The following is a 55,952-nucleotide window of genomic DNA, read 5'->3' on the forward strand; positions in this document are numbered from 1 at the left end:
AGAAATAACCGCCGATCAGCCAGTCGATCTTCGAATCCTTGTTCGAGAGCAGCTGGATTTCCTGCGAGAAGCTTTCCGCGAACTGGTTGATCGTGGCCTGGACGATCGGCGTCGGCGTCGCATCCTGGTCGAGCTGGAATTCGCCCGTGACATGGCGATAGCCCGAGATGCTGACCAGGCGCGCGAAGTCCAGATCCTGATCGATCCGCAGCGAGAAGCCATAGACCTCGTTGTCGGCCGTGTTGCGGAAGTCGGTGTTGGTCCTGCGCTTGCCCGGATAGCTGGTGACGCCGTCCGCGCCGATCACGCCCTGGGCGAGCTGATAGTCGGCGCCGGTCGACTTCAGCCGGCTGTAATCGCCGGTCAGCCGGATCTCGGTGTTCGCCCCCGGGGTCCAGAGGATCTTCGAGCGGAGGCCGACCTGGTTGCGGAGGAAGATGTCCGCATTGCGGTTGATGTCCTTGCCATAGCCGTCGCCGTTGCGATCGAAGCTGAAGGCGAGATCGGCCGCCAGATTGCTGGCGAGCCCGCCCGACACATAGGCCTGGGCCTCGAGCGTGTTGTAGGTGCCATAGCCCACGCTGGCATCGACCAGAGGTTGCTGGACTGGATCACGGGTGATGATCTGGATCACGCCGCCGGTGGCGTTGCGGCCGAACAAGGTGCCCTGCGGCCCTTTCAGCACCTCGATCCGCTCGACATTGTTGAACTTGAAGATGTTGCCGGTGACCGACGGGATATAGACGCCGTCGATATAGGTCGCGACCGACGCCTCGTCGTTCGGGTTGGATTGGTTCGAGCCGACGCCGCGCAGGAACGGCGTCACCGACACGCCATTCTCGGTCAGCGTCAGGTTCGGCACCGCCGTATCGAGGTTGAGCGTGTTCATCACCTGGCGCGAGGCAAGATCGCCCGCGGTGACCGCGGTGACGGCGATCGGCACCTGCTGGAGCGACTGCGAGGTGCGCTGCGCAGTGACGATGATGTCCGGCAGCGTGGTATCGTCGGCCTGGGGCTGCGCGCCTGCGGCCGTCGGTTCGACTGACTGGGCATAGGCCGGGGCCGCGACACCAACGGCCAGCGCGACACCTGAAAGCAACATGACACGAGTGTTCATTTCGTCCTCCCCAACCGGCGCCGCTCTTTTTGGCGGTCCTCCTGCCCGCCGGTTCGCCATTGAACCATACGGTGTTAGCTTGTTATCGTCGTTTGCGATGGATTGCAACGACCAGTTTTGGGTCACTCAAAAGATCGTTTCGGCATCGCGCTCCTTACACAACCTATGTTTTTCGCAGGTGCGAGATGATCAGGTCGCGACAGCCACTGGTTGGCGGGCACCTTGCCGCGATTATGAAACAGCGTTAGGGTAAAGCGACAAAAGCGGCCGACTCAAGGGCCGCGGGGTTGGAGATGCGATGACTGCGGACGAACAGATGCTCGATCGTGTGCGGCATGGCCGCTTCCTGATCGACGGCGAATGGATCGAGCCCGGGGATCGCACCCTGTTCGAGATCGTCACCCCTTCCGACGAAACGGTCTTCGCCGCGGTGCCCTTCGCCACCGCCGAGGATATCGGGCGTGCCGTCGACGCCGCGCGCCGCGCCTTCGATCACGGCCCCTGGCCGCGCCTGTCGCATCGCGAGCGCGGCGACTTCCTGGCGCGCCTTGCCGATGCGATCGAGGCGAAGTCGGATCTGTTCGCACGGATCTGGACGTCGGAGGTCGGCGGGCTGATCGGCTATGGCGGCCATATGGTCGCAGGTTCGTGCGCGATGATCCGCGACTTTGCGCGGATGGCGGACGACTTTCCCTTTGTTGAGCGGCACACGCCGACCGCGGGCGGCAATATTGGCCTGCTGATCCATGAACCGGTCGGTGTGGTCGGCGCGATCATCCCGTGGAATGCGCCGATCCTGATGCTCGCCTCGAAGCTGGCCCCTGCCCTGCTCGCCGGCTGCACGGTCGTGGTGAAGATGTCGCCCGAGGCGCCGCTGGAAGGCGTGCTGCTCGGCGAGATCGTCCAGGAGCTTGGTCTGCCGCCGGGCGTGCTCAACATCCTGATGGCTGACCGCGACGTCTCCGAATTGCTCGTCCGCAACGAAGGCGTCGACAAGATCAGCTTCACAGGATCGAGCGCGGTCGGCCAGCGAGTCGCCTCGATCTGCGGCGGCCGCATGGCGCGCGCGACGCTGGAACTGGGCGGCAAGTCGGCCGCCGTGGTGCTCGACGATTCGCCGCTCGATATCGTCGTCAACGCGGTCGCGCCGCAGGTCGGCATGCTCGGCATGCAATTCTGCTCGGCGCTCAGCCGGGTCATCGTCCCGCAGCACCGCCACGACGCCCTGCTCGACGGCATCGCGGACGCGCTGAAACAGGTTCAGGTCGGCGATCCGTTCGATCTCGCCACCCAGATGGGGCCGATGTCGATGAAGCGGCAGCGCGACCGGATCGAGGGCTATATCGAAAGCGGCAAGGCGGACGGCTTCACGCTCGCCACCGGCGGCGGCCGGCCGCACGGCTTCAATCGCGGCTATTATCTCGAACCCACTCTGTTCGGCGGCGTGCGCAACGACGCGAAGATCGCCCGGGAGGAGATTTTCGGACCCGTCATCTCGGTCATCCCCGCGCGCGATGAGGAAGAGGCGATCGCGATGGCCAATGACAGCGATTTCGGCCTCAACAGCTCGGTCTTCACCGCCGATCGCGACCGGGCGATGCAGGTTGCGCGGCGGATGCGTGCCGGCACCGTCGGCCACAACGCGTTTCGCAGCGATTTCGGCATCGCCTTTGGCGGCTGGAAACGCTCGGGCATCGGCCGGGAGGGCGGCCGGCTCGGCCTGCTGCCCTATCTCGAAGCCAAGACGGTGATCCTGGACGAAGAGCCGTCGTCGGTCCTCGCCTGACATTGGGGGGTAATATGAAGCGGACATTTATCGGGCTCGCGAGCGGGCTGGCGTTGCTGCTGGCCGGCTGTCACGGCGGCGGGGCGGATGGAACCGGCGCGGCCTCGTCGGACGAATGGCCCTATTACGGGCACGATCAGCGGGAGCAGCGCTTCAGCCCGGTCGACCTGATCAACCGCTCGACGGTCGGCAAGCTCGGCCTGACCTGGTCGGCCGAGGTGAATAGCGACCGTGGCCAGGAGGCGACGCCGCTGATGGTGGACGGCGTGGTCTATGTCAGCACCGCCTGGTCATTGGTCTATGCGTTCGACGCGGCGACCGGCAAGCAGCTATGGTCCTACGATCCGCAGACCCCGCACGACGCCCTGATCAGCGCCTGTTGCGACGCGATCAACCGCGGCGTCGCGGTGCAGGGCGGCAAGGTCTATGTCGGCACGCTCGACGGCCGGCTGGTCGCGATCGACGCGAAGAGCGGCAAGCTCGCCTGGCAGGTCAATACGCTCGAGGGCGCGCCGTCGACGATGCGCTACACCATCACCGGCGCACCCCGCGTGGCGAAGGACAAGATCGTGATCGGCAATGGCGGCGCCGAGATGGGCGTGCGCGGTTTCGTCACCGCTTATGATGCAGCGAGCGGCAAGCTCGTCTGGCGGTTCTACCTGACACCCAATCCGCAAGGGAAACCCGATGGCGCTGCCTCGGACGAGGTGCTGATGGCCAAGGCCTATCAGAGCTGGGGCGATGGCGAATGGCGCAGCAGCGGCGGCGGCGGCACCGCCTGGGACGCGATGACCTATGATCCGGAAGCCGATCTTTTCTATATCGGCGCCGGCAATGGCGGCCCGTTCGATTACCAGGTCCGGTCGGGCGGCAAGGGCGACAATCTGTTCCTGTCCTCGATCGTCGCGGTCGACCCCGATACCGGCAAATATAAATGGCATTACCAGACCACGCCGTCGGACAGCTGGGATTATACCGCGACCCAGCAGATCGTGACCGCGACCCTGAAGATCGACGGCGAGCCGCGCGACGTGCTGATGCAGGCGCCCAAGAACGGCTATTTCTATGTGCTCGATCGCAAGACGGGCAAACTGCTGTCGGCGAAGCCCTTCGCACCGGTGACCTGGTCGACCGGCATCGACATGAAGACGGGCCGGCCCAATTTCGTGCCCAATGTCCATTACCAGAACAGCCCCGCGGTCCTGCAGCCCGGGCCGTTCGGTGCGCATAGTTGGCAGGCGATGTCGTTCAGCCCACGCACCGGGCTGGTCTATATCCCGGTGCAGTTCACCACCGGCGTCTATCAGAAGCTCGACAAGTTTCAGCACCGTCCGGTCGGGCAGAATGCCGGCATCACAATACCCGATTTTCCCGAGGATCAGCTCCCCCAGATCCTCGCCGCGACCACCGGGCAGTTGCTCGCCTGGGATCCGGTTGCGCAAAAGGCGCGCTGGTCGGTGCCGAAACGCTGGTTCGTGAACGGCGGCACGCTGGCGACGGCCGGCGATCTGGTCTTCCAGGGCGACATGGATGGCGTGCTCAGCGCCTATGATGCCTATGACGGCAAGCCGCTCTGGTCGTTCAAGGCGGGGCAGAGCATCATCGCGCCGCCGATCAGCTACCGCATCAACGGCGAGCAATATATCGCCGTGATGGCCGGCTTTGGCGGCGCGGGCGCGCTGGTCGGGAAGATCGTGCCGAACCAGCCGCGCAGTAATGGCCGCCTGATGGTGTTCAAGCTGGGCGGCACCGCGACTTTGCCCAAGCCCGCCGCCGTGGAACCGGCGCCGATCGATGTCGCCGGCCTGAGTTCGACCGGCAATGCCGATCTCGGTATGGTCGAGTATGCCCGTACCTGCGGCGTCTGCCACGGCGCCAATGCGTCGGTATCCTATACCGCCGATCTGCGGCGCTCGGGCGCTCTGCACGATCCGGCGCTGTGGAAATCGGTGGTGATCGACGGGGTGCTCAAGGACCAGGGCATGGTCGCCTTCGACAAGATCCTGACGCCGCAGGACGCGGAGAATATCCGCGCCTATGTGATCCGCCAGGCGAAGAAGGGGGCCGCAGCTCCGGGGGCTGCCGGGAAGAAATAACCGCTCGCGTCGCGATACCCAAATCTCCGCGAGGCCCCGCGCCAGCCCAGTTCAGGATCATATTCTTCCATTTAAGTATATGATATATAATAGTATTCTATAAACCCTTCGCCCAGGCGGGGCGGGAGATATGGGACAATGTGGTGTCCCATATCTCCCGCCGCTCGTCCCCACACTGCAACCGCTCGTCCCCACAGCCCCGTCAGAGATGTCGATTCAACCGTGACATAGAATCCGGCATATCATCCCTCGCCGGACCTGTTCGGGCGCGCTCTTTCCTATTGTCGGAAAACAGGCGTCAGGGGATCGCTTCGAGGTAGCGGCCTTCGGGCGGGCCGGAGAGGACCGCCATCACCGGTGCGAACGCTTCCTTGCCGAGCGCGCGCCCGGCAGCCTTGTGATCGTCCAGCGACCGCCATTCCTCGATGAAGACATGGGTCAGGGAATCGTCGGGATCGGCGTAAAGCCGCACCCCTTCGCAGCCGGGCACGGGCCTGACCTTTTCCGCAAGGTCCTGAAGCGCCGAACGGAGATCGCTGCCACGGCCCTCCGCCGCGGTCATCCTGTAGTGGCGAAGGATTGTCATGCTTGGGCTCCGCAAGGGATTGGACAGGCCGCGTTCAGTAGGCGATCGAGAAGCGTTTCCGGCTGTGCCGCGGCTCTTCCAGTTCATCGACCAGCGCCTTGGCGAGATCCTCGTACGAGATCCGGCTCTCGCCCTGTGCATCGCGCATCAGGTCGTCGCCACCCAACCGGTAGAGGCCGGTCCGCTCTCCGGGGCCGAACTGCGCGGCGGGGGAGAGAAAGGTCCAGTCGGCGTCGCTCGCCCGGAGCGTTTCGAGAAAGCGCCTGCCGGCGGAAATTTCGGGCAGGAATTCGGCCGGCACCCCCGGCGCGTCCGCCAGTTGCAGGCCTGGAGCAACGAACAGGCTGCCCGCGCCGCCGACGACCAGCAACCGCGGCACGCCCGCATCGGCAACCGCATCGAGGATCGTCGCCGCGTCCATCGACAAGAACCGGCCTGCGACCATCACCGCATCGCAGCCGCGGATCGCCGCGGCCAGCGCCGCGCGATCGTTCGCATCGGCCACCACCATCGCCATGCCGGTCTCGGCCGGCTGCCGGGCGATGCCCGTCACCTGATGCCCGCGCCCAGTCAGCTCCGCGACGAGGCGCTGGCCGACCTTGCCGCTCGCCCCGACCAGCGCGACCTTCATCGGCGCGCCCCGGCCAGCTTGAAGATATTGTTGCGCTGGACCGCCGACGATCCGCCGATGATCGGCATCAGCAGCGCGTCCCGGACATAACGCTCGGCATCGAAATCCTTCACATAGCCATAGGCGCCGAGGATCGTCTGGCATTCGAGCGCCACCATCTTGGCAACCTCGGTGGCGAACAGCTTGGCCATCGACGTCTCGGCCGAACAGGGCCGCCGCTCGTTCGCCAGCCAGGCCGCCTGGTACAGCACGAGCCGCGCGGCATGGACCTGGGTCTGCATCTCGGCGAGCTTGTGCTGGATCGACTGGAACTCGCCGATCGTCCGCCCGAACTGGCGGCGTTCAAGCGCATAGGCCCAGGCATCGTCGAGCGCGGCGCGGGCGATGCCGACCCCGATCGCCGCCACCTCGAGCTTCTCGACGTCGAGCCCCGGCCCGACCAGCATCTTCCAGCCGGCATTCCAGCCCGCCTCGCCGCCCACCAGATTCGCGATCGGCACCTCGACATTGTCGAAGCTGACGTCGGTCGTCGCCGCGCCCTTCATGCCCATCGACTCGATCTTGGTGATCGTAACGCCCGGCGCGTCTGGCGGCACCAGCACGAAGCTGAGGTTGCGATGGCGCTCCTCGGCCGGGCCGGTGCGGACCAAAGTGTAGATATAGTCAGCGATCCCCGCGCCCGAACAGAAACGCTTGCTGCCGTCTATCCGCAGCACGTCCCCATCGCGCTCGGCCCGGGTCTTCACGCTGGCGAGGTCGGCGCCGGCATCGGGCTCGGTCAGGCCATAGGCGAAGAGCAGATCGCCCGAGACGATCTTCGGCAGCAAGTCGCGCTTCTGCGCCTCGGTGCCGCATTCCTCGATGTTCATGCCCGCATAGCAGGCGGCCATGATGTACGGCACCGACACGGCGAGGCTCCGCCGCGACAATTCCTCGATCACCACCATGGTCGCCACGATGTCGCGGCCGAGGCCGCCATATTCCTCGGGGATGGTCAGGCCGAGCACGCCGAGATCGGCGAGCTTCTTGTGCACCTCGCGCGGAAAATGGTTGCGCGCGTCCCAATCCTGCGCCGCGCTGCGCGGCATCTCGCGCTCGACAAACCGCTCCAGCGAGTCGCGGAGCGAGGTGACGATCTCACCTTCGTCGAAGTTCATGTCCCTGCCTTTGCATGGCCGAACACCGGCGCCCGCTTCTCGGCAAAGGCCCGCACTGCTTCCTGGTGATCGGGCGTGTCGTTGGAGCGCGCCTCATAGGCGAGCGACGCATCCATGATCGACGTGGCGAGATCGCGCAGCCCGATATTGACCGACATCTTGGTCCAGCGGATCGCCTGGGTCGCCCCCGCGACGAGCTTGTCGGCAAAGGCGTCGACCCGCGCGTCGAGTTCGTCGGCGGGCACCGCATGGTTGATCAGCCCCATCTGCGCGGCCTGGTGCGCCGTCATCATGTCGCCGGTCAGCAGATATTCCTTGGCGCGGGCATAGCCGATCAGCTGCGGCCAGATCACCGCGCCGCCATCGCCGGCGACAAAGCCGATGCTGACATGCGGATCGCCGATCTTGGCATGATCGGCCGCGAAGATGACGTCGCAGAACAAGGCGATCGTCGCGCCCAGCCCGGTGGCGTGGCCGTTCATCTTGGCGATCACCGGCTTCTCGCAATCGATCAGCCCGAACACGATCTGCTTGGCCTCGCGCGCGGTCTGGTCGAAGCCGTTCTCGCGGTCGATCATCTCCTGCATCCAGCCGATATCGCCGCCCGCCGAAAAGGCGCGGCCGGCGCCGGTCAGCACCACCACGTCGCTGTCCGGATCGCTTGAGATCTCGACGAACACGCGCGCCAGCTCGGCATGGAGCACGGCATCGGTCGCGTTGAGCTTGTCGGGCCGGTTGAGCGTCACCTCGAGCACGCGGCCGCGCCGCTTGAACAGGATCGCCTGATAATCGTCGAACAAGGCCATGATAGTCTCCCGGTCAGGCGGCGATGCGGGCGGCGGCAAGCACGGTATCGTTGACGAGATCGCGCTCGGCGAGCCAGTCGGAGATGATCCCGACCACCTGGGTCAGGTGCGACTTGCCGTCCGCGCCAGTGAAATAATGATTGGCCCCGTCGATTATGACCTTCTGCTTGTCGGCCGAGCCGAGCGCGTCGAACATCAGGTCGGTATGTTCGGGCGGGCAGGCATCGTCGGCACCCGCGGTGATCACCATGCCGGGCACCGAGATGCGCGGGCCCGCATCGACCGAATCCACCTGCGCGTCGTCATAGCTCCATTGCGACAGCCAGCCCCTGAGCGAATTGAACCGGGCAAGCGCCGCCGCGCTGTTATTCACCACGCGCGGATCGCCGAGATAGGTCCAGTTGGGCTTGCGCTGATTGGGGTCGACACTCGGGTCGATCCAGCGCGGATCGGCCATCGTCCGGTGGACGACGAAGCAATACTCGCCATGCGCATCACCCTTCGCCTTCAGGCTGGCGAGCTTGTCCTTCGCCCAGGCGCTGATCCGCCGGTTGCGGTCGATCTGCGCCTGGCGATAGGTCGCGAGGAAATTGGCCTGATACGGCGGCTGGGCCGGGTTAGCGGGATCGTAGAGATCGAGCGCCGGATCGCGCCTGTCGGGATCGGCTTCGTCGAGTACCGACGGGTCGATCTGGCCGGTCAGCAATTTGTGGCGGCTGCGATGCGAGGCCACCAGCATGATCGCGTCGCCCGCGATCAGCGGCGCGCCGGCCAAAGGCGTCTCCTCGCCCGAGGCACTGAGCTGGATCACCGGCTTCTCGGCCTCGGCCTGATAGCCCGCCATCAGCGAGCCGCCGCCGCTCCAGCCGAGCAGCACGGTCTTGCTATAGCCGAGCCGTTCCCTGGCATCCTTGATGCACGCACCGAGGTCGAGCAGCACATTCTCCATCTCGAGCGGCGCGTCGCCGGTCCAGTAGCGCGAGGCGCAGGCGATGATGTGGTGGCCGGCGCGGGCGAGCTGGGCGAACACCGGCAGCCAGGCCGGCGCGCCGATCGGATGCATCACGATCAGCACCGTGTCCGATGGATTGGCCCCTCGGATATGCTGCGCCTGAAGCACGATCGCATCGTCGATCGCGCCGTAGACGTCCTTGCGTACCTTGTTCTCGCGGTGGACGATCAGGAACGGCGTGCGGCTGTAACGTACGGGCTCTGCCATCTTCGGATCCTTGCTGGTCACACGCTCCGGCTGCCGCCGAACTGGGCGCGGAGTGCGGGTTTGGAGATCTTGCCGGTGACGTTGCGCGGAAAGGAATCCACCAGCGCCACGTGCCTGGGATGCTTGTAGCGGGCGAGCCTGCCCTCGCAGGTCGCGCGGAGGGATTCTATCGTCACCTCATGCCCCGCGGTCGCGACCACCACCGCGAGCCCGACTTCGCCCCATTGATCGTCGGCGACGCCGATCACCGCGCATTCGGCGACCGCCGGGTTGGTCAACAGCACGCCCTCGACCTCGGCAGAGAAAACATTCTCGCCGCCGGACTTGTACATGTCCTTCACCCGGTCGACGACGTAGAAGAAGCCTTCCTCGTCCTCCCACACGACATCGCCGGTCTTCAGCCAGCCCTCGGGCCGCTCGATCCGCGCATCGGCACCGAGATAACCGATCGTGACGCCGGGTCCGCGCACCCACACCTCGCCGGGCTGACCGCGCTCGACGTCCTCGCCGTGCTCGTCGACCACGCGCATATCGATATGCATCGACTTCTGGCCGCACGATCCGGCCATGATCTTGTCGAGCCGGTCGGGGTTCATCGACGTGACGGGCCCGGTCTCCGTCCCGCCATATTGCGGCACGAAGCGCGCGCCCTTGGGCTCGAAGGCCGCGCGCAGCCGCTCAGAGACACGGCCGCCACCGCAGATGAAACGGCGAAATGTCGAGAAATCGGCCGAGGCGAAGGGCGGGCTTTCCGCCATCATCTGGTACATCACCGGGGGCAGGCAGAGATGAGTCACGGCGTTGGCCGGATCGCCGCAGAATGCGGTCGTCGCAGTCGCATCGAAGCGCGCCGACACGGTAACATGCCCGCCGAAGAACAGGATCGGGTTGCTCGCGGTGTTGAGCCCGCCGAAATGGAACAGCGGCATGGGCTGGAACAGATGCGCGGGCTCGGCCGTGGCGCAGAACTGCACTTGCTGCAGCGCATAGCAGACCATCGCGCCGAGCGTGACGATCGCCGCCTTGGGCGTGCCGGTGGTGCCTGAGGTATAGAGGATCTGGAGCGGCGCGTCGGGATCCACATCGGCGCTTGCCGGCAGGTAATGGCCGTCGTCGAGCAGCGCATCGAGCCCGCCGCTCTTGCCCCAGTCGAGGGTGACCGGGATGCCGGTCTCCGCCGCCACCGCCCGCGCGGTTTCGCCCCAGACGGCATCGGTCAGCATCAGCCGCGGCTGCATCTCACGGCACGCCCGGCTCAGCTCGACGATGGTATGGCGGAAATTGAGCGGCACCCAGACCAGGCCAGCGCGCGCGCAGGCGAATTGCAGTTCGAAATGGCGCAGGTCGCCATCGGAGATATTGACGATCCGATCGCCGCGCTGGAGACCCAGCTCGTGCCGAAGCGCATGGGCAATCTGCCCCACCCGTACATCGAGTTCCGCCCAGCTGCGCGTCTCGCCGGTATCGAAATTGGTGAGTGCCCGCGCCTCGGGCTGCGTCCGGGCATAATTCGCCACCCAGTCCGCCGCGGCATATTGCATCGACACCCTCCGCCTCGCTGATTTACGCCGCCATGGAGCGACCTTGTGAGTAGTTGCCTAACACTGATAGTTTTACGATGCAATTCGTCAAGCGTCGAACTGACGAAAATGATCGCTCCATCGGCCAAGCCCGGCTAGAGCCATACCAGACACGACACGCATTTTCGGAGTAAAGCTGCCCATGGGCCGGCCAAAACAGGCGCTCATTTCCCGCCGCAAGACACTCGAGGTGGCGTTGCGGATCATCGACGAGGAAGGTCTGGATGCCTTGAGCATCCGCCGTCTTGGCGACGAACTCAATGTGCGCGGCATTTCGCTCTACCATCATTTCAAGAGCAAGGAGCATATCCTGGTCGGCGCCTCCGAACTCGCCCTGGCCAATGTCCGTACGCCAAACACGACAAACGCCGATTGGCGCGAATGGCTGATCAGTAACGCGATCGAATATTGGAAGGCGCTGCGCGCGCACCCGAACCTGATCCCGATCCTGATGCGCCGTCATCCGCTGCGCATCGGCCTGACCGAGCACAATGCCACGGCAGGGCTGCTCGCGGTTCAGGGCGTCCCGCCGGGCGTGATCATGCCGTTGATGGAGGGCCTTGAGTCGCTGGCGCTGGGCTCTGCCGCGTATGAATCGGCCGCCGATGCCGATACCGGCACCGACGATTGGCAGGAGCAGAATCCGTTCCTGTTCCATGTCCGCCGGAACCGCGACATTTCGCGCGCGCGGGTGTTCGAGGTGATGGCGAAGGCGGCGGTGGATGCCGTCCTCACCGAATATTACGCCGCCGCCGGGGTGGACGCGCCACCCCAGCCCGAGGCGAATGCGACCAAGGTCTGATGGTCAGTCCGCAGTATAGCTGCCGCGCGTACCGTCGATAAAGGCGGACCGGCCGGCCGAGGCTTCACCCATGATGTTGAGTTCATAGGTGTAGCTCATCTCCGCCCGGTACAGCGTGTTCAGTTCATGCGCCTTGGTGCTGTTGTTGAGCGAGGTCTTCAGCCGGCGCATCGCCTCCGCGCTTTTGCCGGCCACCCTGGCCGCGACCGCCATCGCCTCCACCGCGACCGAGTCATGGGCTTCCACGAGCCGGTAGATGCTGCCGAGTGCGTGCAGTTCCTGCGCCAGCACCGGCTCGGCGGTCATCATCGCCGCGCGGACGCGCTTTTCGGGCATCAGCTTCAGCGCCTGGACCGCACCCGCCGTCGCGCCATTGTCGATCTCGGCCAGCACGAACCGCGTGTCGCGTGAGGCGACGAGAATATCGGCCGAACCAGCGATGAGCACCCCCACCCCGACGCAATAATGATGCACGCCGCAAATCACCGGTACCGCGCATTGCAGCACCGCCAGGCTCGTCCGCAGCGAGCCCGAGGACTGGCCGAGAATGCCTTCGAACCCAGGCAGTCCTTCAACCTCCTTGACGTCGCCGCCACCGCAAAAGCCGCGCCCGGCGCTACGCAGCACGACCGCCCGGACCGCCGCCTGATCGCGCACGGCTTCGAGGCGCGCGGCAAGATCGTGCAACAGGCCGATGCTGAAGGCGTTGACGGGCGGCCGGTCTATGACGAGTTCGAGGATCCCGTCGGCGTGCAGTGTCTCGGTGAACATCTTCTTTCCTTCGGACGGCGATGGCAAAGTGCGTCTCTTCTTGGGTTCTCAGGCGTCGACCGGTTCCGGCGCCCGCACGATCGCGCGCGACCCCAGCCCCCGCGCGGCAAGATGCCCCTCGCGGATCGCGGTCTGCAAGTTCCGCCCGGCAAGCATGTCGCCGATGCAGAGCGCGGCAACTCCCCGCGCCTCCAGTTCTTCGGCTAGGGCGGGTTGACCCGGGCGGATCGGCACCCACACCACGGTATCCGCCGCCAGGGTTTCGACGCGCCCGCCGAATTGCGGCCTGACTTCGACGCTGCCAGGCCGCGCGGCGATCAGTTGCGTGCCGACCCGCAGCGCAAAGTCGCCCAGCGCGTGCAGGCGTTCGAGCGCTGACTGGGTCCGGAGCGTGATGTCGATGCCGGGTGCGAACATCTTGTGCCGGGTGACGAAGGTGACGGCCACGCCCTGCGCCAGCAGATGTTCCGCGCTGGCGATCGCTTCGTAGTGACCGAGTTCGTCGACCACCACGGCACTGCGGCCGCGATCCATGCCGCGTTCCGAGAACAGCTCGATCGACGAAATGATCCGCGCGCCGGGCTCCGGTTCAACCGCGTCCGCCGGGAATTGCACCTGGCGCAGCACCGGATCGAGATCGGCGCCGATCGCGAGGACCACGGTGTCGGCCCCCTCGGCGACGATGTCGTCGGCATCGAGCCAGCTCGACAGGCGGACCTCGACGCCGAGCCGATAGACCTCCTGCTCCAGCCAGCCTGCGATGTCGCCGATCGTGCCCATGCGCGGGGCGTTGCGATAGACATTGGTCAACCCGCCAAGGCTCGGCATCGCCTCGGCAAGAATGACGTGATGCCCGGCGGTCGCCGCGATCCGCGCTGCCTCCATCCCGGCCGGCCCACCGCCGACGATCAGCACGCGCTGTGGCAGAGCGGCCGGCGCGATCAATCGTTCCGCCAACATGGTCTCGTCGCCGGCCGCCGTGTTCACCACGCAACCAAGCCGGCCGAAGGTGGCGACGCGGCCGATACAGCCCTGGTTGCAGGCGATGCAGGGCCGCACCCGCTCGGGATGGCCGGCCGCCGATTTGGCGACGATATCGGGGTCAGCGATATGCGCCCGCACCATCGAGATCAGGTCGGCCTCGCCGGCGCGCAGCACCTGTTCGACCTCTTCCAGCGTGCGGAACCGGCCGTTGAGCAGGCGCGGCAGGCGGCTATCGGCCACCGGCGGCGCGGTGAAGGGAATCTGGAAGCCGGTCGGCGCGTCCATCCCACCGACCTGGCGGTGCAGCGCGTAATAATCGCCATAGGACATGTTCACATAGTCGATCAGTTCCTCGCGCTCGATCCGCGCGGCGACGATCGCCACATCGCTCATCGCCAGGATGCGCGGATCGGCGCTGTCGCTGAGTCGCACACCCACGGCGAAGCCAGGCGACACGGCATCGCGCACCGCCCCCAGCACCCGCATCAGGAAATGCATCCGCCCGTCCAGGTCGCCGCCATAGTCGTCCTCGCGCCGGTTGAGCACTGGCGAGAGGAACTGCGCGATCAGATAACCATGACCCGCATGGATCTCGATCCCGTCGAGCCCGCCCAGCTCGCACCGCCGGGCTGCGGCGGCATAGCCGGCGACGATCTCGTCGATCTGGCGCCGGGTCAGCGGCCGCGGCGCGATCCCGGCGATGTGGCTTGGAATATCGGAGGGCGCCAGCGGCGGCCCGCCATCGGGCGCAGGATAGATATGCCCGCCATGCCAGAGCTGCTGGAACAATCGCATACCCGTGGGCGCGATCGCCCTGGTCAGCGCGCGATAGCCGTCGATGATCGAATCATCGAGATTGGCCAGCGACAGCAAGGACGAGGGATGGATTCCGGCCGCCTCGAGGATCGACAGGCCGACTCCGCCCTGCGCCCGCGCCGCGTGATAGGCGATCAGTTCGTCGGTGATTCGCCCGCCACGTGCCATCATCGTCGCATGCGCGGTGCGCGCGATGCGATTCTTGACCTCGATGCCACCCATGTTGATCGGGCTCAGCGCGCGTTCGTACATCCTCGCCCCTCCTGGCATTTACTTTTATATCAAACATCGTTAGTTATTCAATCACGCAAAACGGCTATTGAGGGGATCGAATGGCAGAAAGTTCGGCCACGACGCGGCAGGTGCTGGGCGGCCTGCGCGTGCTGGAGATCGGCCATTTCGTGGCCGCGCCGTTCGCGACCCGCCTGCTCGCCGATCTCGGCGCCGACGTCATCAAGATCGAACCGCCGGCCGGGGATCCCGCCCGCCAATGGGGCGAACAGATCGATGGCAAATCGCTCTGGTGGTCGATGCACGCGCGCAACAAGCGCAGCATGACGATCGACCTGAAGCATCCCCGCGCGCGCGATCTCGTCCTGTCGCTGATCCCGCATTGCGACGCGGTGATCGAGAATTTCCGCCCTGGCCAGCTCGCCAGGCTCGGCCTGTCGCCCGAGACGCTGCGCGGCGCCCGGCCCGACCTGATCATCGCCCATATCTCCGGCTATGGGCAGACCGGTCCCTATCGCGACCGCGCCGCCTTCGGCGTGATCGGCGAGGCGATCGGTGGGCTGCGCCATCTGACCGACCATGCACCTGGCACCAGCGACCTGCCGCCGGTCCGGGTCGGGGTCAGCGTGGGTGATTCGGTCTCGGGTCTCTACGCTGTGATCGGCGTGCTGGCGGCATTGTGGCAGCGCGACCGCGCGGCCGGCGACGGCAAGGGCCGGACGATCGACGTCGCGCTGACCGAAAGCATCCTCAGCCTGATGGAGGGGATGCTCCCCGAATATGGCGCGCTGGGCAAAGTGAAACAGCCCGCCGGCGGCGGCATCGCCACCGCGGCGCCGACCAACGCCTATCCCACCGCCGACGGCGTCTGGATGCTGATCGCCGCCAACAGCGAGCCGCTGTTCGCCAAGCTGATGGGACTGGTCGGCCGCACCGACCTGATCGGCGCGCCGGGCTATGCCGGCAACCAGGAGCGTGTCGCCAATGTCGCCCGGCTCGATACGCTGATCGGCGACTGGACCCGCACCCTCGACGCCGACACGCTGGAGGCGATGCTGACCGAGGCGGATATCCCCAGCTCGCGCGTCTATACCGCCGCCGACATCGCCACCGATCCGCAATATCGCGAGCGCGGCATGGTTCGCGAGGTCGCCGATCCCCATTTCGACGATCCGGTGCTCCACAACGGCATCGTCCCGCATATGGTCGAGGCGCCCGGAGACATACGCTGGGCGGGGCCGGCGATCGGCGCGCATACCGTCCGGATATTGGGCGACCTGCTCGGCATCGACCCGGCCGGCATCGACGCGCTGCGGCAGGACGGCGTGATCTGACATGGCCGCCGCTCGTCCGCGCACGCTCTACCGCAAGGTCTGGGATGCCCATGCCGTCGCCTCGCTCGGCGGCGATGAGTGGCTGCTCTATATCGATCGCCACCTGCTCTACGAGGTGACGAGCCCCCAGGCGTTCGACGGACTGCGCGCGGCCGGACGCAGGGTCCGCCGCCCCGACCTGACCTTCGCCGTCGCCGACCATAATGTCCCGACCGAGAATCGCGCCGGCGGGCTGGCCGCGATCCGCGATCCGGAAAGCCATCTCCAGGTCGCGACGCTGGAGCGCAACGCGCGCGACTTCGGCCTGCCCTATGCAGAGCTGGACGGGCCGCGCCACGGCATCGTCCATGTCGTCGGCCCCGAACTCGGCCTGACCCTGCCCGGCGCGACCATCGTGTGCGGCGACAGCCACACCTCCACGCACGGCGCATTCGGCGCGCTCGCTTTCGGGATCGGCACGTCGGAGGCCGAGCATGTGCTGGCGACCCAGACCCTGGTCCAGAAGCTCTCGAAGACGATGCTGGTGCGGATCGACGGACGGCTCGGCGCGGGCGTGACGCCCAAGGACGTGATCCTCGCGATCATCGGGCGGATCGGCACCGCCGGCGCGACCGGCCATGTCATCGAATATGCCGGCAGCGCGATCGATGCCATGGACATGGCCGGCCGCATGACGATCTGCAACATGACGATCGAGGCCGGCGCCCGTGCGGGGATGATTGCGCCCGACGACAAGGCGTTCGCCTGGCTAGAAGGCCGGCCCTGCGCGCCGCAGGGCACGGCATTCGAGCGCGCCCGCGCGGCGTGGCAAATGCTGCGCAGCGATCCCGGCGCGACCTATGATGCAGAACTCGCGATCGACGCGGCTGACATCGCGCCGATGGTCACCTGGGGCACCAGCCCCGAAGCGGTCACCACCATCGCCGGCACGGTGCCAGATCCGGAGGACGAAGCCGATCCCACCCGCCGCGCGCAGCTCCGGCGGATGCTCGACTATATGGGCCTGGCGCCAGGCCAGAAGCTCGCCGGCCTGCCGATCCAGGCCGCCTTTATCGGCAGCTGCACCAACAGCCGGATCGAGGATCTGCGCGCCGCCGCCGAGATCGCACGCGGCCGCCACGTTGCCGCCGGCGTCCGCGCGCTGGTCGTGCCGGGGTCGGCCGCGGTGAAGGCCCAGGCCGAAGACGAGGGCCTCGATACGATCTTCCGCGCCGCCGGCTTCGACTGGCGCGATGCCGGCTGCTCGATGTGCCTCGGCCTCAATCCCGACCGGCTCGCGCCGGGCGAGCGCTGCGCCTCCACCTCGAACCGCAATTTCGAAGGGCGGCAGGGTCCTGGCGGACGCACCCATCTCGTCTCCCCGGCCATGGCCGCGGCGGCGGCGATCGCCGGTGCACTCGTCGACGTACGGGCGCTGGCCTGATGGAACCGTTCCGCACGTTCACCGGCGCGGCCGCGCCACTGCCGATCGCCAATGTCGACACCGACATGCTGTTATCGGCGAAGTTCCTGAAGACGGTGGCGCGCGCCGGCCTCGGCAAGGGTCTGCTCCATTCGCTTCGTACCGACGCCGAGGGCCGGGAGCGGCCCGATTTCATCCTCAATCGCGATCCATGGCGGCAGGCGCGCATCCTGATCGCGCTCGACAATTTCGGGTGCGGATCGAGCCGCGAGCACGCCCCCTGGGCGCTGCTCGATTTCGGCATCCGCTGCATCATCGCCCCGAGCTTCGCCGACATCTTCTACGGCAATTGCTTCAAGAACGGCATCCTGCCGATCGCCCTGCCCCGCGCGACGATCGACCTGCTGATGGCCGAGGCCGCCGATCCCGCGACGACGCGCATGACCATCGACCTGGCAGCCGGCACCATCGCCCATGCCAGCGGCATGCTCGACTTCACGCTCGACGCGCAGCGCCGCGAGCGCCTGCTCGGCGGCATCGACGATATCGCCCTTGCGCTGACCTTCGAAAGCGCCATCGCCGCGCAGGAAGCACGGACGCGCGACGACTCGCCCTGGCTGGCCGACGCGCATCTCGAGCGGACCGGATGAGCTATCCCGCTGGCCCGGCGCTGGCCCTTTTCGCCGCCGCCGCGCCGGGCCGCTCCACCGCGGAGATCGCTGCCGCGCTGGCGATGCCCGGCGTCCGTGTCGGCAAGCGCATCGGTGCCGACCTGCCCAAGCGCGATCCCGACACCGGCGCACCGCTTCCCTTGCTGCCCTGCCCCTTCGCCGCGATCCTGCTCGCACAGGGACCGGCATCGGCAACGATCCCCGCGCTTCGAGCCGCCCTCGGTCGTGCAGAGGGCATGATCGATCTCGCCGGTTCCGCAGTGCTGACCGGCACCGAGCATATCGTGACACCAGGCGACGGTGCGATCCTCGTGACAATGCTCACCCGACGCCAAGCCGGCTTCACGCCTACTGCCTATCGCGCCCGCTGGCTGAATGAACATGCGCCCTTCGGCCGGCGCATTGATGCCGCCGGCTACCGCCAGCTTCATGCCGACAGTGCGACGTGTCCCGGCCTCCCGCCCGCCGACCACTTCGACGGTGCCGGCATGGTCTTCTTCAGCGATGCCGGGCGGATGGCGAACGCCCGCGCAGCCCCCGAGGTCGCGCAGGATGCGACCCGGGACGAGATGCGCTTCATCGATCACGCCGGATCGATGCTGGCGATGTTCGATCTTACCCCCGGAGGATCGGCCTGAGGCGCGGCGCGGTCAGCACCGGCCAGGCGCCGACCGCTCCGCTCGGCCGGCCGGGCGTGAAGCGCATCGGCATGCGGGCATGGCCGTTGACCAGCGGCACGCTGTCGTAGCGTTCGGTCCGCGCCAGATCGACTGCGAAATCGGGCATCCGTTCGAGGATTTCGGTCAGGAAGATCCGCAGGTCGGCGCGCGCGAGATTCTGGCCGATACAGGCATGCCCGCCCCAGCCGAAGCCGAGATGCGGGCGCTTCGGCCGATCGGGATCGAAGCGTTCGGCATCGGCGAACACCGTCTCGTCGCGATTGGCCGAGTTGATCGCGCATAGCACCCGGTCGCCCGCCTCGAACTGTGTGCCGCCGATCTCGACCGGCGCCATCACGGTGCGCGCGACGCCGGTGCTTGGCGAATAGAGGCGAATGACCTCCTCGACCGCTGCCGTCATAAGCTGCGGCTCGGCGATCAGCCGGGTGCGATCCTCGGGGTGCTCGGTCAAATGGCGCAGCGCATGGCCGATCGCGGCGATCGTGGTGTCGGTGCCGCCGAACAGCAGCATCATCGCCAGCTCGCAGACCAGCCCGGTGCCGAGCGGCGCGCCGTCGACCTCCGCCGCGACTAGCGCCGCGAGCAGGCCGTCGGGATCGTAGTCGCGTTCCCCGACGCTGCGACGCAGGTCGCCCGCGAGCCAGCGCAACCCGTCGAGCGAGCCGCTCGCCTTGGCCACCGCCTCATGCAACACCCGGCCATAATCATGCCAATGTTCGAATTTCAGGCCCAATATGTCGAGGATCAACAGGGTCGGCATCGGCCGGGCGAGATCCTCGACCACGTCGCATTCGCCGCGCGCGATCAGCGTGTCGATCAACCAGTGCGAGATCTGGGCGATCCGCGCGCTTGCCGCCTCGACCGCGGGAATCGTGAACCAGGGCATCAGCAGTGCGCGCAGAGCGGTCGCCTCGGCCCCGTCCATCTCGATCATGCCGATCCGCATCCCATTGGGTGGAATGGCGACGCCGCCGCCGAGCCGGCCATCGTCGAGCGGGAACCGTCCCGAGGCGAGGCGCCCGGCATCGCGCAGCGCGGCGCGATTGTCGGCATAGCGGGTCAGGATCGAGAAGCCGCCATAGGCGTCGGAGCGAAGCACCGGGCATTCGGCCCGGGCGTGGCGGTAGATCGCCGCATGGTCGCGCGCGAAATCGGCGCTGTGGTGGTCGATATCCCCGTCCTGATCGACCGGAATCGGGGCGGAACCCATGGGCATCCGCCCCTCCCCCATCAGAATTTATAGCCGAGCCGGACGCCGTAGAGCGCCGGTTCGTCGGCCGCGCGCCGGTCAGCCTGGCCCGAGGCCGAGACGTTGCGGAAGCGCACCTCGTCGGTGATGTTGCGGCCCCAGATCGCCACCGAGAAACGATCGCCCGGCAAGTTCCAGGTGATGCTGGCATTGGCGACGAAATGCGCCGGCTCGACGATGCGGTTGTCGACCGTCCAATAGAATTTCGACGAATAATAGGCATTGAACGACGGGACGAGCGAGCCTTCGCCGACATGGATCTTGTAGTCCGCGGCGAAGTTCACCGTCCAGTCCGGCGAGCGGACATTGCGCTTGCCCGTCACATTGAGGATCGTCGAGGCGTTGCGGCCGTCGCCGCCCGGCACCGGCAGATAGACCTGCGCGGCGGGGAAGCTGGTGAACACGGCGTTGAGATAGGACACGCCCAGCTTCAGGCTCAGGTCGCGCACCGGGCTGTAGGTGATGTCGAGATCGCCGCCATTGGAGCGCACCTTCGCCGCGTTGCGCAGCTCGATCAGGTTCGTGTTCGGGTTCAGCGCCTGCACTTGCAGATCGCTGGTGATGTAATGGAACACCGAACCGTTGATCGTCACGCCGGGCATCGGCGAGAATTTCAGGCCCGCCTCATAGGCGTCGACCTTCTCCGGATTGATCGGCACCGGCGTTGCCGACAGCGCGTTGGCGTTGAAGGCGCCGCTCTTGAAGCCCTGCGAGAAGCTTGCATAGATCATCGCGTCAGAGCTGGGATGATAGGCGAGCACGACACGCGGCGTCGCCGCATTCCAGGTGTGTTTTGCCCCGGTGACGATGACGTTGCCGTTACGCTGGCCCGAGATCGTCTTGGTCTCGGTGCTGTAGCGCAGGCCGCCGGTGACCTCGAACGCACCGAGCCTGAGCGTCGCGTCGGCGAAACCGGCAAAAGCTTCGGTCAGCTGCTGAACCGTCAGGTCCGACATGCCCGGCGTAAAGGTCCTGAGCGGATCGAGCTTGCCGTCCTGCCTGAGGTAGAAGCCGCCGACGACCCAGGTAAAATTGCCCTTGCCGGTCGAGTTCACCAGCACTTCCTGGGTGAAGTTGCTGCCGACGTCGCGGTTGGAGATGGCGACGAAGCGGGTCGGCGTCGTATCGGAATCATAGGCGAGCGAGCGCGACAGATAATGCCGCCAGGCCGTCGTCGAGGTGACCGCGATCCCGCTGCCCGAGTCCCAATTGACCCGGCCCGATCCGCCATATTGGCCGGTCAGATAGCCGACATGCTCGTTGCCGATGAAATCATAGGGGCCGCCGATCTTCAGCCCGCCGGGGACATAACCCTGATAGCCGTTGATCGGCTGGATCAGGATCGGGCTGGCATCGTCGCCATGCATGCCATCGCCGCTGAGCGTGATCTTGAGGTTGGAGGTCGGCTCGATCAGGATCGTGCCGCGCAGCGTCCAGCGCTCGGCATCGCCGACCCGCGCGCCGAAACCATTGGCCGGATTGAGGTTGTGGAACCAGCCGTCATGGCTGTCGTAATTGCCGGCCAGTGAGACCGCGATGTTGTCGGTCAGCCCGGTGGTCGCGAAGCCGTTGAACTTCAGCGCGTTGAAATTGCCGTAGCTCGCGGTGAAGCTGCCGGCGGGCTGATAGGATGGCTGGCGGGTGGTGATGATGATCGCGCCGGTATTGGCATTGCGGCCGAACAGCGTGCCCTGCGGCCCTTTCAGCACCTGGATCGATTCGAGATTGGCGAGCTCATAAAGCTGGCCGTTGACCGTCGGCATATAGACGCCGTCGATATAGGTCGCGGCCGAGCCGGGCTCGCCGAGATTGGTGACGGTCGAGCCGACGCCGCGGATGAACGGCTGAACATAGCCGCCGCTCTCGGTGATGGTCATGCCCGTCACCGACTGGGCGATGTCGTGGGTCGAGGTGATGCCCTGGCTGCTCAGCTCGTTGGCCGTCAGCGCGGTGATCGAGATCGGCACGTCCTGCAGCCGCTGGGCGCGGCGTTGGGCGGTGACGATGATGTCGTTCGCGGTCTGATTGTCCTCGGCGGGCGCAGCCTCGGCCTGGGTCGTCGCACCGGCGGGCGCGGTCGCGCCAGCCTGGGCGCCGGCATCCTGCGCGGCGGCCGGCGATGCTGCCACCATGGTGGCGGCGATCACCCAAGCCGCGCTGGTGGTCGAAAACGGATTCATCCTCATGTCAGGCCCTCCCGTCCCTGTCGGCGGGCCCCCGCATCGGGGTGCCTGCGCCAAACTGGCGCCTCAAACGGGCGCCTTGCCATTAAATCTAATGGTGATTTGTTTTCTGTCAACAAAGATCGAAAAATCGATCTATCTCTCTCAGGAATCTGGGCTATATCGCGGTGTGTCACGCGACTGTCGGCGCGTATCGCAGCGTTTCGGAAGCCGTTAGGTTCGAATCGGAGGAATCGACCGCCTCAGGTCGTCACGGCCAGCATCCTGGCCTGGAAGGCACGTCGCGATACCAGCGCGATCGGCAGGATGATCAACACCATCGCCAGTTCGACGATCACGATACCGAAGCCGAGCGAGCGGTCGCCGAGATTCAGCCGGTCGCTGATCGCGCCGACCACCGGCGGGCCGAGGCCGAGGCCGGCGAGCGTATAGACCATCATGTTGAACGAAGCGGCGATGCCCCGGAATCGATCGGGGGTGAGCATCTGTATGCCGACATAGAGCGCCGGCAGCACGAAGGTGGATTCGAAGACGAATAGGCAGAACAGCCCGGTCGCGACCGGCAGGCTCGGCGCAAAGGCGGTGCCGGCGGCGAAGACCAGCGCAAAGACCGATCCCAGCCCCATCACCACCAAGGGCGCGCCGGCGATGCTCCGGGCGCGGAGCCGGTCGAGCGCATAGCCGCCGCTGAAGGTGCCGAGCGGCCCGGCGAGAAGCCCGACCACCCCGATCAGCTTGCCCGCCTCCGCCGGGCTCAACCCATGCATGCGGACGAACAGGCTCGATGAGAAGCTCGTCACCGAATAGCCCGTGACCGCCGTCATCGCGCCGACGATCAGGAAGGGCAGATAGCTGCGCAGATTGGCCAGGATGAAGGCAAAACCCTCGCGCAGCGCCCCCATGGACGCGCCCGCCGGCCGCACACGTGGCGGTTCGCGCAACCACAGCAGCAGGATCAGCACCGGCACGGCGGCAAGACCGGCGGCGATGAAAATCCCCTGCCAGGGTTCGAAATGCGCGCCGCCCGGGAACGTCACGCCACCGCCCGCGACCAGCGCCGAGAGCAGCGCGCCCCCGCCGAGAAAGGTGAAGCCGAGTCCGAAATTGGCACCCATGCCGAAGATCGCGGTGCCGCGCGCCAGGTTGGCCGGCGCGAAATAGGCGGTGAGCAGCGACATGCCCGCCGGCACCAGGCACGCCTCGCCCATGCCGACCAGGAACCGCGTCGCGAACAGAGTCTCGAACGAGGTGGCGAAGGCGGCGGCGATCGTCGCCAGGCTCCACAGGCTGATCCCGACCATGATCAGGTTGCGCCGGCTGGTCGCATCGGCGACCGCGCCGAGCGGCACCGCGAAGCCGCAATAGAGCAAGGCGAAGCCAGTGCCCTGGAGCAGGCCGAGCTGCAGGTCGCTCAGATGCATGGTGGCGCGGAGCGGCTCGGCGACCAGCACCATCACGAACCGGTCGATGATCGCGACGGTGTGCGCGAAGCACAGGACCGCCGCCACATACCATTTATACGCGCCCGTCTCGTGATCGGCGACGGTGCGCAGCGCGGCGCCCCCGGCGGCCGGCGCGATGCTCGCAGCCATGGTCAGCGCGCCTCGGGCTTGAGGGCGCCCATGTCGAAATAGTCGCGCCACTGGACGATGCGCCCGTCCGCCACCTCGAACGCGCCCATTACGGGCACGGTAATCCGATCCTCCCCGCGCACGAAGCGGTCGACCCGCTCGGTCAGCACGACATTGCCCTTGGTCGCGATATGGATGACCGCCCAGTCGCAGGCATCGACCGGCCAGGCGTCGAGATGCGCCTTGACCGCCGCGCGACCGCGCACCGGCTTCAGCGGCATATTGTGGTAGAAGATGTCCTCCGCCATCAGCGCGTGGATACGATCCTGATCGAGCGCGTTCCACGCCACGACAAAGGCCAGCACGGTTTCCTCGGCACCCATTCCGCTCTCCCAATCGGCGCTGCCGGCGCTTGTTTTCCTAACAGCGATTGGTATAACTAGACCCGAAAAACGCGCGGTCAAGCGCCGACGAAAACAGGAGAGCGTATTGGCGCCACCATCGGCCGAAGCCCTTCAGGAATTGCTCGACAAGCAGGCCGTCAGCGAGGTGCTGCTCGGCTATTGCCGCGCGATCGACCGTCGCGATGCGGACCTGATGCGCCGGGTCTATTGGCCCGACGCGATCGACGACCACGCCGTGTTCAAGGGCGATGTCGAGGCCTTTATCGCGTACAGCTTTCCCTTCATGGAAGGCGTGATGTCGGCGCACAGCATCACCAATATCTGGGTCGACATCACCGGGCCCGACAGCGCTTTTTCCGAATGCTATTTCCAGGGCTTCCACGATTTCCCCGCCGATGGCGGCGGGCGCCTCGAGCGCGTGGTCGGCGGCCGCTATCTCGATCGCCACGAGCGGCGCGGCGGGGAATGGCGCATCATCGCGCGGACGCTGGCGATCGACTGGTACAATGAACGGCCGGGCAATTCGGTGTGGGACAGCGGACGCTATGCCGGACTGGAGAATCGCGGGGGGCCGAAACCCCAGGATCCGCTCTACCGGCTGCATCCCAAGGGGACGGCACTCTGAACCCTTTCCCCTCTCCCACAAGGGGTGAGGGGAATTACCGTACATGCACCTCGCTCGGTGCCAGCGCCCGCTCCGGGCTGTTGATCGGGCATTCCCGGGTGACCATGTCATAAGCGAAAATCAGTTTGGTCCACCCGCTCAGGATCGTCGCGACGAAGCCAAGCTCCAGGATTTGCGCATCCGAGAAGAACGCGGACAGCCGTGCATAGAGCTCCGGCGTCAGCGCGCCGTCACCCTTCGAAATCGCGAACACCTCACCCAGCGCGAGCACCGCCTGCTCCTGGGCCGAGAAGAGCGGACTTTCCGCATCACCCATCGCATCGATCTGGGCCTGGCTATAGCCCGCCGCCAGTGCCGCCGGCACGTTATGCGCGTTGCAGACGAAGCAGCCATTGGTCAGCGACAGCTTCAGCCGGATCAATTCCTTCCACTTCGTCTCGACGACCATGTCGCCCTGACCGTTCTGGAAGATCGAACCGTAAAAGTTGCTCTGATACCAGCGATAGAGCGCCGGGTGGTTGCCGAAGATCTCGAGCCGGTCGCCGTCCCCGGCCACCGCGATGCTCGATTCGTACAGGCGCCGCAGGTCCTCCGGCAGTTGATCGACAGGTATGCGGCTCAGCAGGCTGTTCGGCATCGGGCATCCTCCCTTATCGTTCGGGCAGGCTATGCCGGCCTTGCGAATCATTCAAGCGATGTATGATTATACGCAGAAGACTCCACGCTCTTTCGAAAGTTTCGGCACCGGTGCGCAAATGAGCGATTGCCAATGAGGCGTGACCGGGTTTATCAATCACCGTAAGTCTGGAAACCCCAGACACTGCGCAGCAGCGGGAAAGCCCGCGGGGAGAGGTCATGAGCGGTCAGAGCGCAACCCGGAAACTTGACGAGGTCGAGGACGTCAACTTCGCCGATCCCGCTTTCCTCGCCGATCCCTGGACGCCGTTGATTCGCCTTCAGGAAGAAGCGCCGATCTTCTACAGCAAGAACCAGGGCGGCTGGATCATCTCGCGCTACGACGATGTCCGCGCTGCCTTTGCCGATCGTCGGCTGTCCGCCTCGCGCGTCGAGCAGCTGTTCCGCGGCATGCCGCCCGAACTGCAGGAGCAGCTCAAGGCAGTGCGGCTCTACACCAGCCTGCTCGTCAATCGCCTTGACGGCCGCGACCTGACCCGCGTCCGCGTCCTCATGCTGAAGGCCTTCGACCGCGGCGCGATCGCCAAGGTCGAAGGCTTCATCAACGAAGTGGTCGACGAGATCCTCGACGAATGCGAACGGCTCGGTGAGTTCGATTTCTCGTCCGTGGTCGGCGCCGTGCTGCCCACCCGCGTGATGCGCCGGCTGTTCGATCTTCCGGAGGAATATCAGCCCCTGCTGTTCAAGCTCGCCTCGGATTTCACTGCCGCCAGCGCCGCCGCGACCGTGACCCCCGAATTGCTGCTCCAGCTCGACCAGTCGATCCGGACGATGAACGACGTCTTCAATACCTTCATCCCGGAGCGCGAGAAGAACCCCGGCGACGATCTCATCTCCGGCATGGTCCATGCCCGCGACGGCCTGAACAAGCTGACCAATGACGAAATGCTTGCCCAATTGCACGGCATGGTCGTGGCGGGCGCCGAGACGACCGCCCACACGCTGGCGACCCAGCTGGTCCGGATCGTCGACAACCCCGCCTTGCTGCAGCGGTTGCGCGACGACCCGTCCTGCGCATTCAACATGACGACCGAATTGCTGCGTTATCCCGGCACGGTGAAGTGCATGACCCGCTATGCCGCCGAAGATATCGAGATGCGCGGCCAAACCATCGCCAAAGGCGACCTGCTGTGGATCATGCACGCGGGCGCGAACATCGACTCGCGCATGTTCGACGATCCCTTCGTCACCGATATCGATCGGCCCAACCAGCGCGATTTCATGTCGTTCGGCCCGGGCCTGCATTTCTGCGTCGGCCACATGCTCGCGCGCACCGAACTGGTGGCATTCTTCACCCGTGCCTTTGCCCGCTTCGACGTCGAGATCCTGCAGGACGAATTCGAGATGGTGCCGAGCTACATCTTCTACGGCTACAAGAGCCTGCGCGTCCGCTTCACGCCGCGCTGACCGCATGGGACGGCTGGACGGCAAGGTCGCGCTGGTGACGGGCGGCCTGCGCGGCATCGGCCGCGCGATCGTCAACCGGTTCGTCGAGGAGGGCGCGCACGTGATGGTCGCCGATCTCGACGAGCAGGGCGACGACCTGGAGGAATCGCCCGGCGAGCGCGTCCTCTACCACCGGCTCGACGTGACCCGCGACGCCGACTGGATCGCGGCGCTTACAATGCTCGAGGCCCGCTTCGGCAGGCTCGCGATATTGGTCAACAATGCCGGCACCAGCCGCACCGGCTCGATCGCCCACGCGACCGAGGCCGACTGGCGGTTCGTGATGGACACCAATGCGCTCAGCGCCTTTCTCGGCTGCCGCCACGCTGTGCGGTTGATGGCGGAGTCGGGCGGCGCGATCGTCAACATCGCCTCGGCGCGCGGCCAGCGGCCCGGATCGACTCAGGCGGCCTATTCTGCCTCCAAGGCGGCTGTGCTCAACTTGACCGAAAGCACCGCGCTCTATTGCGGCGAGAATCGTTTGCCGATCCGCTGCAACGCGATCTGCCCCGGCGTGATCGACACGCCGCTGATGCGCGCGCATGCCGCGAATTCGGGCAACGATGCGCTGTTCGAGGCGATGGCGAAGATGCAGGTGACGGGGCGTTTGGGCGAGCCGCGCGAGGTTGCGGATGCAGCGTTGTTCCTGGCGTCGGACGAAGCGAGTTTCGTGACGGGAGCGATCCTGAATGTAGATGGGGGATTCCGCATTCGGGATCGGTGAGGTCTACCTCCCCTCTCCTTTCAGGAGAGGGGCAAGCTGCGCAGCTGCGCGGAGTGAGGTTGAGTGTGGTCACCCTCACCCTTCCCATCGCTTACGCGATGGGCCCCTTCCCTCTCCCAAAGGGAGAGGGAGAATCATTCTCCAGCACCTTTCGCAATCCCTCGATCGACGCCGCATAGAACGCGTCGATCCGCGCGCCGATCACTTCGGGCGGTACCGTGAAATCCGTCGCGTCCGATCGCCACAGTATCTCGGTTCGCTCTGCCCCGAGCGACCGCAGGATCACATTGCCGTGCACTGCCTGTGCCGGCAGCGAATGGGGCGGCAATATCTGGTAGCGCAGCATATGCCCCACCGGGTCGATCGCCTCGAGCCGCTCGCGCACGCTGTTGCCGTTGCGGACGACCGTCCGGATCGCGCCGACCCCCGTGCCCTCGACCGAACAGGCGCCGACGCCATCGGCCCAGTCCTCCAGCCCGCCGAAAGCGGCGATCCGTGCCCAGACCGTCTCGATCGGATGATCGAATTCGGCCGTCACGCGCGCATAGGTGATGGATGAACTTGTCATGCGTCTCGACTCCTGCGACAAGGTAAACCTAACAACGCTTTGTTAATGGCGTCAACCGGGAGCGGATATGGGGGGAAGGCGGCTCGACGGCAAAATCGTCCTGATCACCGGCGCGGGTGGCGGCCTCGGCCGCAGCTATGCCCGCTACATCGCCGGGCTCGGCGCGCATGTCGTCGTCAACGATCTCGGCGTGGCGATGGACGGCACCGGCCGCTCGCCGATCCCGGCCGAGGAAGCGGCGGCGGAGATCGTCGCCACCGGCGGCAGCGCGAGCGCGGACGCCTCCGACGCCACCTCGCCCGAGGAAAGCGTCGCTTTGGTCGCCCGCCTGATCGGCGACCATGGCCGGATCGATGCGCTGATCAACAATGCCGGGAATTTCCTGCCGCCCAAGGCCTTTGCCGAGACGACGCTCGACGAGTTCGAGCGCGTCTGGCGCAGCCATTGCGGCGGCACCTATAATCTTTGCCGTGCCGTGCTGCCGCATATGCAGGCGGCGGATGCCGGACGGATCGTCAATACCTGCTCGACCCAGGGGCTGTACGGCGCCGCGCCGAGCGCCGCCTATGCCTCGGCCAAGGCAGCGGTACAGGGCCTGACCCTGTCGATCGCCGCCGCGGTGCGCGGCAGCGGCGTCGCCGCCAATTGCCTGAGCCCCGGCGCCTTCACCCGCATGGTCGACGCGACCGAGCGGCCGCCCGACTATACCGCGGCGCTCCGCCGCAACCTCTCGCCCGATCTGGTGGCGCCGGTCGCGGCGTGGCTCTGCCATCCCGACTGCGCCGACAATGGCGCGATCGTCCAGGCGTTCGCCGGGTGGATCAGCTATGCGAGGATCGGCGATCTCGATGGCTTCTGGGATTTCGCGCCGAGCATCGATTCCGTCGCGGCCGGCCTCGCAACCTTGCCCGCCAACGGCCCCATCACCGGCGCCGCGGACACCGCGTCGCACGCCGCCGCCATCATCGCCCGGGCCGAAACCCGGCGTCCCCACTGCTAGGAGAGAGACCATGCAAACCTTCACGCCCGGCCTGCTCAAGGGCAAGACCATCTTCATCGCCGGCGGATCGAGCGGGATCAATCTCGGCATCGCGCACGGCCTGGCGGAGGCCGGCGCGCGCATCTCGATCATCAGCCGCAAGATCGAAAAGGTCGAGGCCGCGGTCGCCGAATTGAAGGCGGCCGGCGCCGAGGCGATGGGCGCCGCCGCCGATGTTCGCGACTATGCCGCGGTCGAACAGACCCTGCGCGCCACCCATGCCGCCTGGGGTGAGATCGATGCGGTCGTCTCCGGCGCGGCGGGCAATTTCCTCGCGCCCGTGATCGGCATGTCGGCCAACGCCTTCAAGACGGTGATCGACATCGACCTGCTCGGCACCTTCAACGTGTTGCGCGCATCCTATGAATTCCTGCGCAAGCCCGGCGCCTCGGTGATCTCGATCACCGCCGGCCAGGCGGTCAACGCGACCCTGTTCCAGAGCCATGCCTGCGCCGCCAAGGCGGGCATCAACATGCTCACCAAGGTGCTGGCGCTGGAATGGGGGCCGGCGGGCGTCCGGGTCAACGCGATCGCCCCCGGGCCGATCGCCGATACCGAAGGCATGGCACGGCTGACGCCCACGCCCGAAGCCGAGGCTGCGCTGAAGGCGGTGATCCCGCTGCGCGATTATGGCACCAAGCAGGACATCGCCGATCTGGCGATCTATCTGTGCAGCGATTCGGCCAAATACATCACCGGCGCGATCCTCGATTGCGACGGCGGTTCCTCGCTCGGACGCGGGCTCCAGCCCGCGAAAGGGTGAGCGCGGTGGGCGATGTGCGGGTAGAGACGGCCGATCGGGTGATGACGATCACCCTGGACCGTGCGGCCAAGAAGAACGCGATCACCGACGCGATGTACGGCGACATCGCCGCCGCGTTGACCCGCGCGGCGGACGATCCGGCCATCGGAGCGATACTGATCCGTGGCGAAGGCGCCGATTTCTGCGCCGGCAACGACATCTCGATGTTCGCTGCTTCCGCGTCCGGCGAATCCGACATCGCCAAGTCGAATGTCGGGCCGTTCCTCCGAGCGCTCAGCACCTGCCCCAAGCCGATCGTCGCCGCCGTCACCGGCCGCGCGATCGGTATCGGGGTGACGATGCTGCTCCACTGCGATCTCGTCTATGTCGCCGCGGATGCGCAACTCAGCACGCCGTTCATCGATCTCGGCCTCGTCCCCGAAGCCGCCTCGGCGCTGCTGATCCCGGCGCGGATCGGCCATGTCCGGTCGTTTGCCTTGTTCGCGCTCGGCGAGAAATTGAGCGGCGTCGAGGCCGCGACGCTCGGCATCGCCAACAAGGCGCTGGCGGCCGAGGAGGTCGGCGCGGCGGCGGCGGCGGCGGCGCGCGCGCTGGCTGCCAAACCCTTGTCGGCGGTTGTCGCCACCAAGAAACTGATGCGCGACGCTGACGCGATCGAAGCGGCCCTTGTGGCGGACAACGCGGCTTTCATCCGCCAGCTCACGACGCCCGAGGCGGCGGCCGCGTTCGCCGCCTTTGCCGCGCGCAAAGGACCGCCGGCTTGAGCACGCCGATCGACGTCGCCACCGAGAACATCCGCCTCCGCGGCGAGATACAGGGGCCGGGCTCGGTGCCGCTGGTGATGCTGCTGCACGGCGGCGGCCAGAGCCGCCACGCCTGGTCCGGCACGGTGCAGCGCCTGGTCGCGGATGGCTTTTCGGTCGGTACCTATGACGCACGCGGGCATGGCGACAGCGGCTGGGCGCCGGACAAGGACTATTCCATGCCCGCCCATGCCCGGGACCTGATCGCGGTGCTGCGTGCGCTTGGCCGGCCGGTGGCGCTGGTCGGCGCGTCGATGGGCGGGATCAGCGGCCTGATCGCCGCGAGTGTATTGCCCGATCTCGTCAGGGCGCTGGTGCTGGTCGATATCGTGCCGCGCTTTGCCCAGGGCGGAGTCGAGCGGGTACGCGCCTTCATGCAGGCGCATCCCGATGGCTTCACCACCGTCGAGGAGGCCGCTGCCGCCGTTCAGGCCTATAACCCCAACCGGCCGCCCTCGAAGACGCCAGACGGCCTGATGCGCTCGCTGCGCCAGGGTCCCGACGGCCGGCTACGCTGGCACTGGGACCCGGCGGTGGTCGGCAAGGCCCCCGGCCCCGAGCTGACCGAGTTGCTGAGCGAGAAGCTCGCCGCCCTGCCCGCGTCATTGCCGCTGATGCTGGTTTCCGGTGCGCAGAGCGACGTGGTCGATGCCGACTCGATCGAGGAATTCCGCCGCCAGGCGCCCCAGGCCGAACTCGTCGCGGTTTCGCGCGCCGGGCACATGGTGGCGGGCGACCGCAACGACGCTTTTGGCGAGGCGATCAGCGCGTTCCTGAAACGGACCGTGATTTCATCTCAGACGGCGGGCGCCGCGCCATAGGCCTTTTTCAGCGCCGCCCGGTCGATCTTCAGCGTCGCGTTGCGCGGCATCTCGTCGATCGTCGCGAAATGCCTGGGCAGCTTGAACCGCGCGATCCGCTCGGCGGCATGGGCCAGCAATCCGTCGAGCGTCACCACCGCACCCGGCATCGGCTCGATGATCGCCATGCCGACCTCGCCCCAGCGGTCGTCGGGCACCGCGATCACGGCGACCTCCTTCACGCCCGGCGCGCCGGACAGCGCCAGCTCGACCTCGGCTGGATAGATATTCTCGCCGCCCGACCGGTACACCTCGCGCAGCCGGTCGACGATGTAGAGCCGCCCCGCCTCGTCCTGCCGGCCGCAATCGCCGGTGCGGAACCAGTCGCCGGTGAAATAATCCTCGCGCGGGCGGTTCCAGTAACCCGGCGTGATCGCCGGCCCGCGCGTCCAGATCTCGCCCACCTCACCCTGCGCCACGTCGTTTCCGTCGGCATCGACCAGTCGCAACTCGGTGCCCGGCATCACGAAGCCCGAGCAATTCTTCGCCGCCAGCTCGCGCCCGCCGGAGAGCACCGAGACGTTCGGCCCCTGCTCGGTCGAGCCGTAGGAAAGCTGCAGGAAGAAGCCGCGATCCTGCCATTTCTGGTGCACCCACACCGTCTTCGGCCCCCAGCCGCCGAACAGAGCGGTGCGTAACGCGGGGAATACCGCTGCGTCGAACTGGGGCAGCGCAGTGATCATCTCGTACATCTGCAGCACACCGCAGAGATGGGTGATGCCCACCGCGGGATCGGTCAGCAGCCGCAAGGTGACGGCCGGATCGAAGCGCCGCGTCGTCGTCACCTGCCCGCCCCAATAAAGCATCGGGTTGGACATGGTGTTGAGCGCGCCGGCATGGAACAGCGGCACGATGTTGAGATGATGCCCGCCCTGCTCGGCCATGCGCGACACCTGCGCCTTGTTGAGCGCGTGATGCTTCAGCGTCCCCCAGCTGCACAATGCCCCCTTGGGCAAGCCGGTCGTGCCCGAGGTGTAGAGGATATGCGTGATCTCGTCCTCGTCATGCGCGGTGACAGGCAATGTCTCGGTCGCCGCCTCGATCATCGAGTCATACTCGCTGGCAGCAAGATCGTCGGACCACAGCACGCGTGGCCCGATGCCCACTGCATCGGCGACGGCATCGCCGGTCGTCCGCCACGCCTCGTCCTGGAAGATGATCTTCGGCTCCGCGTCCTTCGCCAGCGTCACCATCTCGGCCACCGCCAGCCGCCAGCTCATCGGCACCAGGATCAGCCCGGCGCGCATACAGGCGAATTGCAGCTCGAGGATGCGGATATCATTCTCCGCGATCATCGCCACCCGGTCGCGCGGGGCGAGTCCGAAGCGGTGCCGCAACAGCCAGGCCAACCGCCCCACCCGCCGGTCGAGATCGCCCCAGCTCTGGGTCACGCCGCGCTCGACGCTGGTCAGCGCCGGCGCCTCGGGCTGGCGCGCCGCGTGATAGGCCACCCAGTCATGGACCCAGGGCTTCATGCGCGCTCTCCGCTCTGCTTGATGAAGATTTCCTGCGCGACCGAGGCGATGAGATTGCCCGCCTGGTCGAAGAAGCGCCCGGTGGTGAAGCCGCGCCCGTCCGCCGCGCGCGACGATTCCTGGACATGGAGCAGCCAGCGGTCGACCCGTACCGGCATGTGCAGCCAGAAGGCGTGGTCGAGCGAGGCGCCGAACATTCCCCGCGCCGCGATCAAATCTTCCCACACGATCGGATGCTGCACCGTCACCGCATCGGCCATGGTCAGGTCGCTGGCATAGAGCAGCACACAGGCATGGAGCAGCGGATCGTCGGGCAGGTCCTCGTCGACGCGCATCCATACCCGGTGGCGACCGTCGCCCAGGTCCTTGTCCCATGGGCGGTGATCGACATGGCGCAGGTCGATCGGCCAGGGCACCCCGGCATTCTTCGGCAGATCGCCGTCATGCAGCGCGATCAGCTCGACGTCGCGCGGCAGCACCGTTTCCGGCGCGGGCGCCTCGGGCATCGGCCATTGGTGGCTGATCCCCGACCCCGGTGTCGCAAACGAGAAGGTGGCGGTGATGATCGCCTGCCCCTCCTGTTCCGCGCGCACCTGCCGCACCGAGAAGGAGCGCGTGTCGCGTAGCCGGCCGACGACATAGGTGACCGGCCGCGCCGGATCGCCGAGCCGCAGGAAATAGCAATGCGCCGAATTGACCTGCCGCTCGGGTTCCACCGTCCGCGCGGCGGCCATCAGCGCTTCGGCCAGGCTCTGTCCGCCATAGACCCGGTCGAACGCACCGGCAGCCGGTTCGATCACGAACCGGTCCTCGCCCGCCGCCGCGATCCGCCCCATCCGATCGATCAGCCGGCGCAGCATCGCGACTCGATCTTTGGCTGCGCGGTCGCGAAGCTCCTGCGTGATCTCGGTCAACCCATCCCCTCCGGCATTCTTTCGCGAAACGCTATCATCGCCGGATTCAATAATCAAACGATGTAAGGTAGCCAAGCCGGGCCTGGCGCGATAATCAGGACAGAATTCCAGGCGAGGACATGATGGACGCAATCACCGAGACTCACTTGCCCGCCGACGCCGCGACCCTGGCCCGGCTGGTCCGCGCGCGGCACAGTTGCCGCGGCTATCGGCGGGACCAGGTCCCGCGCACGACGATCGAGACGATGCTGCGGATCGCCCAGGGCACCGCCTCCTGGTGCAATTCCCAGCCCTGGCAGGCGATCGTGACCGAGGGCGAGGCGACTGAGCGCTTCCGCGACGCGCTCTACGCGCACGCGACCGGCAATCGCTGGGAGGATCAGAAGACCCGCCCCGAACAGCCCGACTTCGCCTTCCCCGCGCGCTATGTCGGCATCTACAAGGAACGCCAGCGCGAGACGGGCTGGGCGCTCTACAACAGCGTCGGCGTCACGCACGGCGACCGTGTCGGGTCGGGCAAGCAGATGCTCGAGAATTTCCGCCTGTTCGGCGCCCCGCATGTGATGATCGTCACCACCGAGGAGGATCTCGGCACCTATGGCGCGATCGACTGCGGCGCCTATGTCGCCAATGTCATGCTCGCCGCGCAGAGCCTCGGCATCGCCACCATCGCCCAGGCGGCGCTGGCCGGCGTCTCCGATTTCATTCGCGGCCATTTCGACATTCCGGCACATCGGAAAATCGTCTGTGGCATCTCGTTCGGCTATGCCGATCCAGACCATCCGGCCAATGGCTTCCGCACGACGCGCGCCGGCCTGGATCAGGTGGTGACGTTCGAGAGCTGAACCGTCACCCAGCGAACCGGGCCGCCCCGCGCCCGGCAATCCGCCCGAAGATCAACGCGTTGCTGATATAATTTCCACCTCCGACGTACCGCTCCCCAAGCACCCCGCCCGCCGTCTCCCCGGCTGCGTAGAGCCCCGCGATCGGCCGCGCGTCCGCCCCGAGCACCCGCGCGTCGGGATCGATCCGTACCCCGGCCGAGGTCGCGCCGAAACTCGCCGCATGCACCTCGGCGGCATAGAAGGGCCCGGTCTCGATCGTGCTCAGCGCGCCTTGTTTGAAGAACTGGCGATCGCCCCCGGCCCGCACATCGTCATTGTAGCGCGCGACCGCACCGGCCAGCCCAACCGGGTCGATCCCTGCCTTTGCCGCCAGTCCCTCCAGCGTCTCTGCCACCAGCACCCTGCCTCTCGCCGCTTCCTCGGCGAGCCGGTCGCCGGAATAAGCGAAATCGCCCACCCCGAGCTTGTCGGCGAAAGGGTGCCGCGAGGGCGAAGCGGCGCGCGTCGGCTCGTCGAAGATCGCGAAGCACAGCCGGTCCGGCTGTTCCTCGATCCGGTGGCCGGCGATGCAATAGGGCCAGGTTTCGTCCATGAAACGCTGGCCGTGGCGGTTGACGAACACCAGCCAGGGCGGATGGAAATCGGCCACATCGCGCGAAAAGCCGGGCGACGCATTCACCAGCAGCCGGTTCCGCCCGACCACCGTCGCACCGATGTCGCGCGCCATGCGGATGCCGTCGCCGCGGCTGGTCTCCGACCCGAAATAGAAGGACCAGCGTTCGTCCTGCTCGGCGATATCCGGGTTGAATTCCATGAGCAGGTCGCGATTGGCGCCATAGCCGCCCGTCGCCAGTACCACCGCGCCGGCGCGCATCTCCGCGCCCTGCGCCACGATCCCGGCGACCCGGCCATACTCGACCAGCAGCGAGTCGACCCGGACGTTGCAATGGATCGCCGCGCCTCGCGCGGCAGCCGCGCCGTGCAGATGCTCGAACAGCGCGGCGCCCGATCCACGGGTGTGGTGCCCGCGCGGCACGTCCTCGACGCCGGAGATGTAGAGCCCCGCGACCGGCATCTCGACGCCGAGCCCGAGCAACCATTCGAGCGTCGGCGCCGATTCCTCGCAGAAGCGCCGGATCAGCCAGGGCTCCAGGTTCCAGCGGTTGAAGGTCATGTAATAGCGGTACATCCGCTCGACATCGTCGGCGACGCCGGCCGCGCGCTGCACGCTGCTGCCGGCCGCATAGAACACCCCGCCCGACAGCGCGGTCGAACCACCAGGCCGCTTGCCCGCCTCAAGCACCGTCACCGACGCGCCGCTGCCGGCTGCCTCGATCGCGGCTGCCATGCCCGCACCGCCGGCACCGACGATCAGCACGTCGCAGTCGCGCACCGAAGCCTCCTATTGCCCGGAAATCAGCAGTCGCCCCGGATGTTCCAGCAGGTCGACGATCGTCGCCAGGAATCGAGCCGCGCCCGCCCCGTCGATCGCCCGGTGATCGCAGGCGAGGCTCAACGTCACCTCCTGCACTGCCAGGGGAGCGCCGCCGGGGCCGGGCCGGAACACCGCCTGGGGGGCGCCGACGCCGAGCATGAAGCTCTGGTCCGGGTCGATGATAGGCGTGAGCGAGCGTACCGCGAACATGCCGACATTGGAGATGCCGATCGCCGCCTCGCCCGCATCGCCCGAGCCGATCCTGCCCTGCCGTGCCCGCTCGATCGCACCGTCCAGCGCATCGGCGAACGCGTAAATGCCGCCCGTCACCGGCACCACCGGCGCCATCACCCCGCCCGGCGTATCGACGGCGATCCCGATCGCGATCCGCGACAGACGTTCGGCGTGATTGCCGCGCCACACGACATTTGCCTCGGGCACCAGCACCAGCGCGCGGGCAACGGCGATTGCAAGGAAAGCGGTGACGCTCAGTTTGCGCGACGCTTGCGGATCGGTGTTGAGATCGCCGCGGAGCGCATTCAGCGCGTCGAACCGCGCATCGGCGGTGACGTAGAAATGCGGGATCTCCGCCTTGCTGCGCGAGACGCGTGCCGCGATTAGCGGGCGCAGGTCGCGGCCCATCGCGGGCGTCGCCCGGGCAGGTGCCGCACGGCGCGCATCGATCGCCGCCTGCACGTCGCGCGCCTGGATACGACCGCGCGCACCCGTCCCGGTGACCGATGCGATCTCGATGCCGTCGAGCTTCGCCAGCCGCCGCGCGAAGGGTGTCGATCGGATGCGCTCAACGCCGTTGGACGACAGTGCGATCGGTGTGGGCCGGTCGACCTGCACCGGTGTCGCCTCATCCGGCACAACCAGCGGCGGCGCACCGACAGTGCCGGGCCCGGTCCACATCGCCAGGGGCGTGCCGACAACGACGGTATCGCCGGCCTCGACCAGCAGCGAAACGATCCGCCCCGGTGCCGGTGCTTCGATCTCGTTGCTGATCTTGTCGGTCTCGACCACGAACAGCACTTGGCCGGCGGCGACCTCATCGCCCGGCGCGACCAGCCATTCGGCGATCAGCCCTTCGGACATGGTCAACCCGAGCTTGGGCATGACGATCGCGGTGGCGGAGCCCTCAGTCATAGGTCGCGCGCACTGCGTCGACGATCTGCGCCGCGCCAGGCATATATTCGACCTCGAGCGTCCGCCCGAACGGCACCGGCATGAAGGCACCGCCCACCCGCACGATCGGCCCGTCAAGCTCGTCGAACCCGATCTGCGCCATCCGTGCGGCGATCTCCGCGCCCACGCCGAACGCCTCGACCGCCTCGTGCGCCACGACCAGCCGGTGCGTGCGCGACAGCGATTCGAGCACCGTCGCCTCGTCCCAGGGCTGCACCGTGCGCAGGTCGATCACCTCGGCCTGGATCCCCTCGCCCGCCAACGTCTCCGCCGCGGCCAGCGCCTTGTGGACCATCGCGCCATAGCTGACGATCGTCACGTCGGTGCCACTCCGCGCGATCCGCGCCTTGCCCAGCCGCACCGGCTCGGGCGCCTCGGACAGCTCGCCCTTCATCGGATAGAGCGCCTTGTTCTCGACGAAGATTACCGGGTTGGGATCATCGATCGCGCTCCGCAGCAGTGCATAGGCATCGTCTAGCGTCGCCGGAACCACCACCTTCAACCCCGGGATATGCGCGAACCACGCTTCCAGGCATTGCGAATGTTGCGGCCCGGCATTGAGCCCGCCGCCATGCTGGGTGCGCACCACCATCGGCACCGCGCCCTGCCCGCCGAACATGAAATGAAGCTTGGCGGCCTGGTTGACGACGGCGTCCATCGTCAGCGTCATGAAATCCATGAACATGATCTCGATCACCGGGCGATAGCCGCCCAGCGCGAGGCCCACTGCCATGCCGGCAATGGCGTTCTCGGCGATCGGCATGTCGATCACCCGGTCAGGCCCATATTTGTCGAGCAGCCCGCGCGTCACCGCGAAGGTGCCGCCGGCATTCGCGATATCCTCGCCGAGCAGCAGAACGCTGGGGTCCAGCGCCATCGCATCGTCGAGCGCGCGGTTGATCGCATGCGCGAAACGGGCCTCGCTCATCGCGCCGCCCCCATCGCATAGACTTCGGCTTGTGCGGCGCTCAGCGACTCCTCGGTGCTCAGCCGGGCCGCCTCGACCGCTCGCTGGACCTCTGCCCGGATCGACTCCTCGATCTCCCCCAGATCGGCGACGGCGACGCCGCGTGCCTCGAGCGCCGACCGCGCGATGGCCAGCGGATCGACCGGCGGCGCGGCATCGCTGCGATAGCGTTGCGAATCGCCCTCATAATGGCCGCGAATCCGGGTCGTGGAGCATTCGAGCACCACGGGCCCGCGCTCGCGCCGGATGCGGGCGACAAGATCGGCCGCCAGATCGGCGACCTTTTCCACGTCGGACCCGTCGATCCCGAAATAGGGAATGCCATACGCCGCCGCGAGCTTCTCCAGCGTGAAGATCACCTGGGTCGAGGTCGGGCTGAATTCCGACCAGCCGTTATTCTCGCACACGAACAGCATCGGAATGGTCTTGAGCTGGGCGATGTTGAGGCATTCGTGGATGATGCCCTCTGCCAGCGCGCCATCGCCGAAGAAGGATACTGCGAGCCCATCGCCGCCGCGCAGCTTCTGCGCGAGCCCCGAGCCAAGCGCGATCGCTATGCCCCCGCCGACGATGCCGTTCGCCCCCAGCATGCCGACCGAGAGATCGGCGACATGCATCGATCCGCCGCGCCCCTTGCAGGCGCCGTCGGCCTTGCCCATCAGCTCGCGGAAGAAGCCGTCCAGGCCGAGCCCCTTGGCCAGGGCATGGCCGTGCCCGCGATGAGTCGAGGCGATCGTATCGTCGGGGCGCAGCGAGGCCATCACACCGACGCTGACGCCCTCCTGCCCATCGCTCAGGTGAATGAAGCCGGGTATCTCGCCTGCGGCGAACAGCGCGCCGCAGCTCTTCTCCGCCTCGCGGATCAGCACCATCCGCCGGTACAGCTCGGTCAGCCCCGGGCCGCCCTCGTTGCGGCCAGGCGCCGACGCCTCGTCAGTCACAATGCCCACGCTTCCTCCCTGTGCCGCGACTTAAAGCCCCTTCCCTTCAGGGGAGGGGTTGGGGGTGGGGCCCATCCGCGAATACGGTGCTTGCGGAGTTTGCGGCGCTGCCCCACCCCAACCCCTCCCCTGAAGGGAAGGGGCTTAGAAGGTTCAGTCGACCGGCATCGGCGTCGGCGTGGCGCGATATTTCGGCACGGTGGAGCGCTCGAACGGCCCCTCGTAATCGGGCTCGGTCGCCGGCGAATTGTCGACCAGGATCTCCTCGGCATATTTGGTGTCGCTCGCGTCGATCGGCCGCGTGTCATAGGTCCATTCGACGAGATTGCCGTCCGGATCGAAGGTGTAGATCGACCGGATGAATTCATGGTCGGTCATCGACACATGATAGCCATTGTCGAGCCAGTTCTTCTTGCGCTGCTGGAGTTCCTCTTCGCCGCCCTTGCAGTTGAAGGCGAAGTGATTGACCCAGCGCGGCAGGCCGAGTCCGGTCGAGATCGCGCCGCGCCATTCATCGGGGTTGAGCTGAATGCCTTCGATCCCGCGCAGATCCCATAGCGCCATCGTCTGACCGTCGCCGATGTCGTAGAACATGTGCTTGGTCCAGCCGCCGCCCGGCGCCTGGCGCTTCACGCCTGCGACAAGCGGAAAGCCCATCACCTCGGTGTAGAAATGATGCGAGGTGTCGAAGTCCTTCGCCGCGATCGCAAAGTGGTGAACGCCCATCCCGATATCCTCTCGTTGCTGCATCAGCCGCGCGAACCGCGGCACCGTTCCGACTCATAACCTAACATCGACAGAATTGGTGAGCAACAGCCTTATCGAGGCGCTTTTACAGCGTGGGCGCCTATCGCCATGCGCCTCCGTCGTCGTCGACCAAGCGGTGATAACGAAAGCCTATTGCGATTCGAAACATACACTGTAAGAGAAGTTCAAACGCAGGTACGGGAGGGATGCATGGAAATCGCACTTATGTCGTTGGGCGACATCATGGACGATCCCGTGACGGGTCGCCGGTTTTCGGCGAGCGAGCGCTATCGGATGACGCTGGATGCGGCCGAGGTTGCCGACCGGACCGGCATCCAGGGCTATTATGTCGGCGAGCATCACGGCATCAACTACACCTTCTCGTCGCCCGCCGTGGTGCTGGCAGCGATCGCCGAGCGCACCACCCGGCTGCGCCTCGGCACCTCGGTGGCGCTCGCCGCCAATCTCGATCCGCTGCGGATGGTGGAGGATTACGCCACCGTCGACGTGATCTCGAACGGCCGGCTTGAGCTGGTCACCGGGCGCGGCAACTTCTTCGAGAAGACCTATGATCTGTTCGGCCAGTCGGCGGCCGATTCGCCCGCCCGCTTTGCCGAGGCGATGGAGCTGGCCTGCCTGTTATGGTCGGGCGAGCCGGTCCATTGGCAGGGGCAGTTCCGCCCGCCGATCACCGGCCAGCATCTCGAGCCAACCCCGATCCAGCGCGAACGCCCGCCCTTCTGGGTCGGCGGCGGCAGTTCGCCGACGACGGCGAAGCTCGCCGGCAGACTCGGCCTCAACCTGATGCTGCCCAGCGCCTTCGGCAAACCCGACAAGTTCGTCGCCGTCGCCGATATCTATCGCGAAGCGTTCGCCGAAGCCGGTCACAAGCATGTTCCTCGTGTCGGCGCCTGCTGGCATGGCTGGGTCGCCAAGACCGATGCGATCGCCCGCGAGCGCTATGAGCCGCGCTACGAAGGCTATCACGCCTTCAACCAGGCGATGATCAAGAGCGTGAACGACAACCCGCCCGCCTATCTCACCTCGACCTTCGATTACGAGTTCCTGTCGACCCAGGGACCGGCGATCGTCGGCGGGCCGGCCCGCTTCGCCGACCGGCTGATCGAATTGAGCAACCTGGTCGGCGCCGATGTCAATCTGATCAAGATGGACATGGGCGGCGTGCCGCGCGAAGAATATGTCGAAATGGTCGAGATATTGGGGAACGAGGTGGTACCGCAGCTCAACGCGCAGCCGCGGCCGGCACTGGCCGCGAACGCCTGACTATGGGTGAGGCCAGCCAGGCCGGCCGCGGCCCCCTCGCCGGGCTTCGCGTCCTCGACCTCAGCGGCCTCGGCCCCGCGCCCTTCGCGACCATGATGCTCGCCGATTTCGGCGCCAGCGTGCTGAGCGTCAGGCGGCCCGATCCGATGCCGTTCGATCCCGCGGTCGCCATGTCGCGCGGCAAGGAGGCGATCGGCCTCGACCTGCGCTCACCGGGCGGCCAGGAAACGGCGCGGCGGCTGGCCAGGTCGGCCGACATCCTGGTCGAAGGCTTCCGCCCCGGTGTCATGGAGCGGCTCGGTCTCGGCCCCGATATGCTGATCGCGGCCAATCCGGGGCTGATCTATGCGCGGCTGACCGGCTGGGGGCAGACCGGCCCCTATGCGACCCGCGCCGGGCACGACATCAACTATCTCGCCATCTCCGGCGCACTGGGCGTGACGGGGGAGGACAAGCCGACCGCGCCACCGGGCCTGCTCGGCGATCTCGCCAACGGCTCCTACACCTTGATGATTGGCGTGCTGATGGCGCTGGTCGAGCGCCAGCGCACCGGCAAGGGCCAGGTGGTCGACGCAGCGATCGTCGACGGCGCGTCCTATATGCTCGGCGCGATGTTCGGCGAGCTGGAACTGGGGCTGTGGGACGGTGACCCGGCGCATTCGATGCTCATCGGCAAGGCGCCTTTCTACGGCGTCTATCGTTGCGCCGACGACAAGTGGTTTTCGGTCGGCGCGATCGAGCAGAAATTCTACGCCGCGATGCTCGCCATCTTGGGGCTCGACGATGTCGACGCCTCGGCGCGGACGCAGATGGACCGGTCGTTGTGGCCGGCGCTGCGCGAGCGGGTGGCGGCGGCGTTCCGAACCAAATCTCAGGCCGAATGGACACCGTTGTTCGCCGCGATCGATTCCTGCGGCGCGCCGGTGCTGACGGTCGATGAGCTCGCTCACGATCCGCACAATGCCGCGCGCGCGACGGTAACGGTGGACGAACGCGGCGTGCTCACCGCCGCACCGGCGCCGCGCCTTTCGGGCCATCCCGAACTCGTCACCGCGATCAACCCGCGCACCGCGCGGCCGGCGGCGGAGATATTGGCCGAGGCGGGATTCGACGCGGCGGAGATCGACGGGCTGATCGCCGACAAGGTGGTCTGGTCGCTATAGATAGCGTCACGCCAGAAAGGCGGGCGGGTTGGAGAGGTTTACCGTGTCGCTCGATCACATCCTGAGTCCCATCACGATCAACGGGCTGGAGGTGAAGAACCGCATCGTCCGCGCCAGCCACGGTACGAGCTATGGCCGCGGCGTCGTCAGCGACGAGCTGATCGCCTATCATGAGGCGCGAGCGAAATCGGGGGTCGGGCTCAATATCCTCGAGGCGACGGTGGTCCATCGGTCCTCCGCCAACCATACGGTCGACGCGGTCGACGATTCGATCATTCCCGGTTTCGCGGCGCTGGCGAAATCGGGCGCGCAATACGGCATGCGGACCTTCGTCCAGCTCTGGCACGGCGGCCATCGCTGGGCGCCGGCGAGCGGGCAGGCGCCACTCTCCCCCTCCAACGTTCCCTGCCCGCTCGGCCTGGTCAACACGCCGTTCGCGATGACCCAGGACCAGATCGACGAGATCAGCCAGGCCTATGTCGATGCGGCGGTGCGTGTGCAGAAAAGCGGGCTCGACGGGGTCGAGCTGCATTTCGGCCATGGCTACCTGATCCACCAGTTCCTCTGTCCGCTGACCAACCGGCGTGAGGATGATTATGGCGGCAGCCTCGACAACCGCATGCGCTTCGGGCGCGACCTTCTCAAAGCGGTGCGCGACCGGCTCGGCTGGGACTATCCGGTCGGCATTCGCCTGTCCGATTACAATGCACCCGGTGGGCTGACTCCCGAAGAGGCCGGCGAAGTGGTCGCGCGGCTCTGCGCCGACAAGATGGTCGATTATGTCAGCGCCTCGATGGGCAGCCCCTACAGCATCTCGACCATGCTCGGCTGCATGGACCAGCCGGCGGGTTATATGCTCAGCTCGGCCGAGCCGATCGCGGCACGCGCCGATGTGCCGACGATGATCGCCGGCCGTTATCGCACGCTCGAAGAGGGCAACCAGGCGATCAAGGAAGGCCTGGGCGACATGGTCAGCTTCGTACGGCCGATGATCGCCGAGCCCGACCTGGTCGCCAAGACGCTGGCCGGCAATGCCGAACGCGTGCGGCCCTGCATCGCCTGCAACCAGGGCTGTGTCGGCGGCATCCGCACCGCGCAGCAGCGCATGGGCTGCACCGTCAATCCGGTGGTCGGGTACGAGCGCACTTTGTCCGAAGATCTGATCGTACCCGCCGCCAACCCGAAAAAAGTGGTGATCATCGGGGGCGGCCCGGCCGGCATGGAAGCAGCGCGGCTGGCGGCAACATGCGGGCATAAGGTGGTGCTGATCGAGGCGCAGCCGGCGCTGGGCGGCACGATCAACATCGCCAAGCGCGCACCCAAGTCGGCAACGATCGGCGACATCACCTATTGGCAGGAACAGGAGCTGTACCATCTCGGCGTCGACATCCGCCTGTCGACCTATGCCGAGGCGGACGATGTGCTGGCCGAGCAGCCCGACGTGGTGATCGTCGCGACCGGATCGCTGCCGCGGATGGACGGGCTGCAGGCGGCACGGCCTGAGGCGCCTGTGCCGGGTTTCGGCCAGCGGCATGTGCTCAGCTCGCACGAACTGCTGTTCCTGCCGCCGGAGAAGCTCGGCAAATCGGCGGTCGTGTTCGACGATGTCGGCCATTACGAAGGCATCGCCGCGGCCGAGCAGCTGATCGCGAACGGCGCGAAGGTGACTTTCGTCGCGCGGCACAGCTCGTTCGCGCCGCAGATCGAGGTGATCGTCCGCTCCAGTCCGGCGCTGCGCCGGCTGCGCCAGGGCGATTTCACCCTGGTGGTCGGCGGCCGGCTGGTGTCGATCGGCGCGGACACCTGCACGCTCGGCTATCTCGACGGCGACCAGACCTGGGACGTGCCGGCCGAGACGGTGGTGTTCATCTCGTACAATGAGGCGCAGAGCGACCTCTACCGCGCGCTCGGCGGCGGGACGCGGGCGCTGCGGCCGTACGAGCTTCATCTGATCGGCGACGCCAATGCCCCACGCGACCTGCTGATCGCGATCCGCGAGGGGCATTTCGCCGGCCGCATCCAGGAGACCAGTCATGCTTGACGGCAAGATCGCCATCGTCACCGGCGGCAGTTCCGGCATCGGTGCCGCGACCGCCGCCCTGTTCGCGAAGAACGGCGCGACCGCGATCGTCACCTCCGAACAGCCGCTAGCGGCGATCCAGCCGGTGGTCGACCGGATCGTCAGCGCGGGCGGCAAGGCGCATCCCGCGACGTGCGACATCACCGACCGCGCGGCGATCGCCGCGCTGATCGCCGGCGTCGAGCGCGACCATGGCCGGCTCGACATCCTGATCCAGAGCGCGGGCGTGTGCTTTTGGGGGCCGATCGAACAGATGAGCGCACAAAAGATCGACCTGATGTTCGGGGTGAACACGATCGGTCCGATCTCGATGATCCAGGCCGCCCTGCCCGTGATGCGGCGCAGCGGCGGCGGGTCGATCGTCAACATCTCCTCGGGCGCTGCGGTGCTCGGCGTCAACGAATTCGCCGTCTATGCCGCGACCAAGGCGGCGATCGCGCATTTCACGCGCACGCTGGCGCCCGAGCTTCGGCGATCGAACATCCGCTGCAACTCGATCGGCCCGGGCTCGGTCCGCACGCCGATGCTCGGCTTCGAGAGCGAGGAGCTGACGCCCGAGCAGCAGGAAGGCATGGTCCGCCGCGAGGCGCGATCGATCAGCCCCTATGGCAATGCGATGATGGAGCCCGACGATATCGCCCAAGTGGCGCTGTTCCTGTGCTCCGATGCGGCAAAGGCGCTGCAGGGGTCGTTCGTGCTGGCCGATCAGGGCATTTCCAGCGCGATGCTGCCCCCGGCGAGCTAGGCATTTGTGGATTGATCCACCGGCGCGTGTCGCGGGTCGATTCAAACTCGACGACAGACCATGGCAGGGATGCGATCGGACGATGCTCGCCCTGGCGGCCGCCCCGCTCATTCTCAGCTTGAAGAAACAGGACGATCGACGTCCGCTGTTTTCCCCGGGGAACAGCGGAAATGCCCTCTGTTATTCCGCATTTATTCCGCTGTTATTCGATAACAGGGAAAACGGACACAAACGCTTGAAAGAAAGCCATAAATTCAACCTCAAAATCCAACATAACAGCGGAAAAAAATTATAAGTCGTAACGCAGCCGAAATCAGAAGCCTCCAGCCCTGCCGACACTCGAGGGCAGCGGCTTGCCGATCACGCCGGCGAACCATGAGTTGACGGCGATCGCCCGGTCGAGATCGATACCGGTCAGCACACCCGAGCGCTCGAACAGATAGACCAGGTCCTCGGTCGCGACATTGCCGGTGGCGCCCGGCGCAAAGGGGCAGCCGCCCAGGCCGCCAAGCGACGCGTCGAGGATATCGGCGCCCGCTTCCCATGCCGCCCAGGCATTGGCGACGCCAGTCGCGCGGGTGTCGTGGAAATGAGCACGAAGGCGGATCTCCGCCGGGAGCTGCTCGCGCAACGCACCGATTAGGTCGCGAACCTGGCCAGGGACGGCGACGCCGATCGTATCGGCGACCGCGATCTCGACCGGGCCGGCCTCGGCGAGGCGTCGGGCGATGTCGAGCACGCGCTGCGGCGGCACCGCCTTCTCGAACGGGCAGCCGAACGCCACCGCGATCGTGACCTGCGGCACCAGCCCTTCGCGTTTCGCCAGGGCCAGCATCGCGATATTCTCGGCGACCGATTCAGCCGAGCTCTGCGCCTGGTTGGCCTTGCCGAAAGCGTCGCTGGCGACGGTGACGCACCCCGCCTCATCGACACCGCGTTTGTTGCCGTCGCGCGATTGAGCGGCGCGCTCAACGCCCTTCAGGTTGAGGCACAGGCCGATATAGCTGACATCGGCGCGGTCGGGCAGCGCGGCGATCACGTCTGGTGTGTCGGCCATTTGCGGCACGCGCTTCGGGTTGACGAAACTGCCGACCTCGAAGCGGCGGACCCCGGCCTTGATCATGCGTTCGATCAGCGCGACCTTGTCGGCGGTCGAGACCAGCACGCTTTCATTCTGGAGGCCGTCGCGCGCGGCGACCTCGACGATCTGCAGCGTCCGGCTCATGCCGCTTCCTCCTCGGCGACGAAGCCCGGCCACGTCGCCATATAGTCGATGAAGTCGCGGCCCAGCCCTTCGGACGCGAGATGCGCGCGACTGATCGGGAGCGGCGCGCTCGCGAAGGCCTCGTCCTCGCCGGCGCGGCGGGCGAAATCATGGTGCAGGATGGCGCCCCGGCCGATCAGCACGAAATCGGCACCGCGTGCAAGGCATCGGCGCGCGTTGGGCGCGGTCGTCAGCTTGCCCGCGACGCCGAGCGCGGTGCCGTGACGATCGAGATCGGCGAACCAGCCGATCAGGTCGCGTTCCTGCCAGGCCGGATCCTCGGGCAGCTTGAACGTGTCCCAGCAGGAGATGTCGACATAGTCGACCTGACCCTCGCGCAGCAGCCGGGCGGCGAGCGTGCGCGCTTCTCCCAGGTCTATGCCGTAGCGTTCGGGCGAGAGGCGGACGCCGATCTGGAAATCCGGGCGAGCCCGGGCGCGCAGGCCGGCGATCACCTCGAAGGTCATGCGCGCGCGGTTCTCCTCGCTGCCGCCATAACGATCGGTACGGGCGTTGCGCGTGTCGAGGAACTGGCAGAGCAGATAACCATGCGCGCCGTGCACCTCGACACCATCGAAGCCGGCGCGTTCGGCGCGCAGACCGGCCAGGATGAAATCCTCGATCGCCTGCTCCACCTCCCCGGTCGAGAGCGCGCGGACGCCGCGTTTCGCATCGTCCATCGCGCTGACCGGATCGCCGGGGATCAGATCGCGCTGAGCGCGGCCGCCGGAATGCTGGAGCTGGACCGAGGACGACGCGCCGGCTACGCGCAGTGCGGTGGCCAGCCGTTCGAGGCCGGGGAGATGCGCGTCGTCATGCACGCCGAGCTGGCGGGGGAAACCCTTGCCGAGCGCGTGCGTGGTCGCCGCGCAGGTCATCACCATGCCGAAGCCGCCGGCCCCGCGCTTCGTCAGCCAGGCGAATTCATCCTCCGACAGCCTGCCGTCGTCATGGCTCTGCAGATTGGTGAGCGGCGCCAGCGCCAAGCGGTTGGGCATGGCCCGGCCGCGGCGAAAGGCGAGCGGCGCGTGAAGCGACGGGGCGGGTTCGCTCATTGGATCCAGGTCGACGGGGGCGTGCAGGTCATGGCGCGGTGCCCTACCACATCGAGCGCGAAGCCTTGCAGCGCGACCAGGGTGCGCGGCGAGTTGGTCAGCAGGATCATGTCGTGCACCCCGAGCGCGGACAATATCTGCGCGCCGACGCCGTAATCGCGCAGCGCGTCGAGATCGCTCACCGCCGGGCTCTCGTCCGATTTGCGGGCAACGAAGCGGGTCAGCATGTTGGGCATCTGCTGTGTGATCATCACGATCACGCCGGCCCCTTCGCGCGCGATCTCGGCCATGGCGCTCTGGAGCAGGCCGTGGCGCTCGCCGGCAACGCCGAGCATGTCGGTGAAGACGTCGACCACATGCATGCGGACGAGCGTCGGCTTGTCGGGATCGACATGGCCTTTCACCAAAGCGAGCATCTCACTGTCGACCGCCTTGTTGCGGAAGGTGATGGCGGTCCAGTCGCCGCCGAACAGGCTCTGGAATCGCGCTTCGCCCACCTTGCGCAGATTATGGTCGCGGCGCAGGCGATAGGCGATCAGGTCGCGGATCGTGCCGATCTTCAAATTGTGGCGCTGCGCGAAGCCGACAAGGTCGTCCATCCGTGCCATTGTGCCGTCCTCGTTCATGATCTCGCAGATCACGCCCGCGGGGGTGAGGCCGGCGAGCCGGGCGATGTCGACCGCCGCCTCGGTATGGCCGGCGCGGACGAGCACCCCACCGTCGCGGGCGACCAGCGGGAAGACATGGCCCGGGGTGACGATCTCGTCCGGGCCGTTGGCGGCGTTGATCGCGACCGCGATGGTGCGGGCGCGATCGGCGGCGGAGATACCGGTGGTCACGCCCTCGCGCGCCTCGATCGAGACGGTGAAGGCGGTCTCATAAGCGGTGCGGTTGTCGCGGCTCATCAGGTCGAGGCCGAGCTGCTCGATCCGCGATCGCATCATCGACAGGCAGATCAGGCCACGGCCCTCGCGCGCCATGAAGTTGATCGCCTCGGGCGTCGCCATCTGGGCCGGGATGACGAGATCGCCTTCATTCTCGCGATCCTCATCGTCGACCAGGATGAACATCCGGCCGTTGCGCGCCTCCTCGACGATCTCGTCGATGCTGGAAAGGGCATTGTTGTTCATCGGATCAGGCCGTGGTTTCGAGGGGGCGGTTGGCGGGCTTGGGCCCCGACGCGGCGGCGGCATGGCGCGCGGCGCGGCGGCCGGAAAAGACGCCATCGGCCAATGAAAGTCCGCTGATATAGCCGTTGGAATGGAGCCCGACCGCCGACATGCCCGCGGCATAAAGCCCGGGTATCGCGCTGCCGTCCTCGCGCGTCACGACGCCGCTCTCCTCGTCGACGGTCAGGCCGCCCAGCGTCATGAACTTGGTGAGGGCGTGGCGGTTCGCCATCGACATGTTGATCGCGTAGAAGGGCCCCTTGCCGAGCGGGGTGCGAAGCTCCTCGGTCTTGCCCATTTTGTCGGGCCGGCCGGCGGCGAGATCGGCGTCATGGCCCTGGATCGTGGCCTGAAGTGCCGTTGGATCGATCCCGGCCTTGCGGGCGAGCGCCGCCGCGCTGCCGCCGCGGCGCGTGCCGCCCAGCGCATAGTTGATCAGCATCGGCACGCCGAAATATTTGAAGCGCTGCCACCCGCAGGTGAGCGCCTCGCGGATCGATGTGCGGAAGGCCCTGGCCGGCACGATCAGCCAGGCCTTGCCTTCGGGCTGGCGCGCGAGCACGCCGCCGATCAGGCTGACATAGGCATCCTCGGCGACGAAGCGCTCGCCGTCGCGATTGACCAATATGCCTTCGAGCAATGCCTCGGGCGGGGCGATGTTGCGGGCGATATAGACCGAATCCATATGCCCGGTCGCGCCGCCGACCGACTGGCCCATCGCCACGCCGGACCCGTCATTGCCCATGGTCGAGAGACGGTGGCTGACCTCATAGTGCCGGCCGAGCATCGGATCGCTCTTGCCAACCAGATCGCGGCTGTAGGCGAAGCCGCCGGTCGACAGGATCACGCCGCCCCGCGCGCGGATCAGGATGGTACTGCCATGCTTCGCCTCGATCGCCGCCATCGCTTTGGCCGCGCGCTCGGTCCTGGCGTGGTTGTGCGGCACATAGGGGTTGACCCGGGCATAATACGCCTGGTGCTCGGCATGCTTGTCGGCAGGCAAGGTGATTGCCTCGACGCCCAGTACCCTCCCGGCGGCATCGGCGACCAGCCGGGTGACGCGCGTGTGGAGCATCAGTGCGACGCCCTCGCTGATCGCCGCCTTGCGCAGCGCCGCGATATAATGCGCGCCGCCAAAGCCCGGGCCGACCGCGCGGTGGCCGCGCGGCACTGGCTTCGCGTTAGCGGCGAAGGAAGGCGATTTCTCGTTGCCCGAATAATAAAGATATTTGCCCTCGGGCGGATAAGTGATCTTCTCGAGATAGGTGTCGGAGGCATAGCTGACGCCGTGTGCGATCAGCCACTCGACATCGGCGGCACTGCCCTCGCAGAAACGGCGCAACGTTTCCGGGCGCACCGCATCGCCCACTTCCATCTTGAGATAGGCGTACATGTTGTCGACACTGTCTTCCAAGCCCGCTTCGCGCTGGAAGCGGGTGGCCCCGGCATAGATCACACCGCCGCTATAGGTGGTGGTGCCCCCGCCCCCGAAGCGATCGACCAGGATGACATCGGCGCCTTCCTCCCGCGCCTGTAGCGCAGCACTTGCCCCCGCGCCGCCGAAACCGATGACGACGACATCGGCCTCGCGGTCCCAGTTGACGGCCTCGGCATCTGCGACCGTGCTCGGCGTCATATCCCTCTCCTTATTCGCTGGAGAATAAACCAACCACTGTTAGATAACAAGCCTGTTCCGGCTATCGCGGCGCCATGCGGATCGCCCCGTCGAGCCGGACATCCTCGCCGTTGAAATAGCCATTCTCGATCATCATCAGCGCCAGCCGCGCATATTCCGCCGGCTGGCCGAGCCGTTTGGGAAAAGGCACCGAAGCGGCGAGGGCGTCGCGAACATGCTGCGGCGACTGAGCGAGCAGCGGCGTGTCGAAGATGCCGGGCAGGATCGTGTTGACCCGGATTCCCTCCCCCATCAGGTCGCGCGCGATGGGCAGGGTCATGCCGACCACGCCGCCCTTGGACGCGGCATAGGCCGCCTGCCCCGCCTGGCCGTCCTCGGCGGCAACCGAGGCGGTGTTGACGATCGCCCCGCGCTCGCCATCCTCGCCCGGATCGAGCATCAGCATGCCTGCGGCCGACTTGGCGATGCAGCGGAAGGTGCCGACCAGATTGATCTGGATGATCCGGTTGAAGCCATCGAGCGGATAATGTTTGATGCTGCCATCCTCGCGCGACCGACTAGCCGTCTTGATCGCATTGCCGGTGCCGGCGCAGTTGACGAGGATACGCTCCTGCCCATGCGCCGCGCGGGCCGCGGCGAAGCCCGCATCGACGCTCTCGTCGGAGGTGACGTCCACCGCGCAGAACAGCCCGTCGATATCGGCAGCGACCGCCTCGCCCTTCTCGCGGTTGAGATCGAACAACGCGACCTTCGCGCCTTTGGCGGCCAGCGCCCGCGCAGTCGCCTCGCCCAGCCCCGATGCGCCGCCGGTCACCACCGCGACGCAGCCCGAAATCTCCATATTGTCCCCTCCTATCGACCCGTGAATATCGGCGCGCGCTTCTCGCGAAAGGCGGCGGCGCCCTCGCGGAAATCGGCGCTTTGCGAGAGCATCACCTGATTGCGGTCCTCGAGCGCCATCGCCGCCTCAAGCCCTGGCGCGTCGAGATTGACGTTGATCACCTCCTTGGTGAGCGCGAGGCCCATCGGCGCGGTGGCGAGCATCGCTTCGACATAGACGCCGGCGTATTCCTCCAGCCGCTCGCGTTCGACCACATCGGCGACGAGGCCGAGCCGAAGCGCGCGATCGGCGAGCAGGTCGCGGCCGGTGAGCATCAGCTCATGCGCGAGCGAGGCGCCGGCGAGTCGCGGCAGGAAGTAGCTGACGCCGACATCGCAGCCGCCGATGCCGATCTTGATGAAGGCAGCATTCATCCGCGTATCGGGTGCGGCAAGGCGGATATCGCTGGCAAGCGCGAGGGCGAAGCCGCCGCCGACCGCAGCGCCGTGGAGCAGGGCGACGATCGGCTGCGGACAGCGGCGCATCGCCAGCATGATGTTGCGAATGGTGCGCTGGACTCGCATCGACGCGGCAATGCCATCATCGGTGACATGGCGGGTCAGGTCGCCGCCCAGGTCAGCGCCGGCGCAGAAGGCACGGCCGGCGCCGCGCAGCACGACCACCCGGCAGATATCATCGTCATAGAGCCGCTCGAAATAACGCAGCAACGCCTCGATCAACGTCGCGTCGAGCGCGTTGAGCCGGTCGGGCCGATCGAGCGTGACCCAGTCGACCGCGCCGCGGCGCTCGACGCTGAGCGGTCTGCTCATAGCCGCTCGACGATGGTGACGTTGGCGGTGCCGCCGCCCTCGCACATCGTCTGCAATCCGTAGCGAAGCTCGCGCGTGCGTAGCGCATGGACCAGGGTCGCCATCAGCTTGGTGCCCGAGGCCCCGAGCGGATGACCCAGCGCGATCGCGCCGCCATTGACGTTGAGCCGCGCAGGATCGCCGCCGACATGCCGCAGCCAGGCAAGCGGCACCGGCGCGAACGCCTCATTGACCTCGTACAGGTCGATATCCTCGATCTTCATGCCAGCGCGCTTCAGCGCCTTGTCGGTCGCGAACAGCGGCTCCTCGAGCATGATCACCGGGTCGCCCCCGGTGACGGTCAAATTGTGGATGCGCGCCAGCGGGGTCAGGCCGTGGTCCTTCAGCGCGCGTTCGCTGACCACCAGCACAGCGCTCGCGCCGTCGCATATCTGGCTGGCATTGGCGGCCGAGATCATCCCGCCCTCCTGCAACAGCTTGACCGACCTGATCGATTCAAACGTCGCGTCGTAGCGGATACCTTCATCGCGCCTATGAAGCACAGGACCGTCAGGCGTCTCGATCTCCAACGGTACGATCTCCGCGTCGAAATCGCCACGCTCGGTGGCCGCCGCCGCGCGCCGGTGGCTCTCCAGCGCGTAGCGATCCAGGTCAGCGCGGGTCAGGCCGTATTTGCGCGCGATCGCCTCGGCGCCGGTGAACTGGCTGAACTGCACGCCGGGATAACGATCCTCCTGGCGCGGCGACTTGGCCTTGCCGAGCCCGGCCTGCTCGAACAACGCGCCCGGCGAGAACATCGGCACCCGCGTCATGCTCTCCACGCCCGCGGCGATCACCATATCCTGCGTGCCCGACATCACCGCCTGCGCCGCGAACTGGATCGCCTGTTGCGAGCTGCCGCATTGGCGGTCGATCGTCACCGCCGGCACGCTTTCGGGCAGACGCGAGGCGAGCACTGCGTTGCGGCCGATCTGAAAAGCCTGCTCGCCGCCCTGGCTGACGCAGCCCATGATCACGTCCTCGATCGCGGCCGGATCCACGCCGGTCCGCGCGACGATCGCGTCGAGCACGGCACCGCCCAGATCGGCCGGATGCCAGCCGGCGAGCTTGCCGTTGCGGCGCCCGCCGGCGGTCCTGAGAGCATCGACGATATAGGCGTCAGGTTTCGGCATCGCACTCTCCAGCTGGGTCGATCGTTGGCCGACGGCGTATCAGCCGTTTCATTTCCAATCAATGTTAGATAAACTATCGACCGACAATGACAGGTCAAGCGGGAGGGAGAGGCATGGACACTATCACGGGCAAGACGGTGGTAATCACCGGAGCGAGCAGCGGCATCGGCGCGGCGATCGCACGGCGGCTGGCGGCGAGCGGCGCGGCAGTGGTGTTGGGCGCGCGCCGCGCCGACCGGCTCGACGCGCTGGTCGCCGAGATTGCGGCGGCGGGCGGCAAGGCGCTGGCGGTCGCGGCCGATGTGACGAGTCGCGACTCGATGGAAGCGTTGGTCGCCCGTGCGGTGGAGCGGTTCGGCCGGATCGATGTGCTGGTCAACAATGCCGGCATCATGCCGATCTCGCGGCTCGATGTTCTCGATATCGACGCCTGGGACCGGATGATCGACACCAACATCAAGGGCGTACTTTATGCCATCGCCGCCGCGCTGCCCCGGATGAAGGCGCAGCGATCCGGCCATATCGTCTCGATCGCATCGGTCGCCGGGCACAAGATCAACGGCGGATCGGCCGTCTACGCCGCAACCAAGCATGCGGTGCGGGTGATCTCCGAGGCACTGCGCCAGGAGGTGACCGCCGACGGCATCCGCGTAACGATCGTCTCGCCCGGCGCGACCGAGAGCGAATTGTTCGAGCGGATCACCGACCTCGCTTCGCTCAAGCGCCTCGCCGGTGCCGCGGCGATCGCTCTGCCCGCGGATTCGGTGGCGCGCGCCATCGCCTATGCGATCGGCGAGCCCGATGCGGTCGACATCAATGAAATCCTGATCCGCCCCCAGGCGCAGGAGATGTGACGGTCATGCACAAGCTGATCCGCCTGCGCCGCCGCCCGGCCGGCATGGCGCCCGATGCCTTCCATGCCGTCTGGCTGGCGGAGGCGCGGGCAAGGCTCGATGCCTCCCCCGGGCTGGTCGGATATGTCCAGAACCATTGCCTCGCCGGTGGCTATCGCGCTCGCGAGCCGTTGTTCGATGGGTATGCCGAGGAATATTATGCCTCGGTCGACGCCCGCGCCGCCCGGGCCTTGCCGGATGGCGAGGATGTGGTCCTGCCGGTCGAGGTCACGATCATCCGCAACAGGCCGCCGCCGCCCGACGCTATCAAGAGCATCGAACTGATCCGCCGTCGCCCCGACCTCAGCCATGCCGATTTCGGTCGCTACTGGCGCGAGCATCACGGGCCCCTCGCCTGCGCCATCCCGTTCCAGCACTACGAGCAGAACCACCTGACCGTGGCAGCGGCGCTCGATCCGACGATCGCCTTTCACGGTGCGGCCGTCACCTGGTTCGGATCGACCGCCGAAATGCGGATGGTTGCCGGGAGCGACGCCTATCGGCGCGTCCGCGCCGACGAGGCCAATTTCCTCGACGGCATCTCCCCGGTGCTGCTGACCATCACCCACAAGCTGCGTTGACTTGGGCGCCGATCACGTCGAATAACCAATCAATGTTTGAATAACGAAAGGAGCGACATCATGGCAGCGCACAAGCCCCTGGTCGTCGGCATCGGCGGCACCACCGGTGGCGGCTCCTCGACCGAGGCGGCGCTCCGTATCGCCCTCGCCGCGGCCGAGGCCATGGGTGCCCGGACCCTGTTGTTCGGCGGCGAAGCGATCACCGGGCTGCCGCACTACGACTCGAAAGCGCCCGCCCGCACTCCGGGTGAGGCGGCGCTGGTCGCAGCGGTGCGCGATGCATCCGGCCTGATCCTCGCCAGCCCGGGCTATCACGGCAACGTCTCCGGGGTCGTCAAGAACGCGCTCGACCTGCTCGAGGAGACCGCGCGCGATGCCCGCCCCTATCTTACCGATCTGCCGGTCGGCCTGATCGCCACCGCCTATGGCTGGCAAGCGACGGGCAGCACCATCGCTGCGTTGCGCGCGATCGTCCACGCCTTTCGCGGCTGGCCGACGCCCTTCGCCGCCGCGGTCAACTGCCGGCTGAGCCGCTTCGACGCTGACGGCGCACCGGGCGATCCCGAAGTGGCTCAGCAGCTCGCGCTGGTCGGCCGCCAGGTCACCGATTTCGCGTTGCGTATCGCCGTACCGCTCGACATCGCCTCCTGACCGACGCGACCCGGCCGAACCAGAAAAGGACAGGATTTGAACGACGCCCCAGCGCAGCGCGCCCGCGATATCGCCCTCCGGGTCGAGATCTTTGTCCGCGAGACCGTCGCCCCTTATGAGCGCGATCCGCGCTGCGGCGCGCACGGCCCCTCCACCGAACTCGTCGCCGAGCTGCGCGGCCATGCCCGAGCTGCGGGACTGATGACGCCGCACATCCTCGCCGACGGCAGCCATCTCGACCATGCCGGGACCGCGATCGTGCTACGTGCGGCCGGCCTGTCCCCGCTCGGCCCGGTCGCGATCAACGTCGCCGCACCCGACGAGGGCAATATGTATCTGCTCGGCAAGGTCGCAACCGCCGAGCAGAAGGAGCGCTTCCTCGAGCCCCTGATCGCTGGCGAGGCGCGATCCGCCTTTTTCATGACCGAGCCCGCCGACGAAGGGGGCGCCGGTTCCGACCCGTCGATGATGAAGACGGTCGCCCAGCAGGACGGCAA

53 protein-coding genes (2 of these 53 only partly in view) are annotated in these 55,952 nt (G+C 66.8%); 24 read left to right on the forward strand and 29 right to left on the reverse strand.

The features are described from left to right. Positions 1 to 1,117 carry the 5' portion of a TonB-dependent receptor gene (locus AC1RT8_RS18860; protein ID WP_493077397.1) on the reverse strand. The gene continues 1,073 nt to the left of window position 1, outside the view, so the window shows 1,117 of its 2,190 coding nt (coding positions 1-1,117); it begins with the start codon at positions 1,115 to 1,117; the stop codon falls past the left edge of the window. A gap of 298 nt (positions 1,118 to 1,415) precedes the next feature. On the opposite strand from AC1RT8_RS18860, the gene AC1RT8_RS18865 reads away from it, so the two are divergent. Next, positions 1,416 to 2,903, forward strand: a complete 1,488-nt coding sequence (locus AC1RT8_RS18865) for an aldehyde dehydrogenase (RefSeq protein WP_493077399.1) — start codon at positions 1,416 to 1,418, stop codon at positions 2,901 to 2,903. A 14-nt stretch (positions 2,904 to 2,917) separates the two neighbouring features. Continuing rightward, positions 2,918 to 4,999 carry a PQQ-dependent dehydrogenase, methanol/ethanol family gene (locus AC1RT8_RS18870; protein ID WP_493077401.1) on the forward strand — a complete coding sequence of 694 codons (2,082 nt, stop codon included), beginning with the start codon at positions 2,918 to 2,920 and terminating at the stop codon, positions 4,997 to 4,999. A gap of 298 nt (positions 5,000 to 5,297) precedes the next feature. On the opposite strand, the gene AC1RT8_RS18875 is transcribed toward AC1RT8_RS18870, so the two are convergent. Genes AC1RT8_RS18875 through AC1RT8_RS18900 form a run of 6 tightly spaced genes read right to left on the reverse strand, consistent with a single transcriptional unit; the run spans position 5,298 to position 10,939 of the window. After that, positions 5,298 to 5,585 carry a putative quinol monooxygenase gene (locus AC1RT8_RS18875; protein WP_493077403.1) on the reverse strand — a complete coding sequence of 96 codons (288 nt, stop codon included), beginning with the start codon at positions 5,583 to 5,585 and terminating at the stop codon, positions 5,298 to 5,300. Between the two features lie 34 nt (positions 5,586 to 5,619). Beyond that, entirely contained in the window at positions 5,620 to 6,216 is a 597-nt protein-coding gene (locus AC1RT8_RS18880; protein WP_493077405.1) for an NAD(P)-dependent oxidoreductase, read from the reverse strand. Then, positions 6,213 to 7,373, reverse strand: a complete 1,161-nt coding sequence (locus tag AC1RT8_RS18885; protein WP_493077407.1) for an acyl-CoA dehydrogenase family protein — start codon at positions 7,371 to 7,373, stop codon at positions 6,213 to 6,215. Before AC1RT8_RS18885 ends, AC1RT8_RS18880 begins: the two co-directional genes overlap by 4 nt. Further along, the gene (locus tag AC1RT8_RS18890) at positions 7,370 to 8,179 is read right to left on the reverse strand and encodes an enoyl-CoA hydratase/isomerase family protein (protein WP_493077409.1); all 810 of its coding nucleotides are present in this window, start codon (positions 8,177 to 8,179) and stop codon (positions 7,370 to 7,372) included. The genes AC1RT8_RS18885 and AC1RT8_RS18890 overlap by 4 nt, the downstream gene beginning before the upstream one ends. 13 nt (positions 8,180 to 8,192) lie before the next feature. Then, on the reverse strand, positions 8,193 to 9,398 hold the full coding sequence (locus AC1RT8_RS18895; RefSeq protein ID WP_493077411.1) for an alpha/beta hydrolase: 1,206 nt from the start codon (positions 9,396 to 9,398) through the stop codon (positions 8,193 to 8,195). A gap of 17 nt (positions 9,399 to 9,415) precedes the next feature. Further along, positions 9,416 to 10,939: a class I adenylate-forming enzyme family protein gene (locus AC1RT8_RS18900; protein WP_493077413.1), complete on the reverse strand. Its 1,524-nt coding sequence runs from the start codon at positions 10,937 to 10,939 to the stop codon at positions 9,416 to 9,418. Positions 10,940 to 11,120: 181 nt separating this feature from the next. On the opposite strand from AC1RT8_RS18900, the gene AC1RT8_RS18905 reads away from it, so the two are divergent. Then, the gene (locus tag AC1RT8_RS18905; protein ID WP_493077415.1) at positions 11,121 to 11,780 is read left to right on the forward strand and encodes a TetR/AcrR family transcriptional regulator; all 660 of its coding nucleotides are present in this window, start codon (positions 11,121 to 11,123) and stop codon (positions 11,778 to 11,780) included. A 3-nt stretch (positions 11,781 to 11,783) separates the two neighbouring features. Here the strand turns inward: AC1RT8_RS18905 and AC1RT8_RS18910 are convergent, their stop codons facing one another. Together AC1RT8_RS18910 and AC1RT8_RS18915 are read right to left on the reverse strand one after the other, a co-directional pair. Continuing rightward, positions 11,784 to 12,551: an enoyl-CoA hydratase-related protein gene (locus tag AC1RT8_RS18910; RefSeq protein ID WP_493077417.1), complete on the reverse strand. Its 768-nt coding sequence runs from the start codon at positions 12,549 to 12,551 to the stop codon at positions 11,784 to 11,786. 48 nt (positions 12,552 to 12,599) lie between these two features. After that, positions 12,600 to 14,603, reverse strand: a complete 2,004-nt coding sequence (locus tag AC1RT8_RS18915) for an oxidoreductase (protein WP_493077419.1) — start codon at positions 14,601 to 14,603, stop codon at positions 12,600 to 12,602. An 80-nt stretch (positions 14,604 to 14,683) separates the two neighbouring features. Here AC1RT8_RS18915 and AC1RT8_RS18920 point away from each other — a divergent pair, with 80 nt between their 5' ends. Genes AC1RT8_RS18920 through AC1RT8_RS18935 form a run of 4 tightly spaced genes read left to right on the forward strand, consistent with a single transcriptional unit; the run spans position 14,684 to position 18,627 of the window. Beyond that, a complete protein-coding gene (locus tag AC1RT8_RS18920) occupies positions 14,684 to 15,916 on the forward strand; it encodes a CaiB/BaiF CoA transferase family protein (RefSeq protein ID WP_493077421.1) in 1,233 nt (410 codons plus the stop codon). Between the two features lies 1 nt (position 15,917). Further along, entirely contained in the window at positions 15,918 to 17,339 is a 1,422-nt protein-coding gene (gene leuC / locus AC1RT8_RS18925; RefSeq protein ID WP_493077423.1) for a 3-isopropylmalate dehydratase large subunit, read from the forward strand. Continuing rightward, positions 17,339 to 17,968, forward strand: coding sequence for a 3-isopropylmalate dehydratase small subunit (leuD, locus tag AC1RT8_RS18930; protein ID WP_493077424.1), 630 nt, complete (start codon positions 17,339 to 17,341; stop codon positions 17,966 to 17,968). The genes leuC and leuD overlap by 1 nt, the downstream gene beginning before the upstream one ends. Next, the gene (locus tag AC1RT8_RS18935) at positions 17,965 to 18,627 is read left to right on the forward strand and encodes an EthD domain-containing protein (protein ID WP_493077426.1); all 663 of its coding nucleotides are present in this window, start codon (positions 17,965 to 17,967) and stop codon (positions 18,625 to 18,627) included. Before leuD ends, AC1RT8_RS18935 begins: the two co-directional genes overlap by 4 nt. Here AC1RT8_RS18935 and AC1RT8_RS18940 read toward each other — a convergent pair. The 4 genes from AC1RT8_RS18940 to AC1RT8_RS18955 form a co-directional block, all read right to left on the reverse strand. Beyond that, the gene (locus tag AC1RT8_RS18940; RefSeq protein ID WP_493077427.1) at positions 18,605 to 19,885 is read right to left on the reverse strand and encodes a cytochrome P450; all 1,281 of its coding nucleotides are present in this window, start codon (positions 19,883 to 19,885) and stop codon (positions 18,605 to 18,607) included. The two genes, AC1RT8_RS18935 and AC1RT8_RS18940, sit on opposite strands and share 23 nt — an antisense overlap. A gap of 14 nt (positions 19,886 to 19,899) precedes the next feature. Continuing rightward, positions 19,900 to 22,104, reverse strand: a complete 2,205-nt coding sequence (locus AC1RT8_RS18945) for a TonB-dependent receptor (protein ID WP_493077429.1) — start codon at positions 22,102 to 22,104, stop codon at positions 19,900 to 19,902. Between the two features lie 239 nt (positions 22,105 to 22,343). After that, on the reverse strand, positions 22,344 to 23,693 hold the full coding sequence (locus tag AC1RT8_RS18950; RefSeq protein WP_493077431.1) for an MFS transporter: 1,350 nt from the start codon (positions 23,691 to 23,693) through the stop codon (positions 22,344 to 22,346). 2 nt (positions 23,694 to 23,695) lie between these two features. Next, positions 23,696 to 24,055: a limonene-1,2-epoxide hydrolase family protein gene (locus AC1RT8_RS18955; protein WP_493077433.1), complete on the reverse strand. Its 360-nt coding sequence runs from the start codon at positions 24,053 to 24,055 to the stop codon at positions 23,696 to 23,698. Between the two features lie 106 nt (positions 24,056 to 24,161). On the opposite strand from AC1RT8_RS18955, the gene AC1RT8_RS18960 reads away from it, so the two are divergent. Then, a complete protein-coding gene (locus AC1RT8_RS18960) occupies positions 24,162 to 24,701 on the forward strand; it encodes a nuclear transport factor 2 family protein (RefSeq protein ID WP_493077435.1) in 540 nt (179 codons plus the stop codon). Positions 24,702 to 24,735: 34 nt separating this feature from the next. Here AC1RT8_RS18960 and AC1RT8_RS18965 read toward each other — a convergent pair whose 3' ends face one another. Next, positions 24,736 to 25,338, reverse strand: coding sequence for a carboxymuconolactone decarboxylase family protein (locus AC1RT8_RS18965; protein WP_493077437.1), 603 nt, complete (start codon positions 25,336 to 25,338; stop codon positions 24,736 to 24,738). Positions 25,339 to 25,556: 218 nt separating this feature from the next. Here AC1RT8_RS18965 and AC1RT8_RS18970 point away from each other — a divergent pair, with 218 nt between their 5' ends. Both AC1RT8_RS18970 and AC1RT8_RS18975 read left to right on the forward strand, forming a co-directional pair. Further along, positions 25,557 to 26,804: a cytochrome P450 gene (locus tag AC1RT8_RS18970; protein ID WP_493077439.1), complete on the forward strand. Its 1,248-nt coding sequence runs from the start codon at positions 25,557 to 25,559 to the stop codon at positions 26,802 to 26,804. Between the two features lie 4 nt (positions 26,805 to 26,808). After that, a complete protein-coding gene (locus tag AC1RT8_RS18975) occupies positions 26,809 to 27,567 on the forward strand; it encodes an SDR family NAD(P)-dependent oxidoreductase (protein ID WP_493077441.1) in 759 nt (252 codons plus the stop codon). A gap of 91 nt (positions 27,568 to 27,658) precedes the next feature. On the opposite strand, the gene AC1RT8_RS18980 is transcribed toward AC1RT8_RS18975, so the two are convergent. Beyond that, entirely contained in the window at positions 27,659 to 28,135 is a 477-nt protein-coding gene (locus AC1RT8_RS18980; RefSeq protein WP_493077443.1) for an SRPBCC family protein, read from the reverse strand. A 67-nt stretch (positions 28,136 to 28,202) separates the two neighbouring features. On the opposite strand from AC1RT8_RS18980, the gene AC1RT8_RS18985 reads away from it, so the two are divergent. Genes AC1RT8_RS18985 through AC1RT8_RS19000 form a run of 4 tightly spaced genes read left to right on the forward strand, consistent with a single transcriptional unit; the run spans position 28,203 to position 31,561 of the window. After that, positions 28,203 to 29,135, forward strand: a complete 933-nt coding sequence (locus AC1RT8_RS18985) for an SDR family NAD(P)-dependent oxidoreductase (RefSeq protein WP_493077445.1) — start codon at positions 28,203 to 28,205, stop codon at positions 29,133 to 29,135. Between the two features lie 10 nt (positions 29,136 to 29,145). Beyond that, positions 29,146 to 29,937: an SDR family oxidoreductase gene (locus AC1RT8_RS18990; RefSeq protein WP_493077447.1), complete on the forward strand. Its 792-nt coding sequence runs from the start codon at positions 29,146 to 29,148 to the stop codon at positions 29,935 to 29,937. Further along, positions 29,934 to 30,701 (forward strand): enoyl-CoA hydratase-related protein, encoded by a 768-nt coding sequence (locus AC1RT8_RS18995; protein WP_493077448.1) that lies wholly within the window; start codon positions 29,934 to 29,936, stop codon positions 30,699 to 30,701. Before AC1RT8_RS18990 ends, AC1RT8_RS18995 begins: the two co-directional genes overlap by 4 nt. Next, the gene (locus tag AC1RT8_RS19000) at positions 30,698 to 31,561 is read left to right on the forward strand and encodes an alpha/beta fold hydrolase (protein WP_493077449.1); all 864 of its coding nucleotides are present in this window, start codon (positions 30,698 to 30,700) and stop codon (positions 31,559 to 31,561) included. The genes AC1RT8_RS18995 and AC1RT8_RS19000 overlap by 4 nt, the downstream gene beginning before the upstream one ends. Here AC1RT8_RS19000 and AC1RT8_RS19005 read toward each other — a convergent pair. Together AC1RT8_RS19005 and AC1RT8_RS19010 are read right to left on the reverse strand one after the other, a co-directional pair. Further along, positions 31,537 to 33,075, reverse strand: coding sequence for a class I adenylate-forming enzyme family protein (locus AC1RT8_RS19005; RefSeq protein WP_493077451.1), 1,539 nt, complete (start codon positions 33,073 to 33,075; stop codon positions 31,537 to 31,539). The genes AC1RT8_RS19000 and AC1RT8_RS19005 overlap by 25 nt on opposite strands. Continuing rightward, entirely contained in the window at positions 33,072 to 33,989 is a 918-nt protein-coding gene (locus tag AC1RT8_RS19010; RefSeq protein ID WP_493077453.1) for an acyl-CoA thioesterase, read from the reverse strand. The genes AC1RT8_RS19005 and AC1RT8_RS19010 overlap by 4 nt, the downstream gene beginning before the upstream one ends. A gap of 119 nt (positions 33,990 to 34,108) precedes the next feature. On the opposite strand from AC1RT8_RS19010, the gene AC1RT8_RS19015 reads away from it, so the two are divergent. Then, the gene (locus AC1RT8_RS19015; RefSeq protein ID WP_493077455.1) at positions 34,109 to 34,834 is read left to right on the forward strand and encodes a nitroreductase; all 726 of its coding nucleotides are present in this window, start codon (positions 34,109 to 34,111) and stop codon (positions 34,832 to 34,834) included. 4 nt (positions 34,835 to 34,838) lie between these two features. Here the strand turns inward: AC1RT8_RS19015 and AC1RT8_RS19020 are convergent, their stop codons facing one another. The 5 genes from AC1RT8_RS19020 to AC1RT8_RS19040 form a co-directional block, all read right to left on the reverse strand. Next, complete coding sequence (locus tag AC1RT8_RS19020) at positions 34,839 to 36,227, reverse strand: FAD-dependent oxidoreductase (RefSeq protein WP_493077457.1); 1,389 nt, start codon at positions 36,225 to 36,227, stop codon at positions 34,839 to 34,841. 9 nt (positions 36,228 to 36,236) lie between these two features. Continuing rightward, positions 36,237 to 37,418 carry a dihydrolipoamide acetyltransferase family protein gene (locus AC1RT8_RS19025; RefSeq protein ID WP_493077459.1) on the reverse strand — a complete coding sequence of 394 codons (1,182 nt, stop codon included), beginning with the start codon at positions 37,416 to 37,418 and terminating at the stop codon, positions 36,237 to 36,239. Next, positions 37,411 to 38,385, reverse strand: a complete 975-nt coding sequence (locus AC1RT8_RS19030; protein WP_493077461.1) for an alpha-ketoacid dehydrogenase subunit beta — start codon at positions 38,383 to 38,385, stop codon at positions 37,411 to 37,413. Before AC1RT8_RS19030 ends, AC1RT8_RS19025 begins: the two co-directional genes overlap by 8 nt. Beyond that, positions 38,382 to 39,374, reverse strand: coding sequence for a thiamine pyrophosphate-dependent dehydrogenase E1 component subunit alpha (locus AC1RT8_RS19035; RefSeq protein WP_493077463.1), 993 nt, complete (start codon positions 39,372 to 39,374; stop codon positions 38,382 to 38,384). Before AC1RT8_RS19035 ends, AC1RT8_RS19030 begins: the two co-directional genes overlap by 4 nt. A gap of 144 nt (positions 39,375 to 39,518) precedes the next feature. Beyond that, a complete protein-coding gene (locus tag AC1RT8_RS19040) occupies positions 39,519 to 40,091 on the reverse strand; it encodes a VOC family protein (protein WP_493077465.1) in 573 nt (190 codons plus the stop codon). Between the two features lie 231 nt (positions 40,092 to 40,322). Here AC1RT8_RS19040 and AC1RT8_RS19045 point away from each other — a divergent pair, with 231 nt between their 5' ends. From AC1RT8_RS19045 to AC1RT8_RS19065, 5 genes are all read left to right on the forward strand, one after another. Next, a complete protein-coding gene (locus AC1RT8_RS19045; RefSeq protein ID WP_493077467.1) occupies positions 40,323 to 41,396 on the forward strand; it encodes an LLM class flavin-dependent oxidoreductase in 1,074 nt (357 codons plus the stop codon). A 2-nt stretch (positions 41,397 to 41,398) separates the two neighbouring features. Continuing rightward, positions 41,399 to 42,559, forward strand: coding sequence for a CaiB/BaiF CoA transferase family protein (locus tag AC1RT8_RS19050; protein ID WP_493077468.1), 1,161 nt, complete (start codon positions 41,399 to 41,401; stop codon positions 42,557 to 42,559). Positions 42,560 to 42,587: 28 nt separating this feature from the next. Further along, positions 42,588 to 44,600, forward strand: a complete 2,013-nt coding sequence (locus AC1RT8_RS19055) for an FAD-dependent oxidoreductase (protein WP_493077469.1) — start codon at positions 42,588 to 42,590, stop codon at positions 44,598 to 44,600. Then, complete coding sequence (locus AC1RT8_RS19060) at positions 44,593 to 45,384, forward strand: SDR family NAD(P)-dependent oxidoreductase (RefSeq protein WP_493077471.1); 792 nt, start codon at positions 44,593 to 44,595, stop codon at positions 45,382 to 45,384. The genes AC1RT8_RS19055 and AC1RT8_RS19060 overlap by 8 nt, the downstream gene beginning before the upstream one ends. Before the next feature lie 82 nt (positions 45,385 to 45,466). Then, positions 45,467 to 45,679 carry a hypothetical protein gene (locus tag AC1RT8_RS19065; RefSeq protein ID WP_493077473.1) on the forward strand — a complete coding sequence of 71 codons (213 nt, stop codon included), beginning with the start codon at positions 45,467 to 45,469 and terminating at the stop codon, positions 45,677 to 45,679. A gap of 18 nt (positions 45,680 to 45,697) precedes the next feature. Here AC1RT8_RS19065 and AC1RT8_RS19070 read toward each other — a convergent pair whose 3' ends face one another. The 7 genes from AC1RT8_RS19070 to AC1RT8_RS19100 form a co-directional block, all read right to left on the reverse strand. Next, positions 45,698 to 46,609: a hydroxymethylglutaryl-CoA lyase gene (locus AC1RT8_RS19070; RefSeq protein ID WP_493077474.1), complete on the reverse strand. Its 912-nt coding sequence runs from the start codon at positions 46,607 to 46,609 to the stop codon at positions 45,698 to 45,700. Next, positions 46,606 to 47,703: an NADH:flavin oxidoreductase gene (locus AC1RT8_RS19075; protein WP_493077475.1), complete on the reverse strand. Its 1,098-nt coding sequence runs from the start codon at positions 47,701 to 47,703 to the stop codon at positions 46,606 to 46,608. The genes AC1RT8_RS19070 and AC1RT8_RS19075 overlap by 4 nt, the downstream gene beginning before the upstream one ends. Then, positions 47,700 to 48,833, reverse strand: a complete 1,134-nt coding sequence (gene ribB / locus AC1RT8_RS19080) for a 3,4-dihydroxy-2-butanone-4-phosphate synthase (protein ID WP_493077476.1) — start codon at positions 48,831 to 48,833, stop codon at positions 47,700 to 47,702. The genes AC1RT8_RS19075 and ribB overlap by 4 nt, the downstream gene beginning before the upstream one ends. 4 nt (positions 48,834 to 48,837) lie before the next feature. Continuing rightward, positions 48,838 to 50,508 (reverse strand): FAD-binding protein, encoded by a 1,671-nt coding sequence (locus tag AC1RT8_RS19085; RefSeq protein WP_493077478.1) that lies wholly within the window; start codon positions 50,506 to 50,508, stop codon positions 48,838 to 48,840. A gap of 61 nt (positions 50,509 to 50,569) precedes the next feature. Next, a complete protein-coding gene (locus AC1RT8_RS19090; RefSeq protein WP_493077480.1) occupies positions 50,570 to 51,349 on the reverse strand; it encodes an SDR family NAD(P)-dependent oxidoreductase in 780 nt (259 codons plus the stop codon). A gap of 11 nt (positions 51,350 to 51,360) precedes the next feature. Then, positions 51,361 to 52,158 (reverse strand): enoyl-CoA hydratase/isomerase family protein, encoded by a 798-nt coding sequence (locus AC1RT8_RS19095; protein WP_493077481.1) that lies wholly within the window; start codon positions 52,156 to 52,158, stop codon positions 51,361 to 51,363. After that, the gene (locus tag AC1RT8_RS19100; protein WP_493077482.1) at positions 52,155 to 53,330 is read right to left on the reverse strand and encodes an acetyl-CoA C-acetyltransferase; all 1,176 of its coding nucleotides are present in this window, start codon (positions 53,328 to 53,330) and stop codon (positions 52,155 to 52,157) included. The genes AC1RT8_RS19095 and AC1RT8_RS19100 overlap by 4 nt, the downstream gene beginning before the upstream one ends. Before the next feature lie 113 nt (positions 53,331 to 53,443). On the opposite strand from AC1RT8_RS19100, the gene AC1RT8_RS19105 reads away from it, so the two are divergent. The 4 genes in view from AC1RT8_RS19105 to AC1RT8_RS19120 are tightly spaced (at most 60 nt apart) and all read left to right on the forward strand, a layout consistent with a single transcriptional unit that may run on beyond the window. Next, on the forward strand, positions 53,444 to 54,184 hold the full coding sequence (locus tag AC1RT8_RS19105) for an SDR family oxidoreductase (RefSeq protein ID WP_493077483.1): 741 nt from the start codon (positions 53,444 to 53,446) through the stop codon (positions 54,182 to 54,184). Positions 54,185 to 54,189: 5 nt separating this feature from the next. Continuing rightward, the gene (locus AC1RT8_RS19110) at positions 54,190 to 54,804 is read left to right on the forward strand and encodes an EthD domain-containing protein (RefSeq protein WP_493077485.1); all 615 of its coding nucleotides are present in this window, start codon (positions 54,190 to 54,192) and stop codon (positions 54,802 to 54,804) included. Between the two features lie 60 nt (positions 54,805 to 54,864). Further along, on the forward strand, positions 54,865 to 55,455 hold the full coding sequence (locus AC1RT8_RS19115; RefSeq protein ID WP_493077486.1) for an NADPH-dependent FMN reductase: 591 nt from the start codon (positions 54,865 to 54,867) through the stop codon (positions 55,453 to 55,455). A gap of 36 nt (positions 55,456 to 55,491) precedes the next feature. Beyond that, positions 55,492 to 55,952 carry the start of an acyl-CoA dehydrogenase family protein gene (locus AC1RT8_RS19120; protein ID WP_493077487.1) on the forward strand. Its footprint extends 712 nt past the window's final position, so 461 of the gene's 1,173 nt are visible here — the first part of the coding sequence; its start codon is at positions 55,492 to 55,494; the stop codon falls past the right edge of the window.

It is taken from the genome of Sphingomonas sp. GW821-FHT10F11 (assembly GCF_058809095.1).

Excerpts from the sequence above, each read along its gene's own strand:
- AC1RT8_RS18875 (WP_493077403.1), bottom strand. The coding sequence starts at position 5,585 with ATGACAATCCTTCGCCACTACAGGATGACCGCGGCGGAGGGCCGTGGC.
- AC1RT8_RS18870 (WP_493077401.1), top strand. The coding sequence starts at position 2,918 with ATGAAGCGGACATTTATCGGGCTCGCGAGCGGGCTGGCGTTGCTGCTG.
- AC1RT8_RS18905 (WP_493077415.1), top strand. The coding sequence starts at position 11,121 with ATGGGCCGGCCAAAACAGGCGCTCATTTCCCGCCGCAAGACACTCGAG.
- AC1RT8_RS18975 (WP_493077441.1), top strand. The coding sequence starts at position 26,809 with ATGGGACGGCTGGACGGCAAGGTCGCGCTGGTGACGGGCGGCCTGCGC.
- AC1RT8_RS18985 (WP_493077445.1), top strand. The coding sequence starts at position 28,203 with ATGGGGGGAAGGCGGCTCGACGGCAAAATCGTCCTGATCACCGGCGCG.
- AC1RT8_RS19085 (WP_493077478.1), bottom strand. The coding sequence starts at position 50,508 with ATGACGCCGAGCACGGTCGCAGATGCCGAGGCCGTCAACTGGGACCGC.
- AC1RT8_RS18865 (WP_493077399.1), top strand. The coding sequence starts at position 1,416 with ATGACTGCGGACGAACAGATGCTCGATCGTGTGCGGCATGGCCGCTTC.
- AC1RT8_RS19050 (WP_493077468.1), top strand. The coding sequence starts at position 41,399 with ATGGGTGAGGCCAGCCAGGCCGGCCGCGGCCCCCTCGCCGGGCTTCGC.
- AC1RT8_RS18955 (WP_493077433.1), bottom strand. The coding sequence starts at position 24,055 with ATGGGTGCCGAGGAAACCGTGCTGGCCTTTGTCGTGGCGTGGAACGCG.
- AC1RT8_RS19065 (WP_493077473.1), top strand. The coding sequence starts at position 45,467 with ATGCTCGCCCTGGCGGCCGCCCCGCTCATTCTCAGCTTGAAGAAACAG.
- leuD (WP_493077424.1), top strand. The coding sequence starts at position 17,339 with ATGGAACCGTTCCGCACGTTCACCGGCGCGGCCGCGCCACTGCCGATC.
- AC1RT8_RS18895 (WP_493077411.1), bottom strand. The coding sequence starts at position 9,398 with ATGGCAGAGCCCGTACGTTACAGCCGCACGCCGTTCCTGATCGTCCAC.
- AC1RT8_RS19045 (WP_493077467.1), top strand. The coding sequence starts at position 40,323 with ATGGAAATCGCACTTATGTCGTTGGGCGACATCATGGACGATCCCGTG.
- AC1RT8_RS18885 (WP_493077407.1), bottom strand. The coding sequence starts at position 7,373 with ATGAACTTCGACGAAGGTGAGATCGTCACCTCGCTCCGCGACTCGCTG.
- AC1RT8_RS19115 (WP_493077486.1), top strand. The coding sequence starts at position 54,865 with ATGGCAGCGCACAAGCCCCTGGTCGTCGGCATCGGCGGCACCACCGGT.
- AC1RT8_RS18920 (WP_493077421.1), top strand. The coding sequence starts at position 14,684 with ATGGCAGAAAGTTCGGCCACGACGCGGCAGGTGCTGGGCGGCCTGCGC.
- AC1RT8_RS19095 (WP_493077481.1), bottom strand. The coding sequence starts at position 52,158 with ATGAGCAGACCGCTCAGCGTCGAGCGCCGCGGCGCGGTCGACTGGGTC.
- AC1RT8_RS18910 (WP_493077417.1), bottom strand. The coding sequence starts at position 12,551 with ATGTTCACCGAGACACTGCACGCCGACGGGATCCTCGAACTCGTCATA.
- AC1RT8_RS18950 (WP_493077431.1), bottom strand. The coding sequence starts at position 23,693 with ATGGCTGCGAGCATCGCGCCGGCCGCCGGGGGCGCCGCGCTGCGCACC.
- AC1RT8_RS18935 (WP_493077426.1), top strand. The coding sequence starts at position 17,965 with ATGAGCTATCCCGCTGGCCCGGCGCTGGCCCTTTTCGCCGCCGCCGCG.
- AC1RT8_RS18990 (WP_493077447.1), top strand. The coding sequence starts at position 29,146 with ATGCAAACCTTCACGCCCGGCCTGCTCAAGGGCAAGACCATCTTCATC.
- AC1RT8_RS19105 (WP_493077483.1), top strand. The coding sequence starts at position 53,444 with ATGGACACTATCACGGGCAAGACGGTGGTAATCACCGGAGCGAGCAGC.
- AC1RT8_RS18945 (WP_493077429.1), bottom strand. The coding sequence starts at position 22,104 with ATGAGGATGAATCCGTTTTCGACCACCAGCGCGGCTTGGGTGATCGCC.
- AC1RT8_RS19090 (WP_493077480.1), bottom strand. The coding sequence starts at position 51,349 with ATGGAGATTTCGGGCTGCGTCGCGGTGGTGACCGGCGGCGCATCGGGG.
- AC1RT8_RS19025 (WP_493077459.1), bottom strand. The coding sequence starts at position 37,418 with ATGACTGAGGGCTCCGCCACCGCGATCGTCATGCCCAAGCTCGGGTTG.
- AC1RT8_RS19005 (WP_493077451.1), bottom strand. The coding sequence starts at position 33,075 with ATGAAGCCCTGGGTCCATGACTGGGTGGCCTATCACGCGGCGCGCCAG.
- AC1RT8_RS18980 (WP_493077443.1), bottom strand. The coding sequence starts at position 28,135 with ATGACAAGTTCATCCATCACCTATGCGCGCGTGACGGCCGAATTCGAT.
- AC1RT8_RS19040 (WP_493077465.1), bottom strand. The coding sequence starts at position 40,091 with ATGGGCGTTCACCACTTTGCGATCGCGGCGAAGGACTTCGACACCTCG.
- AC1RT8_RS18965 (WP_493077437.1), bottom strand. The coding sequence starts at position 25,338 with ATGCCGAACAGCCTGCTGAGCCGCATACCTGTCGATCAACTGCCGGAG.
- AC1RT8_RS19070 (WP_493077474.1), bottom strand. The coding sequence starts at position 46,609 with ATGAGCCGGACGCTGCAGATCGTCGAGGTCGCCGCGCGCGACGGCCTC.
- AC1RT8_RS18880 (WP_493077405.1), bottom strand. The coding sequence starts at position 6,216 with ATGAAGGTCGCGCTGGTCGGGGCGAGCGGCAAGGTCGGCCAGCGCCTC.
- AC1RT8_RS19015 (WP_493077455.1), top strand. The coding sequence starts at position 34,109 with ATGATGGACGCAATCACCGAGACTCACTTGCCCGCCGACGCCGCGACC.
- AC1RT8_RS18900 (WP_493077413.1), bottom strand. The coding sequence starts at position 10,939 with ATGCAATATGCCGCGGCGGACTGGGTGGCGAATTATGCCCGGACGCAG.
- AC1RT8_RS18890 (WP_493077409.1), bottom strand. The coding sequence starts at position 8,179 with ATGGCCTTGTTCGACGATTATCAGGCGATCCTGTTCAAGCGGCGCGGC.
- AC1RT8_RS18915 (WP_493077419.1), bottom strand. The coding sequence starts at position 14,603 with ATGTACGAACGCGCGCTGAGCCCGATCAACATGGGTGGCATCGAGGTC.
- AC1RT8_RS18940 (WP_493077427.1), bottom strand. The coding sequence starts at position 19,885 with ATGCCCATGGGTTCCGCCCCGATTCCGGTCGATCAGGACGGGGATATC.
- AC1RT8_RS19075 (WP_493077475.1), bottom strand. The coding sequence starts at position 47,703 with ATGAGCGAACCCGCCCCGTCGCTTCACGCGCCGCTCGCCTTTCGCCGC.
- AC1RT8_RS19060 (WP_493077471.1), top strand. The coding sequence starts at position 44,593 with ATGCTTGACGGCAAGATCGCCATCGTCACCGGCGGCAGTTCCGGCATC.
- ribB (WP_493077476.1), bottom strand. The coding sequence starts at position 48,833 with ATGAACAACAATGCCCTTTCCAGCATCGACGAGATCGTCGAGGAGGCG.
- AC1RT8_RS19100 (WP_493077482.1), bottom strand. The coding sequence starts at position 53,330 with ATGCCGAAACCTGACGCCTATATCGTCGATGCTCTCAGGACCGCCGGC.
- AC1RT8_RS19030 (WP_493077461.1), bottom strand. The coding sequence starts at position 38,385 with ATGAGCGAGGCCCGTTTCGCGCATGCGATCAACCGCGCGCTCGACGAT.
- AC1RT8_RS19110 (WP_493077485.1), top strand. The coding sequence starts at position 54,190 with ATGCACAAGCTGATCCGCCTGCGCCGCCGCCCGGCCGGCATGGCGCCC.
- leuC (WP_493077423.1), top strand. The coding sequence starts at position 15,918 with ATGGCCGCCGCTCGTCCGCGCACGCTCTACCGCAAGGTCTGGGATGCC.
- AC1RT8_RS18970 (WP_493077439.1), top strand. The coding sequence starts at position 25,557 with ATGAGCGGTCAGAGCGCAACCCGGAAACTTGACGAGGTCGAGGACGTC.